Genomic DNA, 53465 nt, shown 5'->3' with positions numbered 1-53465 from the left:
GTGTTAAGCAGACCGCCAGCGTTCATCCTGAGCCAGGATCAAACTCTCCATATTAGTTAGAGAATTTGGGCTCTCTTGGCTCCGAAACTTTTCAAGCTTCGGAATCCTGTTTCTGTTTTGAGATTGATAAATCAATCTCGTAGTTTCTTAACGAGGATTGGTTTTCGCTTGGCTTTCAAACTATTGCTTTTTCCAGGTTCTCTCTGTGCCGCAGTCGTCGCTTTGGCACATTTCCCACTTTAACTTGAACTTCCTCATTTGTGGTGAGTCTAACCGAACTTACTAAAGGATGTTTTCACTACCCATAGCGCTCGACTATTGTTCAGGACGCTTGATGTGTGGGTCACCTCTTCCAGCGCTTTACTAACATAGCAACTCTCATAGCATTCTGTAAACCCCCTCCCCTCCCAAAAATGCAGCTTTTCTTGAATTTCCTTGAAACCCTTCTGTATCAAAAGCTTCAGATTTGAGAGATGTTGGAGATCCAAAAAGAATGGTAGGTCTGGGATTAGGCGCTTAGGACAAGAGCCCTGCAGTAGCAGTATTTCAAGATACTGAGTTGGTACCAAACGCTTTGATCAGGGACGTATGCTCTAAGCCCCTAGTCGAGGGGATGGCTGCCTATCCCTTAGATGGTCTGCCCATAGTGCGATGAAGGCTGCTTTTTTCCATATACATAATGTGCATGTGGCCTCGAGTTGTGATTTGAGGCAATTGAGTGTTCCCATTGGAGAGATGTTATGGTCACCGAGCAGCAGTCCAGACACGCAATTGGGCTTTTTTCAAAGCGACAGGATGCAGAGCAATTTCTTAATGAGCTGAACCAGTCAGGGGTTAACATGGAGCGTGTTTCCCTGATTGCTCAGGAGGTTCAGGAGGAGGAGGAGGGAACTGGTGGTATTGAGGTGAGCGATCGCCTCGGTGAACACAAAATCTCTGACACAGGCGAAATGGTGAAGGATACGTTTGTGACAGGAGCTACTGGGTTCTTTTTGTTAGGTTTAACCAGCCTTGCAATTCCTGGAGTTGGGGTGTTGCTGGCAGCGGGGAGCCTTGGAGCAGCACTGATTGCAACAGTGAGCAGTAGTGGGGTAGCAGCGTTGTCATCCCATAATTTGGTGCAGGCATTGAAGCAGTATGGGATACCTGCGGAAGAGGCATCAGTATATGGCGATCGCCTTCAGCAAGGGGACTATTTGGTTTCCATTGAAGGAAGCGAACAGGATGTGGAGCAGGCGGAGAACCTGTTTCAGCAGCAAGGAATTCAAAACTGGGGTGTTTACCCGACGGCTGCGGGTTAAAAGCTGTTTAATCAGGTTGATGGTTTTGAGCTACCGCTAAGAACCGTCAACCTGCTCAGAGATATTTCAAACAGCTTGAGCTACTGATCAAATTCGGTTATTCAATAGAATTTGATCAGTAGCTCAAAATTCGATTAAATCTTAGAACAGGACAAAACTTTAAAGCCCAAATTTTCCCGTTTTAGGGGTGAAGTTCCCACAATGCAAAACTTCTAAGCTTTAAAGGTAGTTTTATTTCTTGTTCCGTACTGAGCAAGCAAACATAGAATTCACCATACCTATCATCTGCAGTTAAGTTTTACACTCTCAAGAAACTGCGAGTTTTTTTGCGAATGAGTGAGTGGAGGGCGATCGCCCTCCACTCACTCATTCGCTTCAAGGAAATTGCCTTACACCGCTTTTCAAGGACTTAATATCTAATTGTTGTTCGAGAGCTATGTTCCGCACGGCTCTTGAACAACTGTGGCTGATTCAAGCGCAAAGCGCTGTAGTGTTTTAGGTTTTGGGGGTGTTTCTGTAGTAATGCCAAAGGAGATGAGCTGCTGCTCCGCGGAAGGGTTCTAGTGGTTTACAGTGTACGATGAGTTCTTTGCTGGTTGGTTTTTGATCGAGATGCTTTAGACGTTGGTAGGCAATTTGAACTGCTAAGTCTAGGGATGGGAAACTGTTGAGGCGTTCCAGGCAGAAAAGGAGGTAAATTTCAGCGGTCCAGGAGCCGATACCTTTGATTTGGGTAAGTTGGGTGGCAACGGCTGAATCGGGTAGGGCTGAAAAGGAATCTAGATGTAGGCGGTTTTCTAAAATAGCTTCCGCGAGCCGTTTGCATGTGGCGATTTTAGCTTGGCTGAAGCCTGCTTGTTTAAGGGTGGTGTCTGAGCAAGTGGCGAAGTTGGCAGGGGTTAGTTCAATCAATTGATTGGTGCGCAGAAAGATTGCCATTGCAGCTTTGGATGACAGTTGTTGTCCGAGGATGATGCGGACAAGGGAAGCAAAGGTGGGGGGCCAGCGGCGGATGTGGAGAGGGCCAGCCTCGGCTTCGATTTTGAGGAAGTCAGAGTCTTGGGTGCAGATATGGGCGATCGCCTTCCTCAAGGCAGGGCTGGGTGGTTGGAGTTCTGAGTTCAATACATCGGTGACACTGGGGTTACTTGGCGTCATGGAAAATGATTCCTAAGCAGTAGCGCTGACCTGATTTAATGGTGCTGACTCCATGCTTCAAATTTACACGATAGAAACCTCGGCTACCTTGCACAGGGCGATGATGGACAGCAAAGATAATGGCGTCGCCCTGATTGAGGGTAATGGCATGGGCGCGAGACTGAGCGCGCGGTTTCTGTTCGATGAGGATAAATTCACCACCAGTGTAGTCCTGGTTAGGTTGGGAGAGGGCGATCGCCACTTGCAGTGGAAATGCCATTTCTCCATAGAGATCTTGGTGTAGACAGTTGTAATCTTCTGCTTTGTACTTTAAAAGCAATGGGGTAGGACGTTGTTGCCCGCTTTGATGGCAGAGTTCGAGGAATTCTGGGAGGGTGTTGGGAAAACGGAAGGAGGTGTTAAGAGCTTCGTTCCAGCGGTTTGCAAGGGGAGATAAGTGGGGGTAGAGGCGATCGCGTAGGGTTTGCACGAGTGGCGGTAAGGGATAGGCGAAGTATTTGTATTCACCTTTTCCAAAGCGATAGCGTTCCATAATAATTTGGCTACGGAAGCTATCTTCGGAATTGTATGTTTGAGTAAGCTGATAACATTCGTCTGGAGTTAAGAGAGAATTAAGAATCGCGAATCCTTGATTGTCTAAAGTGTGATAAATATCTTCCCATTCAGATGTTTCAATTCGTTCTTCTAAAGATGGGTAATTTTTACTTTTAGCGAGTTGAAGCATATTTTTAGGTGTGGTGAATCGATTAAATGACCATCTTGAGCTGTTTGGATATTATCTATTCTGCTAAGAAGTTTTTTGGATGGCTATGGGTTTCTTGCGGTGTAATTTTTGCTTGTGTTGTGGAGATTCTTGATAGATCGCGAAGACCTAGCTTGGGGGTACGCCGTCCTCCAAACCCCAGGCCCCTTCGACAAGGATGTTTTGCATGAGTATTGTTAGGCCACTTCGCATCTGTGGGGTTTGGATCAGGTTTGTATTGTGGCATTGGTGTATCGCGGCGTGTTACCAAAAGGCAAAAACCCGGTGTTTTTGATAACACCGGGTTTCTTGTCTTCCTGTCAATAGGAGATTTTAGGACATACGGTTTTTGTAGTCCTGGTAGGTGAATTTCTTGACGAGGGTGAACGTTCCATCAGGGTGGAGGATACCGATGGAGGGGTGCGGAATGCCGTTGAACATGGTGGTTTTGACCATGGTGTAGTGGATCATATCCTCAAAGATGATGGAGTCACCCACTTGTAATGGCTGGTTAAAGTGGTAGTCACCCATGCCCATAACATCGCCCGCCAAACAAGTCATACCGCCCATGCGGTAGGCGGGTTCTCCGTCTTGGGGATCACGGGCTCCCTGAATGCGGGGCTTGTAGGGCATTTCGAGGCAGTCGGGCATGTGGGCGGTGAAGGAGACATCGAGCATGGCGATCGCTGGCCCCGGTGTTTCAATCATATCCAGGACAGTGGAGCGGAGGAAGCCAGTTTCCCAGGCGATCGCTGAACTCGGCTCCAAATAAATTTGGAGGTGAGGGTGGCGGGCTTTAAATTGAGTGAGGACTTGGATCAGGTGTTCAGTATCGTAGCCCTGGCGGGTCATGAGATGGCCCCCCCCGAGATTGAGCCATTTAATCCAGGGGAGGTGGTGACCGAAAAGTTTTTCGATTTGTTCGAGGGTATTTTCGAGGGCGTAGGAGTCGCTTTCACAGAGGTTGTGGCAATGTAGGCCTTCAATACCTTCAGGAAGTTTATCCCCTAGCACTTCGGTACGGATGCCAAGGCGGGAGTAGGGGGAAGCGGGGTTGTAAATATCGTGGGCGACGGGGGAGTATTCTGGGTTGATGCGAAGACCGGGGGAGAGGCGGTGAGCGATCGCACGATCCTTATACCGCTCCCACTGGCTAAGGGAGTTGAAGGTGATATGAGATGCGCCAACCATGAGGTCGTCAAATTCTGCATCCTGGTAAACAGGAAGGTACAGATGGAGACTAGTGCCGAGTTCTTCACGGATCAGATTGGCTTCATAGAGGGAACTGGCGGTGGCACCGTGGAGGTATTTTTTGACGATAGGAAAGGCACTGAACATAGCAAAGCCTTTCAGAGCCAAGAGAATGGTGATACCGGCCCGCTGTTGGACAGAATCGATGAGTTCAAGGTTACGAATTAGCTTTGCTTCTTCGAGGACGTAGCAGGGAGAGGGGATTTTGGAGTAGTCAATCATGGATGGCGTATTCGATTAGATGGGATGGTCAGCAAAAGCCCCCCTTCTTCAAGGGGGGTTTCGACAAGAAGAGGTTGCTTTTTCGCGTGCTAGGCACGCGAAAAAGCAACCTCTGAAGAGACTTAATCTGTGAACTCAGATGCGTCAAAGACCTCGTGCCAGGGGAGGCCGTAGGTACCCAGTTTTTCCATGAAAGGATCGGGGTTCATCTGTTCGACGTTAAATACCCCTGCTCCTTGCCATTCGCCAGTAGCCACCAGAAGTGCGCCGATCATGGCGGGGACACCTGTGGTGTAAGCGATCGCCTGTGCCCCCACTTCCTTAAACGCCTCTGCGTGATCGCAGTTGTTGTAGACGTAGTAGGAACGTTCTTGACCATCTTTGATGCCGCGAATGTGGCAGCCAATGGAGGTTTGGCCCTCATAGGTTTGGCCCAGGGATGAGGGTTGAGGCAGGACGGCTTTGAGGAATTGGAGAGGCACAATTTGTTGGCCTTCGTATTCGATGGGCTCGATACGGGTAAGGCCAACGTTCTCAAGCACTTTCAAATGGTTGATGTAGCTCTCCGAAAACGTCATCCAAAAGCGGGCGCGCTTGATAGTGGGGACGTTTTTGACGAGGGATTCTAGCTCTTCGTGGTAAAGCAGATAGGATTCCCGAGGGCCAATTTCGGGGTAATGGATGGGGCGGTGGATGGCAAAGGGTTCCACTTCAACCCAGTCGCCATGCTTGTAGTAGCGACCATTCTGAGTAATTTCTCGAATATTAATTTCGGGGTTGAAGTTTGTGGCAAATGCCTGACCATGGTTGCCCGCATTGCAGTCAACAATATCCAAATAATGGATTTCGTCGAAGTAGTGTTTGAGGGCGTAGGCAGTGAAAACACCCGTTACGCCGGGATCAAAGCCACAACCGAGAATGGCAGTTAGACCGGCCTGTTTGTAGCGCTCGTGGTAGGCCCACTGCCACTTGTATTCAAACTTGGCTTCGTCCGGTGGCTCATAGTTGGCCGTATCGAGATAGTTGACTCCCATTTCAAGACACGCATCCATAATGGGCAGATCTTGATAGGGAAGGGCAACGTTTATGACAATATCGGGCTGAAAGTCTTTGATCAGCGCGGAGACTTCGCTGGACTGATCAGCATTGACCTGAGCCGTTGACAGATTGGGATGATCCACCGAAGCGGCGATCGCATCACATTTCTCTTTGGTCCTACTCGCCAGCAGAATTTCCGAGAAGACAGACTGAATCTGAGCGCATTTGTGAGTTACAACGTTACCAACTCCGCCTGCGCCGATGATGAGAACCTTAGCCATATGCTCTGTACCCCCAGAAGATAAGCCCACAGAGGATTAACACACGCTTCAGCCCTGTGTTTGTTTCATCAAACACAAGGCTTAAGACCGAACCCCGAATCATTCATCCTACACTAACCAGACCCCGGCACGTACCCCCTGGGCAAAAACTGCTCAGGATTTTGGGTAAGCAGAGTTCAAAATGACAGAATGAGAGAGGGGTAACTCGATGTCACCCCTAACTATTATTCCCTCTCTACACTGCCCCATGCGTACTCGCGAAGAAATTCTAGAAACTTTTGATCCCAGCGGTGTCAGCTTGGATAACGGAAATTTGCTGGGCTTCCCCTTTGATTACGATACGGCTAATTTGATTTTGCTGGGTGTGCCTTGGGAGGTAACTGTTTCCTATGGAGCGGGGACCGCAGCAGGACCGCAGCGAATTTTGGATGCATCTCGGCAGCTTGACATCTTTGATCTGGATTACCCTGACGGGTGGAAACAGGGCATTTTCATGATGGAAATCCCGACAGATCTGCGAGAGAAGAGCGACGCGTTGCGGGCGGAGGCGACGCAGTTGATTGAGCATCTGGAGCAGGGCGGGCTTGTAGAGGATGTGCCAGGGTTAGTAGAGGTGCGCGATCGCATCAATCAAGAGGGCGCAGCTGTTAATCGTTGGCTATTTGAGCAAGCCCAGGTCGCTATGCAGCAGGGGAAGCGAGTTGCGGTGATTGGGGGTGATCACAGTACGCCTTTAGGGTACCTTCAAGCACTGGCTCAGCATTATTCAGAGTTTGGGATTCTCCATATTGATGCCCATGCGGATTTGCGGGAGGCCTATGAAGGGTTTGAGTTTTCCCATGCATCAATCATGTTTAATGCGTTGAAGATTCCGCAGATCTCGAAACTGGCGCAGGTAGGGATTCGGGACCTATGCCAGGACGAGGTGGATTTGATTGAGGGATCACAGGGACGTGTTATGACCCATTACGACTCGATCCTGAAGCAGAAACAATATGCAGGCGTAACCTGGATCGAGTTGTGCAAACAGATTGTGGCAGAGTTGCCGCAGCAAGTTTATATCAGTTTTGATGTGGATGGGCTCGATCCGAAGCTGTGCCCGAATACAGGAACGCCAGTGCCGGGAGGATTGGAGTTAGAGCAGGTATTCTGCCTGTTTCGCGAGGTCGTGAATAGCGGACGAGAGATTATTGGGTTTGATGTAGTAGAGGTAGGTGATGCAGAGTGGGATGGCAATGTTGGGGCACGAACGGTTTATAAATTGTGTAATTTGATGGCATTGTCCCACGCTCATTAAACAAAGCATTTCTCCCTTCACTCAAAACTTTCGTGCGCTCTGACGTGTTTGGAGGTAGGAGGTGCGACTCATCTCCTACCTCCAAACCTACAGCGCTTTGCGCTTGAATCAGCCACGGTTGTTTTTGTGAGGGCCGTGCTCTACGCAGCCCTCACAAAAACAACCAGATTTTGAGGGCTTGAAAAGCGCTGTAAAGAGATTTCCAGTAATAAAATTACCTCCGTGATGTGGGTGTTTTGACCGCTTCGTGGTCAAAACACCCACATCACGGGTAAATTCTTATGCAGAAATCTCCTCAGTTGATTTGTTAAATGAGAACAGCTGTAACTTTGCACTTTCCGGCAAAGCAGATGGTCAAAAATACGCCTGTCATTTTTTTGTGATCGCTTATAGTGAAAAGGTTTCCGGTCAGGCTCCTGAGAGTCATTAGGAGACTGCTCTGGTTACCTGTACTGAAATGGGTTCAGTCATGGATTGGGATTGGGATTCCCATCGGCGAATGCAGAGAGCTTTACAGGATTGGTATGGTCGTCAGGCACAGCGATTGCATGGGGAAGCAGAAGCTATCCGCGAGGGGGCGCTACAGGAAGTGTTTGCCTTGCGGCGGCAGCTGGAGTTGATGGAGCTGGGCGCTTCCGGAGAAATGCCGGTTTCTCCCCACGTGGCAAACCAGCTTTACGAGCAGCTTAAGACGTTAAGCGATCGCCTCTCCCCCTCATTCTTGCAAGATAACCTGCCTTTAGCGATCGCCACCCGATTAGAAGCCTGGCAACAGCTTCACCCCAGCATTACCATTCACAGTACATTGCCCGCAGAATGGGTGCCGGGGCCCTATGAGCGCAGCTATTTTTTGCTGACTACCCTGGATGATTTGCTGAGCCTGGTGCTTACGGAGTCTGTTACGGCGATCGCCATCAAGCTAACCGACCATACTTCTACGCAGGGATTAGAGATTGATGTGCACGTGACGGAACGATGGCTTGAGGAGAAGGAATCTGCCCTACAAGATTTAGGTTGCGTCTTTCAGTTTTTAATGTCGGGCAAATACGATTTAGAGTGGGATGATCCTCTGTATCGATGGCGGGGGATTTGGCCCACCGAGCTATTACTGTGATCCACTAGCCCCGCCCATAGCCCCCAAGGTACACCATGTCGAGTAATACAAAGCAAACTCTACTTGTCATTGATGACCACGAGCTGGTGCTGGGAGGCACCCGTGCCGCCCTACAACAGCACCTGCCCGAGGCCACGATTGTTACAGCCCAAACAGCGCAGGAGGCAATCGATCAAGTTGAAGCCTACCAACCCAGCCTGGCAGTAGTTGATCTTTCCATGCCCGAAAAAGCAGGAGATCCAGCCCGATTGGACACCGGAATTCAGTTGCTCAAAACTCTGATGGAGCGTTATCCTGACCTGAATATTGTTGTGCAGAGTGCCCATGTACGATCGCTGGTTCGCCTCAAACCCGCTATCAATGCCCACGAAGGCGGCTTCACCATTGCGGATAAAGGGCTTTCCATGAGGGAAATGCTAGTCAAAGTGGATTGGGCCATGCAGGGGTTGATCTTTACGCCAAAGGATATGCGAAATGGTCTGGAGGTGAAGCCGGAATGGTTGGAGGTGCTGCGGTTGGCCTTTGAGGAGGGATTGCAGGATAAGGCGATCGCCGAACGCATGAATGTATCAGAACGCAGTGTGCGCCACTACTGGACAAAGATTCAAGACGTACTAGATGTTTACCCTGACGAAGGCAAGAATATTCGTATCCAGACAGAGATTCGTGCCCGTCAGGAAGGCTTAATTGAATGAGAGTAATCAGTAGAACTCCTGCATGAATCCGTTTTTTGGGGGCGTGAATCTTTGTGCGGCTCCGCCGCACAAAGATTCATGCAGGAGGTCTATTATTGCGAGTGTGTGTTAGTTAGAACATCAGGAGTGAGTGGGAGCAGTGGTTCCACTCACTCCTGATGTCCATTTTCATCAGGACAAAAGGAGTGGGGCGGTGCACTGCCCCACTCCTTTTGTTTATTCTGCATCCTCGGTTAATTCGAGAATCGAGTCAATCAGACTACTCAGGTCACAGGGTTTTAATAAATAGCGATTGAACCCAGCATCAATGGCTTGTTTTTCATCACACTCCCAGGGAAAGCCCGTAATTCCAATGGCTGGAATTTGATTTCGTTCATCCTGCAAAGCGCGTATTGATTTGATAAAGTCGCATCCATTCCTGCCTGGTAGCTGAATATCACAGAGCAGGAGATTAGGCGTCTTTGAAGTAAAACACTCCCACGCTTCTCCTGCCGAGGGTGTCATCATTATCTCTGCCTCTGTTTCATGCAATACGAGAAGAAATAACTCAGCCGTAGCTGGATCATCCTCTACAACTAAAATTCTTGAGCCCTTCAAGTTAGGAATATTGGTAGTTTGATGTAAATAAGTCATAGGGGAGAAAACTGAAACATTAATTGTAACCCCTAAGGTTTTCAAGTTTCCTCATTACTGTTGTTACTCGGCAAGAGGGCTCAATAAACACTTTTATAGATAAGACTTCAGTATCTGTGCCAGGGTTTGCACATGGGGTGGTTTTAGCATGGATAAATGATTTCCTGGAACCGTATGAACTTGTACATAGGGTGTCAGTTGATTCCATCCTAACGTCGTGTCAGATTGTGAATGTTGGGATGCTCCCATAGCTTGAAAGAGCGTAATCGGTTGTGGATAAGGCTGTGGTGCATAGTGGTATGCAGCCTGGCTGTTGGCTGCAAAGATGCGCAGCATGGGGCCGATCGCTGACTCATCCAGTAATCGCAAACGAGACTCTTCAGGCATCAAACGGGCGATCGCCCACCACTGCCAGCGCGATAACCAATCACTCTGTGAGGTGGTCTGGGTAGATATGGCACGAGAACGTTGTAGTACTTGGGATAGGCGGGAAATGGCGATCGCCCCATAATCCAGCAGAAATGGCAGGGTAGACCAGAGGGCTGTTTTGAGTAGAAAGGTAAGACTCTCTCTAGGGGTGGGGCGGTTGGCAGCAATAGGCGCAGCAGTATCAAAGATGGCTAGCAGAGCAACGGATTCCCCCGCCTGAGTCAGTTGCTGTGCCATCTCGAAGGCTACCAGTCCGCCAAATGACCATCCTCCTAAATAGTAGGGGCCATGGGGTTGAATCGTTTGAATTGCCTGGATGTAATAGCGAGCCATGGCTTCGATTTGATTGATAGGGGGATGCTTACCGTCCAGCCCTAAAGGTTGCAGACCGTAGAGGTTGCGATCGCCGCCCAGATGATGAGCCAACTCCATATAGGGCAGCACCATACCGAAGATGGGATGAATGCAGAAGAGGGGAGGTTGCGTGCCGCCAAGAGCGAGGGGGACGAGGGGTGTCCAGGAGTGGGAAGCAGTAGGGGCAAGGGGCAGGGGAGTAGGGGGGGGAGGTGAAGGGGTAGGTGGGTGGGGAGGAGTGAGTGAGGCAAGGGAGCGACGATGGGCCGTGCGATCGAGGCGGATGAGGGGTGGAGTTTGAGATAGAGAAGTGGTTGTTTGTAATGTTTCTAAAATGTGGGCTAATTGGGCGATGGTGGGGGCTTCGAAAATACGACGCAGGGGAATGTCAACGCTAAAGGCGTCGCGGATGCGAGAAGCCATCTGGGTCGCTAATAAGGAGTGCCCGCCGAGTTCAAAGAAGTTGTCATAAATGCTGACTTGTTTGAGCCGCAACAGGTCTTGCCAGATATTGGCTAGAGTTGATTCGGTGGACGATCGCGGAACCCCCTCCCTTACGTCTGTGCCTGACGTACTGAGTAAGGACTGCATGGTGCAGTAGTGCTCTGTAATATGATTGCGATCAACTTTGCCGTTGGGCGTCAGCGGCAAACTCTTCAACGGCACAAAGGCACCAGGCACCATGTAATCAGGAAGAGTCTGAGCTAAAAAATGACGCAATTCAGGAATGAGCTGACGCGTGAGTGATGATTGAAGCGGATAATTAGCGAGACGGTACAAAGACAAGTAATGTTGCTTTTGAGTTAATGGAAAATCTACTTCAAAATCAACATCATGACGAAAAAAAAGCACATCATAATAACCGAGTTGAGGTATCACAGACCAACAGATCTCGACCCGATAGGGCAAGGCGGATTCTAAATCCCACCAACATTGGGGTGCGATCGCCCTCTCCACCGAGTTCTGCAAAAGTTCCTGCATCCGTCCAACCGTTTTAGGCGATTCGTCTTTCAGGAGCCACTTGGTAATTTTAACTGCTGTACTAATGCGGCTATTGGTAATACCAGTGATGCCAAAAACTTCAGGTTCTACTTTTTGCAAGTGCTCGACAATTTCTGCAACCGTAGCAGGATGTTGTTGCCAGTTCAACCATTGGAGCGCAGGTTGCGTTTGGCATTTTGGAGATTGTCTCGCTCCTTCCTCTTCTCCAACATGGAGTAACACGTTATAGCGAAACTGTGTCATCTCATTAACAGAATGCCCGCGAGCCAGACGAATTTGAACCTGTCGAATTTGGGGAATGCGATCGCTTAAGGCTGTAAAGAAAACCGGGTCAATAACCAACTCCGGATCTTCAAAACAAGCGCGTTCAACTCGATGCCGCAATTGTACGCGATCTATTCCGGTCTCAGCCTGGGAGAACTGTACAGCGGCATGAAACGCCGTCAACAACGGCAAGCTACGCACATCCCCCAGAAATAACACACCTCCAGGAGCGATCGCCTTCACCGCTCCTTCTAACACCTGCAACAGATAGTCAGTGCTAGGGAAATACTGAACCACAGAATTCAAAATGACGACATCAAAAGTTGCAGCCGGAATGCCGTGAAAATCGGTAGCTGTTCGCTGGAGCAGTTTGATAGATGGGGTGCGATCGCCCCATTGGCGGCGAATAAAATCTAACGAAACGGCTGAAAAGTCAGTTCCCCAGTACTCATGACAATGAGGTGCAATTTGAAACAGTAGCAAGCCCGTTCCACAGCCAATTTCTAAAACACGTTCTGGCCTGAGATTGAGAACTTGGTGAACCCGATCATCAACCCATTCCTGCATCTGTTCCAGAGGAATAGGTTCTCCCGTATAACTACTATTCCAACCAATGATATTAAAATCATTCTGCTCTACGGCATCAGGTTGGTACGTTTGGTTATAAAGAGTTTGCCAATGGTTAATGTGTTGAGTTTGAAGCGTATTCTGATTTTGCTCTAACCAGTCCTGATCCAGGCTGAAATAAGCAATTAACCGCGTTTCTTGGGGAGCAGGATGAGCCGTAACGACCGCTGCATCTTGCAAGGCCGGGTGTTTGTGGAGGGTTGCCTCAATTTCCCCCAGTTCCACGCGAAACCCTCGAATTTTAATCTGATGGTCAATTCGGCCGAGAAATTCAAGGGTGCCATCGGAGCGGTAGCGGGCGCGATCGCCTGTCCTATAAACTTTACCCTCCACCAGCTTCAAATCCTGCGCTCGAACAAACCGCTCAGCAGTTAGTTCTGGACGATGTAAATACCCCTGCGCCAGCCCCGCGCCTCCGATGTACAACTCCCCTGCAACACCGATAGGAACGGGATTGAAAGCTGCATCTAGAAGATAGAGTTGGGTATTGAGAATAGGACGGCCCAGATTCAGGGGATTATCTCCGGGGCGAAGTTCAGCAATGGTGGCCCAGATAGTCGTTTCCGTTGGACCATAGGCATTAAAGAAACGGTGGTTGGCAGCCCAGCGATCCACGACATTGGCTGGGCAAGCTTCGCCGCCTGTGATGAGCATTTGCAGGGCGGGTAGTTCTGCCGAGGGCAATACCGACAATACTGCTGGCGTGATGAGCGCATGGGTAATAGCCTGCTCCTGCAAAAATTGAATCAGAGCTACACCCGGCAATTGAGCCGCAGGGGGTGGAATGTAGAGCGTGCTGCCCGAGCCAAAGGCCAAAGCAATTTCAAAAATCGAGGCATCAAAACTGAGGGAGCTAAACTGGAGCACCCGGCTGTCCGGTGAAAGTTGGAACGTCTGCCGTTGTGCGGCTACTACATTGCACAGCCCTTGATGCGTCAGCAAAACTCCTTTGGGGGTGCCTGTAGAACCGGACGTATAAATGACGTAGGCAAGTTGATCGGTGGTAACTGTGCTGGGAAGTGGTGCAGACTGTAGACTTTCCGGTAACGGTTGATCGAGGCACAGGATTTGGGCCTGAGATTTTGGCAAAGCATCAACCAACCAGGATTGGGTCAGCAACAGCCAGAGCCGAGTATCCGTCAGCATGAACTGGAGGCGATCGCTCGGATACTTCGGATCGAGTGGCACATAGGCTCCTCCCGCTTTCAGGATGCCGAGAATGCCAATCAGCAGGTCAGGCGATCGCTCCACACACAATCCCACCAGGGTATTCTGCTGCACACCTCGCTGCCGTAGGGTTTGCGCCAGGCGATCGGCTCGTTGATTGAGGTCAGCGTAGGTGAGGGCTTCGTGATTGAAAATCAGGGCGATCGCATCCGGCCGTTGATGGGCCTGGGCTTCAAAGATTTGATGGAAGCCAAGGGGCGCGGGTGCAAGTGGAGATGGATTCCAATCCAGAAGAAGTTGCTGCCGCTCAGTGGCAGTTAGCAGGGGCAGCTCGGAGAGATGTGCATCAGGATCTGCGACGATGCCCTCCAGCAAAGTCTGGAGGTGCCCGACCAGGCGACCGATGGTAGAGCGATCGAACAAATCCTCACTGTAGGAGACAAATCCGCTCAAACCATCTTGAGATTGCCAGAGGCTGCGTAACCCGTGGGAGGGTTCCCAGAGATGAACTTCCAGGTCAAAGCGAGTGGTGCCGGGCTCCAGATGGACAGGTTCCAGAGTCGCTCCCGGCAGCTCCAGGGGTTGCATCGGGGCGTTTTGCAGGGCAAACCCAATTTGAAAGAGGGGATTGCGGCTCAGATCGCGCTCAGGCTCCAGTTCCTCCACTAATTTTTCAAAGGGTAAGTCCTGATGGGCATAGGCTTCTAGAGCCACACTACGAACGCGGCCCAACAACTCTCGAAATGTTGGATTGCCTGAGAGGTCTGTTCGCAACACCAGACTATTTACAAAAAAGCCAATTAATCCCTCCAGCTCGCTACGGTGACGATTTGCGATGGGTGAGCCAATAGCAATATCATCCTCCCCGGTGTAGCGATAAAGTAGGGTTTGAAAGGCCGCTAGCAGGGTCATAAATAGCGAAGTTCCTTCCCGTTGGCTGAGAGCCTCCAAAGCCCCTGTCAGGACTGGGGAATAGGAGATTGGGTAGGTGGCTCCTCGGTAAGTCTGAGCCGCAGGACGAGGGCGATCGCCCATCAACTCTAAAGGGGATAATCCCTGCAATTGCGATCGCCAGTAGCTGAGTTGCGCCTCTAACACATCCCCCTGCAACGTATCGCGCTGCCAGCAAGCAAAGTCAGGGTATTGGATGGGTAACGCAGGCAACGCCGGGGCTCGGCCCTGCACGAGAGCCGTGTAGATAGCCGCCAATTCTCGATTCAAAACCCCCAATGACCAGCCGTCTGCCACAATGTGATGCAGCGTTAGCAACAGAATGGACTCTGTCGGACGAACTTGTAACAGCGTCACCCGCAGTAACGGATCGGTCTGCAAATTAAAGGGACGTTGCGCCTCGGCAGTGGTCAGCTGTTGAATGACGCGATCGCATTCTGCCTCAGGAATTGATTGCAGATCGACGGTCGCTAAAGGAATTTTCACCTCCGGGGCGATCGCCTGCACAGGCTGCCCATCTACCCGGCTAAAGGTTGTGCGCAGCGCATCATGACGGCTCACGATGATATTAAATGCTTGCTCTAAAGCATCTCGATCAATGCGCCCATTTAACCGAATAGCCGCCGGGATATTGTAAAAAGGATTGTCGGGCTCCAGTTGGGATAGAAACCACAGGCGTTGCTGAGCAAATGATAGTGGAAAGATACTTTTGTGAACGGTGGGTTGAATGGGCGCTGTCGAAAATGGAGAGAGTGATTGCCCATCCTGAAAGAAGGTTAATAGCTCTGCTTTGCGATCGCTCAGTTGCTGCCGTAATTCTTCAGTCAGAATGCCTTCAGGAGCCGTACAGCGCAGACGCAGCGTATCGGGAGAATCTGAGCGATCGCCCTCCACAGAGAGTTGCACATCCAGGCTTTTTAGATGTGCGAGAAACGCTGTAATGGTGTTCGTCATAGCTCAATTTCCTCGCGTCGATGGGCGGTAGGAGTGGTGCGTTGAGAAGACATAGAGGTTGCCTGGGCCCACTTCAGCGCTTCAATTTTTTGAGCTAAGGCAGCAATCGTGGGGGTTTCAAAGAGGCTACGCAGCGAGAGTTCAACCTGAAAGCGATCGCGAATTCGGGACACAAGCTGGGTTGCCAGTAGGGAGTGCCCACCCAGTTCAAAAAAATTGTCGTCTGTACTGATGGCACCACGACCCAATAATTGGCTCCAGATCTCCTCCAAATCTTGCTCGATGGAGCTAGTGGGAGCCTGAGATAGCACAGGTTTGGCCGTCATCATCGGAAGCGGAAGTGCCCGGCTATCCACTTTGCCGTTGGGGGTGAGAGGTAACGCCGTTAACGCGACAAAGGCCGCAGGCACCATGTAAATTGGTAGCTTCGTTTTTAGATAGCGACGCAATTCGCGCTCGGTATCTATCTCGGATTTAGACACGATATAAGCAATGAGTTGGCGATCGCCCTCAACATCTCGCACTATCACCGCAACATCCTGCACACCAGGATGCTGAGCCAAAACCCGCTCAATTTCCCCCAATTCCACCCGAAATCCACGAATCTTGACTTGATGATCTGTGCGGCCTAAAAATTCCAGGTTGCCATCGGGACGGTAGAAGGCGCGATCGCCCGTCTTGTAAAGAATGGAGGATGGAGGGCTGGGAATGGAGGGCTTGAGCTGAAAGCTGATTCCTGGCTCCTCGGCATCCAGCCCTAACTCCTCAGCCTGAATAAAACGTTCAGCGGTCAGTTCTGGCTGATTGAGATACCCCCGCGCCAGGCCATCTCCGCCCAGATAAATTTCCCCACAGGCACCGGGGGGAACCGGTTTGAGGTGGCTATCCACGACATAGACCTGGGTATTGGCGATCGCCCGCCCAATGGGAATCGTCGTCGCCTTCTCGGGCACCTGTTTAACCTCATACCAGGTTGAGAAAGTTGTGTTTTCCGTGGGGCCGTAGACATGCAGAAGATGCTGTGGTTTACCCTGCTGCACTACGGTTCGCACTCGATCGAGGTTGGCAAGCTCGCCACCAAATAGCAGGTACTTCAAGGTTTGGAAGGCGCGGGGTACCTGGCTCACCGTTTGATTAAACAGAGCCGTCGTCAAGAACAATACGCTGATGCGTAGCTGTTGCAGAGTGGCCGCAAACTCCATTGGGGATAGGGTGATTTCGCGCTCAATGCCGACCAGTTGAGCACCATTCAGCAGGGCACCCCAGATTTCAAAGGTGGCCGCATCAAAGGCTAAATTGGCGACCTGAGCAATGCGATCGCTTTTCCCCAAGTGGACATAGTTGGTCTGGCAGACGAGCCGTGCGATCGCCCGATGGGGCACCATTACGCCCTTAGGTGCGCCGGTAGAGCCTGATGTATACATGAGGTAGGCCAACTGATCAGCCTTGCCAGGCGTGCTGAGGTTATGGTCAGGTTGCTCCACGATCGCCCCCCAACTCTCGTCCAAACACACCACCTGCACATCGGCTTCAGCAAACGCTTCCGCCCAGGGTCGTTGGGTCAAGACGACTGAAATATTGGCATCCTTCACAATGAAATTTAGCCGCTCAGACGGATGACTCGGGTCGAGAGGTACATAGGCTCCACCCGCTTTGAGAACAGCCAGCATGGCCGCGATCGCCTCCGATGATCGCTCCAGGCAAATGCCTACAGGCTGTTCAGGACGGACACCCAACTTCTGCAAGTAACGGCCCAGCTGATTACTGCCCTGGTTCAGTTCCTCATAGGTGAAGTGGCGATCGCCATAGCGTACAGCGATTGCCACGGGCCGCTGCCGTACCTGTTGTTCAAACAGGTGATGGATGCAGTCATGGCTCGGGTACTGAGTACGCGTTTTGGTCCAGGTCATCAATTGCTGCTGCTGTTCAGCAGGCGTGAGGAGGGGGAGGGTCGAGATGGGGGCATCGGGGTTAGCAACAATGCCTGTAAGGAGGGTGTGGAAGTGGTGGCGCAGACGGGCGATCGCATCTCCATCAAACAGGTCAGTGTTGTAAACCACAATCCCCCGCAGGCCATTCGCCTGTTGCCATCCCTTCCCCCACGAGTTACGAAAATCATCGCCCGCTTTCCACAGGTACACCTCCAGGTCAAAGCGGGTGGTTTGGGCGGCAAACTCCAGAGGGTTAAGCGTGAGCCCAGGTAGCTCCAGTTGCGCCATCGGTGCATTTTGCAGGGCAAACACCACTTGAAACAGTGGATTTTGGCTAAGGCTACGAACGGGTTGCAATTCCTCTACAAGTTTGTCAAACGGCAAATCTTGATGGGCATAAGCAGCCAGGGTTACTTCTCGTACCCGTTCCAGCAACTCGCGAAAGGAAGGGTCTCCTGCCAAATTTGTCCGCAGTACCAGACTGTTGACCAGGAAGCCAATAAGCCCTTCTAATTCGCTACGGTGACGATTGGCAATGGGGGAGCCGATCGCCATATCCGTCTGCCCTGTGTACCGATGCAGCAGGGTTTGAAACGCCGCCAACAACGTCATAAATAACGTCGCCCCAACATTCTGGCTCAGGGCTTCTAACGGCTCCAGTAAGGTTTGTGGCACCTCTAGTAACTGACTGGCTCCCCGATGCTGAGGCACCTCTGGGCGTGGCGCAGCGGTTGGTAGCTCTAATGTGGGCAGGTCGTGTAACTGCTGCCGCCAGTAGTTGAGCTGAGCGTTTAAAGCGTCTCCCTGCAACCATTGCCGTTGCCAATGGGCAAAGTCAGCATATTGAATGGGCAACTCAGGTAAAGGATGGGGCTGGTCGTGCAGAAATGCGGTGTAGAGGGCCGCCAATTCTCGAATCAGAACCCCTCCCGACCATTCATCAAAAATGATGTGGTGAAAGGCAATTAACAGCACATGCTCTGTGTCACCCAACTGCCAAGCCTGAGCCCGGCAAAGGGGCCCGGTAGTGAGGTCAAAGGGTTGCTCGGCCACCTGGCGAATTTGCTCCAGAGCCGCGTCTTTGCGGGTATTCTCCGCTAGCGTTTGTAAGTCAGTCCAGCCCAGGGATAAATCGGCATGAGGGGCAATGATTTGGGCCAATTGCCCATCCACCATACGAAAGGTCGTGCGTAGGGTTTCATGACGTTGGGCGATCGCCGCAATACTCCTCTCCAGCGCGGCCCGGTGCAGCGAGCCCGTGAGCCAGAACACCAGGGGGATGGTGTAGAGCGAGCGGTTGGGAATTAATTGCTCAACGAACCACAAGCGTTGCTGGGCAAAGGAAGCCGGAAATACAAAAACGTCTTCAGTAAGGGCATGATGGGATGCACCAGGCGTCATGGGGAGAGCTACTCAGCTAACTCACTCTGTTGTAAGGCAAAACAAAAACTAAATATTATACTTTCAGATAGATTTGCACGTACTTTTGTATAATTTTTTGTGACTGCAGCAACATCCACTTTTGGAATACGAAAGCTTCTGCAATCAGACTTTAAAGATGTATACGATGTCTCTCATAAACCACAGTAAATTAGCAAATTTGCGGGTCAGTGAGAAAACCATCCATACCCACACCCTTAAGCGCTGACGGATTTATAGAGCCTTAGGGAGGAAATGTGCCCATATTCATCCATCTCTTTCCTGAGATTCTATAAATCCATTAACCCTCTATAAAAGACAGAAAAGCCAGAACAATCATTGGATAAACCTATGTAATAAGCCTGGATGATCCATCCTGGGCTGAGGGAATGCTAAGAAGCATATCGTTCTGGAAGCAGATATCTAAATGCCCCGGTTTCCCGCAGAATATTTGGCACAGGTTGCCCTGAACCGACGGCTGTAAGGATTCTGGATGCCTTCAAGACAGATACATTATTGCTTTTTAAGGATTGGCTCGGGTGACCCACTATTTATCTGAAGAGGCAATCAGTTCTTCCGATCAGATCGCTTCAGCGGAACCTCTGACGCTGGCTCAAGATACTTCTAAACGGGTGGCAAAGCCATCAAAAGAAGAGATTCGTGCCAGTCTCCACGCCTCAACTCTGGATGGTGTTTATGCCACCATCTTTTCAAACATTACGGGTGGCGTGCTACTCAGTAACTTTCTGGTGGAGCTGAATGCTACTCCAACGGAGATTGGGATGCTGGCTTCTATCCCAATGGTGGCGAATCTGTTGCAACCGCTAGGGGCTCACTGGGCCGATCGCACCACCAGCCGACGCAATTATGGAACCTGGGTATACGGCGTTTCCCGTATCCTGTGGTTGCCGCTGGCCGTTGCTATCATCCTCTTCAGCTATCACCCGACCCATCCCCAACGGATGATTTGGTTAACCCTGGCCGTGTTGCTCATAACCCATGTGATGGGAGCGATGGGCAGTGCCTCCTGGCTGTCGTGGCTGGCTGCGTTAGTGCCCCGGCAGTTGCGGGGGCGGTACTTCGGCTTTCGCAATAGCACCTTCAGCCTGACCAACTTGATTGCCACGCCAATTCTGGGGGCGATCATTTCTGGATGGTTTGGGGGAAGTCTTCAGGGATTTGGGGTACTGGTTGTAGTAGGGGTGATCGCTGGGATGATCAGCCTGGCTTACCAACACCAAATGGCGGATGTAAACCCCCAGGCTCCCTTTCATGCCACATCACCGCCTATCCCCGAAGGGCCTGGTCATCCCATCTCTGTCTTAGAAGACGATGATGAGGACGAACCAGAATCGGCCCATCAAAGCCTGTTGAAAGATTCACGCTTTCTCGTCTTTCTGCTCTATTTCTGTGCCTGGGCCTTCAGTATTAACCTGTGTAATCCCTTCTTTAATGTTTATCTGTTGGACAACCTGGCGCTGAACTTGAATTGGGTCACCGTTTACAACGGCCTGTCCGCTGGGGCTAACCTGCTGATGTTCATTCTCTGGGGCAAGTTAGCGGATCGGATCGGCAACCGACCCATCCTGATTTTGGATGGGATTTTGGTGGCGATTATTCCGCTGCTTTGGCTGGGCACCGATACACGATCGCTCACCCTCTGGCTCTGGTTTCCCCTGTTGCACATGCTAGGTGGTGGGGCCGGAGCCGCACTCGACCTTTGTATGAACAATTTGCAGTTGGCGATCGCTCCCGTTCATCACCACACCAAATATTTCGCGATTACTGCCGCCCTCGGTGGCGTCAGTGGTGCTGCTGGGGTCACGGTTGGCGGCTGGTTCGCTGAATTTACCAGCATCGGCAGCATTCCTGCGCTGTTTGCCTTGTCGAGCGGGTTACGGCTAATTGCCCTGCTGCCGCTCCTCTGGGTTCAAGAACCACAGAGCCGATCGCTCCGCAAAACCCTACAGGGCATTGTTGCCGGGGCAACCTCAGAGGCGCATTAGGTTGGCGATCGCCTGTACCAGCACTTCAGGTTCAACGGGCTTGGCAATGTGCATCTGAAAACCGGCCTCTAGAGCTTGCTTATGGTCATGTTCGCTGGCGTAAGCGGTGAGGGCGATCGCCACAACTTTGCCCCCTTGCTCGGCTTTCAGAGAGCGAATTTGACGCATCAACATATAGCCATCAATATCGGGCATCCCGATATCACACACCAGCACATCGGGAAGCCTGACCTGGAGCTGTTTAATCGCCTCCAGCGCGGAGGTGGCAACAGTGACATCCGCTCCAGCTTGCTCCAAAATAAAGGCGACAATATCGCGAATATCCGCCTCATCATCCACCACGAGAATGCTCAAGGGGCTCAGATTTACAGGGCTACCACCCGTTGTACGGTTCTCTCGGCCTAAAACCGTGTGAGAAATGAGGGGCAGACGCACAGTGAAGGTAGCCCCTTTCCCCTCCCCGAGGCTTTCTGCCCAAACACGGCCGCCGTGTAGCTCGGTTAAATGGCGAACAATAGCCAATCCCAGTCCTAGGCCACCAAACTTACGGGTCGTAGTGCCATCCTCCTGACGGAAATATTCAAACACATAGGGCAAAAACTCGGGACGAATTCCTTTTCCCGTATCGCTGACCTGGATGTACGCGTAGCCATCTCGCTGCTCCAGTTGAATATGGACATGGCCCCCCGGAGATGTAAACTTAACCGCGTTGGAGAGCAAGTTCCATATAATCTGTTGAAGCCGTGCCGCATCTCCCAACACTTGAAATTTTGGGAGTTGAACAACTGAAGAGAGGTCCTGTTCTGGCCCATGGTGCTCCAGCACCGTCCACTGCACCTGAATGTTTTTGGCTTCCGCGGCGAGGCGCACCGTTTCAAGGGCAGAATCAACGGCCATCCCCAGGTTAACAGGAGCCTGGCTCAGCACTAACTTGCCCCGCAAGATGCGTGAGACATCCAGCAGATCTTCAATCAGTTGCGTTTGCAGTTTGGCATTGCGTTCAATGGTTTCCAGCGCGTGCTGCGTTTTCTGAGCGCTCAGGCTGCCAGATTGCAGCAACCTGGCCCAACCCAGGATGGGGTTGAGAGGCGATCGCAGCTCATGGGAAAGCACCGCTAAAAACTCATCCTTGATACGATTTGCAGTTTCGGCCTGTTCTCGGGCAGTTTTTTCCCGTTGCAACAGTTGCTCCCGTTCAGTTTCTGCTTGGCGACGATGGGTGATGTCTTGCACAACCCCAAACATCCCCAGTACCTGTCCGGTATTGTCATACGTGGCTCGGCCCTTCGCTGCAACCCAACAGGTCACTCCATCTGGGCGGATAACCTGATATTCAATGTCATAGTCGCTGTGGTCGGTGACCGCTTGCGCCACCTGCTGAGCAGCCCGTTCGCGATCGTCTTCATGCAGAAGTTGGAGGATTTGCGCCCAGGTCATGTGGGGGCCAGGGGGAATGCCAAAGATCCCGGCAGCTCGTTCTGAGAAAGTAACCATGTCCGTTGCTGCGTCCCAGCTCCAATCTCCCAGTTTCGCGGCGGCCAGGGCCAGGCTCAGTTGTTCGGCGCTATTCCGTAGGGCCTCTTCCACCTGCTTGCGATTGGTAATATCAATGTTGACCCCAATCAACCGTTCAGCACGGCCTTCGGCATTCCGCAGAACTCGCCCCTGCGAAGCCAACCAACGCAGGGTACCATCTCGATGAAAAACTCGAAACTCGTCATAGTAATCCTCCCCCTGCACCAGCACAGCGCTGACCTTCTGCAACGTGGGTTCTAGATCTTCGGGGTAGATAAATTTGATGAAGGTGTCTCGTGTGGGGGTAATGCTTTCCGGCTCCAACCCCAGTAGATTCCAGACGCCCTCCGACCAGGTACACTCATCGTTTAACAGGTTCCATTCCCAAGTGCCTACCTTGGCAGACTGTTGAGCCAATTGCAGCCACTGTTCGCTTTCCCGCAACGCCTCTTCCGTACGCTTGCGAGCGGTGATGTCAAACAATGCTCCTTCAATACTGAGCAGTTTGCCCTGCGGATCACAGCTCACTTTGCCCCGATCTTCTACCCAAATCACTCGTCCGTTATCAGGCCGAATCATCCGAAATTCTGACACATAGCTACCGCGCCGGGCGATCGCTGCCTCCACTCTGGCCTGATGCACCGACCGATCATCTGGATGGACCAAAGCCCAGCCATCCTGGCCCCTGCAGCACAGTTGCTCTGGCGATAATCCTAAAATTTCACAGGCCGTTTCTGAACGAACCATCTGATCTGTAGTAGCATTCCAGGTCCAGGCCGCCATTCGAGCAGCCGATACAGCCAGGCGTAGTCGCTCCTCACTAAGGCGCAAATCTTCCTCAGCCCGTTTGCGATCGGTCATATCGAAGACAACGCCAATGGAACGGATAGCCTCATCCTGCGCGTTATAAGTGAAGCTACCCAGCGCTGACAGCCAGAAGACCTGGCCATCCGGGTGCATGGCGCGATATTCGGCGCAATAGAACCGATGTTCCTGGCGCGATCGATGCCACTCCTCCATTACCCAGGCCCGATCATCGGGGTGAATGCGGTTGTACCATAGCTCCTCCGAAGCTTCCCCACAGGGATGAGGTTCGTAACCCAACATGGCGAAATACTGCTCAGACCAAATGGCTCGACCGGTGAGTAAATCAACATCCCAGGTACCCATTTGGGCCCCCTGCATAGCCAGTCTGAGGCGTTCCTCACTCTCACGCAGGGAGGCTTCAGCCTGTTTGCGCTGGGTAATGTCGAACGCGGCCCCAGAAAAGCTGACAGCATGCCGTTCAGCACCCTCTCCAGCAAACAAGGCCTGCCCTTTCGTAGAGAGCCAGTGTACCGTACCATCTGGCCAGATGATGCGATAGTTAATGTCGTAGGTGCCCGTCGATTGAGGGTCGAGGGCATTACCAAGAGCCATAACCACAGGCTCCCGGTCATCGGGATGAATTCGTTCGAGTACAGCCTCAAGTGGCAGAATTGCCGTTTCACTGGCTTCCCCCCAGATTTCACACATCCGAGTATCCAGGTTCACCTGTTGAGTAACAGGGTCATAGTGCCAGGTGCCCAAGCGCCCAACTTTAAGGGCAAGTTGAGCCTGCTCTTCGCTATGTCGTAAGGTTTCTTCTATGTGTTTGCGATCGCTAATATCGCTCACCAGGGCAAAGTATCCCTCCACAACCCCCTGACGATTGATGTGAGGAACATAATCCGCAAAGATATAACGCGTGCCACCGTCCTGATAGGGAACCTGCCCCTCATAGCGCACGCGTTCTCCTGAAAGTGCCCGCTTCATATAGGGCAAAACGGCCTGGTAGGCGGCTTCTCCCAACACCTCGCGAACATGTTTCCCCACAATGTGGCGGGTAGGTTGCCCAAACCAGGCTTCATAGGTTTGATTGCTAAAACGGTAGTAATGCTCTGTATCAACGTAGGCAACAAGAGCCGGAATCGCGTCGGTGATGAGTTGTAGCTGCTCCTCATGACGCTGAAGAGGTGCATCTATTGAAATTGCAGTGGACGTCTGTTGAATGGGTTGATAACAGGTCATCACCACTACCCCACCCACCTGACCATACTCATCCCAAATAGCACTACATGACCCGCTATAGCATTGCCAGTCTGCCTTTGGCACCTCAGGATCGTGGGCAACCTGCTCAAGGTTCCATGTTAGAGGTTGCCCTGATTTAAACACTGACTCAAGATTTAGAGACAGATTACCCCAGATCCCGCCCCCTTGAAAAGGCTGACCGAGTGGCAAGGCCTCATCACCCCAGAGAGCCTTGTAAGCGTCGTTGTAGAACAGGATGCGATCGCATCCCCATATCAGTACGGCGGGATTACAAGTATTCAGCACGATGGTCAGTGCTGTTGTGAGACTCATGGGCCAGGTCTCCAGCGGCCCCAAAGAAGTGCGTGACCAGGGATGCGAGCATAACCACACGCCCATAGCACTCCCATTCATCCACTTCGGAGCCATGCCCATGCTCGAATCCCCTTTCTATTACCTAGCACTCACCACGACTCAAATGCAAAGTGGTTTCACGAACCTGTTGTGTTGTCCAATGTCACTTTTAGGCCAACACAACAGACTTGCAAAAATGGGTGAAGTTGATGGGCTAAGAGCATCTTACGTTTGGATCAATTGGGGTAGTGCGATCGCATTGCAAAACCCTATAAAGACCCGTGCTTGAATACATAGACGTTGAACAGTTCTAAAATGAAACTGAGTTCATCAATAATTATTGTCGGTTGGTTGGGAAAGGGCCCGCTCTATCTTTAGATAGATATTAGAAGAGTCGTCAAATTTATACCGATTTAAACAAAACTCGCAACACTTAATGGCATTTGTATACGCATATCTTGCATCAAGGCTAACGCAAGCTCGCCATATTTAGAGCATTGATGTCGTGTGTGATATGCTCCGTACCCTACACAACATCAATCGTAAGGCCTGACTTTTCTAAAACCAAAACTCAAACGGCAAAAGGAACTTATGTTTAAAGGTGGCAGGTGCTTTGCACTTCCCACCTTCAAGGACATGTATCAGCCCTCAATTTATGCCTCTGGTTCTAAACGAATAATTCGCCCATTAGGCGCATCCGTGAGGACATAGATCAACCCATCCGGCCCTTGTTGTATCTCGCGCACCCGTTGCCCAATGGAAATGGATTCCTGGTTAATGACAGTTCCTGTATCATCCACCTCAATGCGACGAATATCCTGTGTTACCAGGCCCCCTGAGAACAGGTGGCCACGCCATTGAGGAAAGCGATCGCCCCGATATACCATCAACCCCGATGGCGCTTTCGATGGCGTCCATACCAATTTGGGGTCTACCATTCCTGGACGAGACTGTTCTGACGAAATCGTCCCACCCGAATATTCTCGACTAAAGGTTACCACGGGCCAACCATAGTTCTTGCCACCCTCAATCAGATTCAGCTCATCTCCACCTCGGGCACCATGCTCTGTGGCCCAAACCTGGTTGGTTTCTGGATCTAAAGCCAGTCCTTGAATATTACGATGCCCATAACTCCACACCACCAGGTCTGCATTGGCTGTATTGACAAAGGGATTATCGGCCGGTGCCGAACCGTCATCGTTGAGCCGCACAATTTTTCCCAAACGCACGTCTAAATTCTGAGCTTGATGGCGAATCAATTCCCCGTCCAAACTGACGGGAGGGTTACCACCATCCCCAATGGATACCAACAGCGTTCCATCCGGCAACCAGGCCATGCGCGACCCAAAATGCTGACCATCCTCTTTGGCGCGATCGACCTCAAAAATAACCGTCCAGTCGCTTAAGGCTTGACCATCGAACCGCGCACGGGCAACCCGGGTATGGTTCGCATTGCGGCTCCCATGGGCGTAGGTAAAATAAACCCACTGATTCTCCGCAAACTGGGGATGAACGGCCACATCGAGCAGCCCCCCCTGTTTTACGGCCAACACCTCAGGAACCCCTGGAACAGGCGTCGGCTCTAAAACTCCATTGCGAATCACTCGCAATCGGCCAGGTCGCTCTGTCACCAACATCGTGCCATCGGGAAGCCAATCAATGCCCCAGGGATGCTCCAAATTCTCAAACAGAGTGACTTGACGAGCGCGCGCAGGAGCCTGGGCAACCGCTGCTTCAGGAGCAACCGAAGCACTGGGCACTGCCGCCGGAGAAGCTTTCTCAGGGGATGCCGTATCGAGCGGTAGCGAAGTCGATGTTGCGCAACCAGCAAGGAGCAGCAGCGCAAGAAATCGCCCTGTAGAAGCTATGGCAGAAAGTCGAATCATATCGGTTCTAAATAGGGGTGCGATCGCTAAACGAACTCGTAGCCACTACGCCCTATTCTATCGCTATATCCATCACGCCGGGTTCGCTCTGAAATGAGAATCATACGAACTCCATGTTCTTTACTGGGATACCCGCTAAGCGGGCATTTCGCAAAAAGAAAACCAGTAACAGATACTTTTTCACTTATTTCATTAGTTCGGACAGTTTTTCTGAAACCCTTGATTTTGCGTGCGCGAAGCGCACGCAAAATCAAGGGTTTCAGAAAAACTGTCCAGAGTATTGTTATTTGGTAGTTCAATACGAAAATCAAGTCGTTTATTAATACCAGAACTTACAAATTCTTGTGCAGTCTGCAAAGCACAGTGCGCATAACAAAGATATATCCAATATTAGGTTTTAAATTTTTGCGATCGCTTATCACTGTAACTCCTCCGCTTCTTTCAATTTGAGGAGATATTGAATAAACCTCCTACGTGAATTTTTGCGCGGCAAATTCCCACAACAATTCACGCCCTCAAAAACCAATTCATGCAGGAGGTCTAATGTAAAGTTCTGAATCCAGCTAAGGAGATTTCCAGATAAGAACTTCCCCATTATTTGGAAAAAAGGCGCGGCTTCGCCGCGCCTTTTTTCCAAATAATGGGGATATTGTTTCCCAGAAATCTCCTAAAAAGGTAATTTTCTGTGCACGAAGTATCAGAACATTACCTTTGCAGGCTCTGATTTGATAATGAAAGTTAGAACTGGAGAATAATGGGAATGCTTGAGGAGAAAGCACATCACCTTGAGTAACTAATGAGACGTCTCCTTCATTTAGATACTCAGCCATATTTCTTCACGAAATCCTTGGCTGGTCAGCGGCAGCTTGACGTGATTACTCCCACGAGAGCTACAGCACGGGCGTTAGAAGTCAGCCCAAAATCACTACAGGAGCTGGCCAGAGAACTTCTTAAAGAAAAAAGGATACAGATTGTATCTCCGCTAAAAGCTCAAAAAGCACTGCGAGAGGCCATTCGTCAGGTCGTTCCAGTTCGCGATCTGGATGGAACTGTACGCACATGGATGTCGGCGGTTCAAGCTCTGTTGCGCGCATCATCCTCATTACCCACAGGGTTAGCCGGATTTTCAGAGCGCGCTACACAATTACTTCAGGTAACGCAAGCCTATCAGGCTATTCTGCACCAAGAGCAGCTCGTTGATGCCTGTGAAGTATTGTGGCGAGCTATCGAGCAACAACCTGAGCGGCGATCGTTCCTCATCTACGGCTACTTCCAACCCCGTGCTGATGAACTGGCGTTGATTGAGGCGATCGCAGGGGAAAATAGCATTTTCTGCCTACCCGTTACTGACCATAATCTGTTCAGTGCTCAGCAAGCCACTCTCACCCAGTTGCAGGGCTGGGGGTGGCAAATGGATGGAGAACCGGCAAGGGCGATCGCCACCCCTGGGTCCTGGTTAGCCCAGCAGTTTTTAAGCCCTACATCAGAACCTCCCCCTGAGCATCTCTCGATTACAGCCCACGCTTACCCCAACCAGGACGCTGAAGCCCGAGGAGTTCTTGCCCAAGTCAAACATTTGCTCAACACCGGAGTGCCAGCCCGCGAAATTGCAGTCATTGCCCGTGACGAAGCTGCCTATGGCCCTCTACTTCTGGATATTGCCTGGGAATATGGCATTCCCCTCCGAGCCCTGTACTCTATCCCCCTCTCCGCCAGCCGTGTCGGAGCCTGGTTAACCCTGCTGTTGGACGTTATTGAACAAAAATTTCCCTTCGAATTAACAGCTCGACTCCTGAGCCATCCCCTCAGCATCAGCGCAGGAGCCGATTTTTGGGCAACCGTGCGACAGCAGCGTCCCACTCGATTTGAGGGATGGCAAGCAGCGGTGCAAGAGCTCATCGGTCTGGATTTGTCTCCCCTGAAAATGCCCACCAGTGCTCGGCGAGATACCTGGGTTGATAAGCTGACAACTATCTTCAAAACCTTCAAGCTTCGGCGTCGGGCTGCTCGATGGGCACGGGAAAGCCTGGCTTTTAGCAGCCTGGAGACGGGATTAGTAGAACTTTCTCAACCTGAGCAAGAGATTTTAAGCTGGCAGGACTTTGCAAATGAACTACGGGCCAGCCTTGCCATCCTGGGCACGCCAGCTCAACCGGGGCGGGGCGGTGTCGAGCTGCACACTCCAGTTTCCATCATCGGTACACAGTATCGCTACCTGTTTGTCATTGATGCCGTAGAAGGTAGACTTCCCGCGCTCGTTCAGGACGATCGCGTACTGGATTTTTACGAACGCAAGCAATTACAGATGCAAGGCATCAAACTTCCAAGTGCGGCTGAAACCGCTCGGCGTGAGGCGTTTGAATTTTATGCACTACTGCATACAGTCACAGAGCAGTTCACACTATCGTACTCCGTCTTGAATGGAGAACCTTCAGCCTATCTCAAGCAGTTAGGATTGAAAGCTAAACCTGTTGAAGAACAGGCGATCGCCAGCCCTGAAGAAGCCCGTCGAATCTATTTACGTCAATCAGAGTTATGCGAAAAAGATGCTGTGTTGGAAGGGGCGATCGCCTCTTTCCAGATCGAACAACATCGGGAAAGTGCAGCCCCTCAGAATGAGTACGATGGCATTGTGGGAATACCTTTTGACTATAGCGAGTATTGGTTTAGTGCATCTCAATTAACCCAGTTAGGCCAATGTCCCTTCAAGTGGTTTCTCAGCCGTGTGCTGAAACTGGCAGAACTAGAGGAAGTTGATGAAGACGTTACCCCTGTTTCTCGGGGAAATTTGTACCATAAAGTTCTTGAATTAGCGCTAAAGGCGTACCAGGCCGATTCAACTCTGGATATTACTGATGAACAACGGTTACACGATTGGTTTGTAGACGCAGAAAGCCAACTCAACTTCCCAGTGCTACCCGCCTGGGAAAGCCGCCGCAAAGAGCACATTCGTGTGCTGCGTCGAGCCATGCAACAGCCTGATTTTCGGCTGCCCGAAGCAGAAGTGCTCCAACTGGAAGACCGCTTTGAGGGTGAATGGCACGGTTTCAAAATTCGCGGCTATGTTGATCGCATCGATCGCACCGACCAAGGGCTGGTCTTGATGGATTACAAAACCCGTTCCAGCCCTCCAGCAGGGGTGAAAGATGCAACCGGAAAAGCCAAAATTGATTTGCAACTTCCACTTTATGAGGCTGTTGCAGCTCCGTTCTTCTACCCGGATACAGCGGTACATCGGACGTCCTACTATTCCTTAACCGCTGGGAAAGATATTTCACCGAAAACATCGACAAATGACCAGTTGCAAGAGGTTGCCGATCGCCTCAAAACCCATCTGACTACAGGTCACTATCCAGTTGAACCCGATGTCGATCGCAAAGCCTGTGCCTACTGCGCCTATGACAGTGTGTGCCGCCAGGGAGAACGCCTCAATCGCAAGGGAGAAGATCAATGAGCCTCACAACCGAACAGCAACAAGCCGCCTATGCTCCCAGTAGCGTCAGTGTCACTGCCGGAGCCGGAACCGGAAAAACCCATATGCTGGCAGAGCGGTATCTGCACCATCTGAAATCCGGCTTCTCTCCCCTGGAAATTGTGGCCGTCACCTTTACGGAGAAAGCAGCGGCTGAGTTGCGATCGCGCATCCGTCAAACCGTCGCCACTCAGGTTCCAGACCAATTTGACTGGTTGGCCGAGCTGGAAGCCGCTCAAATCAGCACCTTCCATTCTCTGGCAGCCCGCATCTGCCGCGAGCATCCCGAAGCCGCCAACGTTCCCTCTGACTTTGGGCTCCTCGACACCCTGGAAGGCACTCTTTGGCAAGCAGAACAGTTGGCGATCGCCATTGACCAACTTCCCACTGAGTTTTATGAGCAGGTTCCCTACTCGCTGATGCAAGCAGTAATGGGCACTTTTCTCAATGATCCCCTCAATGCCGAAGCGGCATTGCAGCGCGAGCAAAAAGATTGGTTACCCGTTTTAGAACAACTGCGACAGAAAGCCGCTCATGATCTGCTGAACCACCCGGTGTGGCAAGAAGCCCGGTATCTGCTTGGCTCTTGTGCAGGCCAACCTGGAGATAGAACGGAAAACATGCGGCAGACCGCTGTTGAGGCGATCGCCCAAGCTGAACAAGGTGACGATTTACAGGCTGCACTGTTATCGATCGCAGGACTCAATTTTGTAGGAGGTAGCGCAAGAAATTGGAGTAGTAGAGAGCTTTGGGAAGAGGTAAAAGCCTCTGCGAAAGCTTTACGAGATCTCGTTAGGGAGGTTCTTAAAGCAGGACTGATTACACTTCAGGTTACAGAGCTAGACACGCAGGTTGAGGCAATGCTGCCCACCCTGCGATCAGCTTTTGAACAAGTGCGATCGCATCTTCGTGAAGCCAAACGGCAACGGCGCATCCTCGACTTCAATGATTTGGAAGTGCATGCGTTGGAAGCACTTAGCCATAAAAGCGTACGCAACTATTACGCTAAGCGTTGGCGTGCATTCCTAATTGATGAATTTCAGGACACCAATCCGATTCAGGGTAAATTTCTGGAATTGCTAACTCAAGATGCTGTTCTCACGCTGGTAGGCGATGAGAAGCAATCCATCTATGGGTTCCGCCGTGCTGATGTACAGGTGTTTCAAGATTGGCGCGATCGCCTTCACCGTTCCGGCGGCCAGATTGTTGCGTTGACCCAGAGTTTTCGTACCCATACCCAGTTAATTCAAAATATTAATACCGTCTTCTCACCTGTACTCGGTGCATTACATCAAGACCTGCATTCCGAACGCATTCCTCCCCACTCCGCGCCTCACCTGCAAGTGTACGCGGTCACCCCTGACGGTGATCCCAAACCCGCTATTGATCAGACTCGTGTGATAGAAGCTCAGCACATTGCAGATGTGATTGAGAAATTGCTCAATGACAAGGTCGAGATTTGGGACAAGCCGACGCGATCGCACCGCCCCATCCAACCAGGAGATATTGCTGTCTTGGCGCGCACCTGGGAACCTTTAGGGCTGTATGGGCAAACCATCGAACATCGAGGTATTCCCATTGTGCAGGCCGGAGGTGGGAACTTACTGGAGACCCGCGAGGCAAAAGATGCCTTTGCTCTACTGCAATTTCTCGCTGACCCCAGAGACGATTTATCCCTGGTAGCGGTGCTGCGCAGTCCCTTCTTCGCCGTGAGCGATCGCACCCTCGGTACCCTCAGCCAGTTACCGGATGCCAAGTCCTGGTGGCAACGACTGAAGCAAAGTGATGAACCGGCCATCGTTCAAATTTTTGAGGTTCTCACCCAAATCTTGCGCGAACGAGACGCAGAACCACCAACCCGGTTGTTGCAATTGGCCGATCGCCTGACGGGCTATACCGCTGTGATTGCCAACTTGTCGGGGGGCGATCGCCGGATGGCCGACTGGCGCGGTTTCCTGGAGGTCGTTCGACAGCTCGAACAGGGTATGGCCGATGTACTCGTTGTCGTACGTCGCCTCAAGCGCCTGGTACGCCACGAGGTTTCCGTTCCTCGCCCAGCGCTGGCCGCAGGGAATGCCGTTTCCTTGATGACCATTCATGCTGCCAAAGGGCTGGAATGGTCAGTAGTCATCGTGCCAGATCTGACACGCCAGCGGGCGATCGATTCACCCAAAGTTCGCTTCGATCCAGATTTGGGGGTGTCTCTAAAATTAGAGGATGAGGCAGGCGACAAACACAAATCAGCCCTCTACATCCTGTTAGAGCAGCAGCAAAAACAACGCGAACAGGCCGAGGCCAAACGGCTGCTCTATGTGGCCCTCACCCGTGCGCGCGATCGCCTTATTCTCACCGCCGCAGAACCGAGTGGCAATGGCTTAAGCCTATTACGGCCGGGTTTAGAAGGACATTATCCCATCCAACCTATCCCCTTCGACCCCACGCGCGTAGCTCCTCTTCCGCCCATCCTCCCGCAGCTTCCTACACGTCCTACCCGCTCACTGCTAAGCCCCATTCGTTCCAACGGCATGGAACTTCCGGTGACAGCACTCACCATCTACGCCCGTTGCCCTAAACAATTCCGCTTAAAATTCATCGATGGTCATCCCGGTTTTCAAACAGGCACGTCAAACCATGGTGCAGAAATTGGTCTCCTGACTCACATCGCCCTGGAACGCAAAATTACGGCTCTGGAGGAGCTGAAACCTTTCAATCCCACATTGCCGTCAGAATGCGTACAGGATGCGCTGAAGCTAGCTGAGCAGTTTTGGCGATCGCCCACATTCGCATCAGTTCGCCAGGGCACCTGGGAATGCACTCTGCAATTAAAACAAGATTCTTTGATCCTTAACGGCTCAGCGGATCTGCTCGGAGACACCTTTGTCCTCGACATCAAAACCGACCAGGAGATGCATCCACAGGAACACCGCTTTCAACTCTGGGCTTACGCGGCTGCAACTCAAAAAACAACGGCCCATATTGCCTATCTGCGTCACGATACCCTGCACACTTTCAATGCATCCGATTTGCAGAGTATTGATCAAGAGGCGGAGGAGTTGATGGGGGCGATCGCTCAAGGCCATTACGGTCCTAACCCGTCACCGAAATCCTGTGCATACTGTGCCTATTCAGAAATCTGTGAAGATGCTATCTTACCGACAAATATGAAGTGAAACATGATCGTTTAAGCAGCTCTCACACAGAAACGAACAGTACTTAACTCCAAAAAGCACTATCTAAAATAGATTTTGCATAAGGCAACTTTCGAAATAACAATGAAGTAATCCACAGCTTTAAATATGAAAAGAAAATGAATCAAAAGTGAATTAAAAATGAAAAACTGCTTATTAAAGCCCATATATTTCAACAGGTTTAAAGCTTGCTAACTAATAGGCTTTGCTATAAGATGACTATGTCTTGAAGGGGAGTAGCTGCTGGCTCAATAGCCAGTCGCCCAAGTCAACATACTGGCAATAGCCTGGTTTGGGTAGCAAGATTGTTCTTTGCTTAAGCTCTGTAGATTGAGTTAAGCATCCAAGCTTGAAAGCGAGACCTTCACTGAGTTCACATCTGCATGTGAGCTTGGTGAAGTGCTTGTACGCTGACCCAGCTCACTCAGATGTTCTGCTGTCGATTCTGAGGAGTTCACTACCATGCTAACCGCTTTTACCGCAGGTTTGTTACTGATTACAATTTCAGAACTGGGCGATAAAACATTCTTTATCGCTGTCATTTTGTCCATGCGGTATCCACGCCCTTTAGTGTTGGCTGGTGTGATTGGAGCATTAGCTGCAATGACACTTCTATCTGTAGCGATCGGGCAGGTTATTGCATTTCTCCCCAAGATTTACACTCACTACGCGGCAGTAGGATTATTTCTATTTTTTGGTGTCAAGTTGCTCTATGAAGCCAGCCGCATGAGTGCCTTTGCAACTGATGAGGTCGTCGAAGAAGCCAAGGATGCAATTGAGGTGAGTGAGAAGAACCTCAAAGGACACAGAAATAGTTGGGCCGTTTTATTTGAAAGCTTCATCCTGACATTTTTAGCAGAATGGGGCGATCGCACACAAATTGCAACGGTGACTCTCTCCGCTGCTAATAACGTAGTAGGCATTACCTTAGGTGCTATCCTGGGGCACGCTATTTGTGCAGTCATTGCCGTATTAGGTGGCAGTTTAATCGCCGGAAGAATTTCAGAACGTGCCGTTACTTCAATCGGTGGCTTCCTGTTCTTGGTATTTGCCATGGTAGCAATGTTGGAAGGGGTTTAAATAGCTTTAAAGTTAGTTTTTTGTAGATAAGACCAATCAAAACTTAAGCCTTTCTACGCTACTACACCCATACGAAATATCAGTTATTTCATGGAACGTAAATCTGCTCGCTTCTACACCTTTCTCTCCATTGGAGCGGCATTACTAACAATTGCCCTCAAAGCCGGATCCTATTTTCTCACCGGTTCAGTCGGGTTACTTTCAGATGCCGCTGAATCGATTGTCAATTTAGTAGCGGCCATTATTGCAACCTGGGCAGTCACCTATGCTGCAAAGCCACCGGATGAGCAGCATGCCTTCGGCCACTATAAAGCAGAATATTTTTCCAGTGGAGTGGAAGGAGCCTTGATTTTAGTGGCTGCCGTCAGTATTGCGATCGCCGCTTGGGGACGTTTATTTCATCCTCAACCAATCGAGCAATTGGGACTTGGATTAGGGCTATCCCTGGTTGCAACTGTTATTAATGGAGCACTAGCCCTGGCCATGTTGCGTGCAAGTAAACGGCTGCGCTCCATTACATTACGGGCCGATGCGCATCATCTTATGACTGATGTCTGGACATCAATAGGAGTTGTGCTGGGATTAATTTTGGTGCCTATTACCCACTGGCTCATTCTTGACCCAATTATCGCGTTTATTGTAGCGGTCAATATTGTCTGGACAGGTATCAAGTTATTACGTGAAACAGGGTTAGGGTTATTAGATACAGCCATGCCTGAATCAGATAAGCGAATCGTGACCGATATTTTGGCCACATACGATTCTCAAATCATTCAGTTCCATGCTCTCCGCAGTCGGGTTGCAGGGGCACGGCGGTTTGTCTCCTTACATGTTTTAGTACCGGGAGCCTGGACGGTCAAACAAGGTCATGATCTCTGTGAGGAGATTGAACTGGCGATTGAGCAGGCGCTTCCCGGCACCTATGTTTTTACTCACCTTGAGCCTCTAGAAGACCCGCTCTCCTGGCAGGATCAGCACTTAGAGCGAGAATACCCATAAAGCCCAAAAGCGAGATGGGACCAAGGCTTCCATCTCGCTTTTGGGGAAGTTACAGCGCTCTTTAAACGCTTAAAATCCAGTTGTTTTGGTGAGAGCCACGCTTCGCGTGGCTCTCACCAAAACAACTGTGGCTGATCCAAGCGAAAAGCGCTGTATAAACTCAACTCGGGATAACCAAGTGCCCATTCTGGTGTGCGCTCTGCCCCGCAAAAATCCCTTAACGTCAGTTCGGGATAAGCCGAACCGCCCATTATTGCGTGCGCGTTGCGCACGCAATAATGGGCTTTTTCAAGTGCCGCGCGAAGCGCGGCACTTGAAAAAGCCCTTAACCCAAACTGAGGTTCCCTTAGCCTGAACTCAGGTTTTATAGAGCCAGTCGAAAAAGCGATCGCAACCGAATCCCTAAGCCTGTCCCCAACAGCGCAAAGGTAATCCATAACCAACCATGCAAACTGGTAGAGGCAATACCACTGAAGTAAGCTCCGACATTGCAGCCAAACGCCAATCTTGCCCCGTAGCCCATCATCAAACCACCCACTAAAGCAGCCGCGATCGCAGTTTTAGTGGGTGGCTGTTTAACGGCTAATTGACCTGCAAGGGCAGCCGCAAGAGCTGCGCCCAAGACAATGCCAAAGTTCATCACAGATGTAATATCAGCAAAGACACTTTCGCTGAGAGTCTTCGCGCCTACTCCCTGGTTCCAAAACTCACTGGTTGCCGGATTCCAGCCCAATCTCTGGGCAACTTTAGCGGCCCATAGGGTAAACCCCCAGGTCACACCCCAGGGACGGCCCGCCAGCAGCAACGTTAAGCCATTCAAAATCGCGAGGGCGATCGCCCCAAATACAAGTGACCAAGGGCCATACAGGAATCGTTTCCACAGGGAGAGGTTAGACACAAAATGAGATGATGCAGAGGGTTGATTCCATCGCTGTAGCAGGAGGGCGATCGCCCCCAGCACAGCGAGTTGCAAGACCACTCCTAACCACCCCCAGGTTTGCACGAGGGAAATTGCCTCTAGCTTCGGCAAACCTTCCCAGAGCGAACCCGTTAGACTGGCCCAGAAAGAACCAACACCAAACGTGAGCAGCGTCAGTAACATCATGCTGCTGCCTCCGCCAATGGTATAGAGCGTCCCGCAGGCACAACCACTGCCAAGTTGCATTCCCACACCGAATAGAAATGCTCCTATCGCCCCCTGCAACGCTACAGGTGCAACCGCTCCTCGCACATCCTGCCCAAATGCACTTTCGGTTAGCAGGAACGGGGCAAAAATGAGGGTGGCGACCGCCAGCATCAGAATTTGCGCCAAAACCCCCTTCACTTCCCGGTAAACAAACAACTTTCGGTAAGCGGAAGCAAAGCCGAAGCTGGCGTGATAAAGGCTCAAGCCGAAAAGCCCACCGATTAAGAATAAGACGCTTTGCTTCCATCCACCGTAGGGGCTGACAACGATCGCTCCCAACACGAATAACCCCAGCAATACAGCAATAATCAGGGTTTGTGGACGAGGTGAGGTTTTTGGATAGTGGGTCAGGGAGAGATCAGGTGCGTTGCTCATAACTGCGACCAAGAAAACTTAGGATTCGTGTATTGAATAACCTGTCATTCTTTTTGTGGGAGAGGCTTTGCGGCCTTTCTCACAAAAGAATGACAGGTTGTTTAATTTGTGTTCCTTAGGAGCGACGGGGAGAAGGAGAAGGAGAAGGAACGGGTGACGGCGCAGGGGAAGAACCAGACGTTGGTGTACGGTCTTCCTCAGGTTCAGTGGGAGTGCAGCCAATGATTAAATTCAAGCCCGTCGCTGTGTTCTGGGCAATGTAGGAGAATACAGCGACGCCAACTGAGGTTGTAGCGATCGCTCCGCCGAGTAAAAAAAGGACAAATCGCATAATAGTTCTACAGAATTACCAGCTATCTATTGCCATAAGGACTTAAGATGCGCTCCAAAATGGAGCTCTTGAGCTTCGCCATCTCGGGATTACCAATAGAACGAGGACGGGGCAACTGAACGGAAACATCCAAATCGACGCGACCTTCGTGAATGACAACGACGCGATCGGCCAGGGCGATCGCCTCCTCCACATCATGAGTTACCAGTAACGCCGTAAACTGCTGTTCCTGCCAAATCTGTTCAATCAGTCGTTGCATATCCAGACGGGTTAGGGCATCGAGAGCCCCCAAAGGTTCATCTAGAAGCAGCAGGCGCGGCAGACTGACGAGGGCACGAGCTAGGGCAACCCGTTGTTGCTGACCACCGGAAAGAATTGTCGTCCAATCGTGGGCTCGGGCTCCTAACCCCACTTGATGTAAGGCCCAATGAGCTTGAGGACGCACCTTTTCAGCCAGCCCTAGAGATACATTCTGGTATACCGTGCGCCAGGGGAGGAGGCGGGCATCCTGGAACATGACACGGGCAATAGGATTGAGCCCCTGTAAGGGCGTATTCTCAATCAGAATCTCGCCCTGAGTAGGAGATTCCAGTCCCGCTAAAAGACGGAGCAGCGTACTTTTGCCGCAACCACTGCGACCGACGATTGCCACAAATTCCCCGGGGGCGATTGTCAGGTTCAAATCCTTCAGTACCGAGACTTGCCCAAAGGATTTACTCACGTTTGAGATATGAATATGGGCACCATTCTGGCCAGGATTTTCAAAGCGATGCGGGGGGGTTTTCTGAAGCAGTGTCATAGGAATATCTCTGGTAGGTAAACGGGTAAATAGAAGGGCTAGCGTTTGAGTTGGCTGGGGTGCCAGGGAAGCCACCAATGTTCGAGCGATCGCACAATGCTATCGGCCAATTTGCCCAACAGGGCATACAGCAAAATACTCAATACGACGACATCGGTTTGCATAAACTCGCGAGCATTCATCGCCATGTAACCGATACCAGAATTCGCAGCGATGGTTTCCGCCACAATCAACGTTAACCACATCACACCAAGTGCGTAACGGACACCAACTAAAACACTAGGAAGCGCACCTGGAAGAATAATTTGCCAAAACAACTTGATACGGTTTAGCCCATAGACTCTCCCCATTTCCAACAATTTTGGATCAACGGAACGAATTCCATGAAAGGTATTAATATAAACCGGGAAAAAGACACCCAGAATAACGAGAAATATCCGAGCTTGATCACCAATGCCAAACCACAAAATAACCAGTGGGATCAGGGCAAGGTGAGGAATATTGCGGATCATCTGTAGAGAACTGTCTAGCAACCGTTCTGCCAGAGAAGATGCCCCATTGAGAACGCCCAGAAATAGCCCAATACTGCCTCCAATCAGGAATCCAACACTCGCTCGCCAGAGGCTAATACCCAAGTGTTTGAGCAGTTCACCGCTGAGAAAAAGTTTTACCCCAGCCTGAAAAATATCTGTAGGAGCCGGAAGAATGCGTGTGGCAATGACTCCCATTTGGGCTAGCAGTTGCCAAAGTACAACCAGCCCCACAGGTACTAACCAGGGTAGAAGCTGATAAATCAGTGGTAGGAATGAATTCGGGGTTGAAGCAGGACGTTTCGAGGCTACGGCTTGCATAAACAGTTCACCTTTCCGTTGAGAACGCGTTATTGGAGACGGGTATAGGACTCTAGACCGGGAGTTTCAGGGCAGACAGTTTGGCTAACATCGAGTTGCCGGGGAATAGCTTGTTGGGCATACATCCAGTCGGCACGTTCTTGTAGACCTTTCAACACATCGCGGTTAAGGGCATGAACAGTTTCTACCTGTTTACGGGTACCCAGTTGGGCAACAACAGGTTCCGCTAGTTCCACAGATTTACCAAAGGCTTCTGCCGCTTCCTTAGGATGACTGGAAGCCCATTCCGCTTCTTTCACAATTTGATCCAGCACAGCCTGAACAGCCGCTGTTTTTTGTGCCAGAGCATCCTTATGAACGACGTAAATCCCGTAGTGAGAGGCCGCTTCTCCGGATACGATGGGGCGGAGCTGGTGCTGAACTTCGGCAATGGATACATTCGGCTCCCACACAGACCAGGCATCTACATGGCCCTGAGTTACGGCAGGTAATGCATCGGTTGGGCTGAGATAGACACGCTCCACTTTTTCTTTGGGAATATTGGCCTCCGCTAGCGATCGCAGCAACAGATGCTCACCCCATCCACCCCGGTTTACGGCAACTTTTTTACCAACGAGATCCTGCGGCGATTGAATTGGAGAATCTGCCGTCACTAGAATGGCCTCGGCCTCAGGCAGAGGCGCTTGGTAGGCCAGTATGCAAATCGGTGCTCCACCTACCAATCCTGAAATGCCGGGAATGTCACCCCCTGCACTGATATCGGCGGAGTTTGCATTCAACGCTTCGATAACAGGAGCGAAGGCAGGAAATGGCCCAACCCATTCTACTTTGATATTTTGTTTGGCAAGTTCCTGTTCTAAAACACCCCGTTGACGAATGATGGGTAGTAATCCCCAACGTACATAACCAATGCGAATGGTTTGTGCTTCAGTATTCGCTGGAGCATTTGCAGTAGTGTTCTCAGCAGATGTTTGAGATTGAGAAGCTTCAGTCGTCGGCGTAGTGCATCCCGTAAATGCCAACCCTACCATCAGACATCCAACGATGGTTCCAAAAAACGAACAACGAGAAAGCTTAAAGTTCCGGGTCATACCTGAACCTCTTCTAATACAGGTGAGAAATTGAGTTGTAGATGATCTCGCAGAGTTGTGCCGTTATAGTCCTGCCTAAACAAGCCGCGACGCTGAAGTTCGGGCACAACTCCCTGCACGAAGTCTGTAAAGGCTCCGGGCAGGTAAGCGGGAGAAATCATGAAGCCATCACAGGCTCCGTTCTGGAAAAACACTTCAAGCTGATCCGCAATCTGGCTAGGAGTCCCCACCAGTTGTGGCAACAGAACGCTGGAACCATATCGCTGACCAATCTCCGCCAGCGTTGCACCATCTTCACTAAGCTTTTGCACCAGCTCCCAAATGCCGCGCATTCCCTGAACCTCAAATGATTCCAGAGGTTTATCCAAGGGATGTTGGGAGAAGTCATAATTCAAATGATTGGAGAGGGTTGAAAGGCCCACCAGAGGATTGACCAGCTCATTATGCTGCTGTTGTTTTTCGTGGGCGATCGCCTCCGTCTCCCCCACAAAGGGCATCACACCCAGGAGGATTTTGCAGCGGTCGGGCGATCGCCCCTGAGCCGCTACCCGCGACTTTAAATCGCGATAATGTTGTTGGGCCAGAGCCAAGGTGGGCTGAATCGCGAACACCACCTCTGCCCAGCGTGCGGCGAACTCTCGCCCCCGTCCCGAGGCTCCGGCCTGAATAATCACAGGACGGCCCTGGGGGCTACTGGGAACATTCAGCGGCCCCCGAGACTGAAACCATTCCCCCTTATGGTTGATGTAGTGAACTTTGCTGGGGTCAGCCAGAATACCCCGCTCCTGATCCAGAATCAGGGCATCTGATTGCCAGCTATCCCATAACTGGCTGACCACATCTAAAAATTCATCAGCCCGGTCATAGCGCTGGTCGTGCTCCAGGTGATCGGCCACACCGAAGTTTTTGGCCTCCCCATCGTTTACAGATGTCACCACGTTCCAGGCCACGCGACCGTGGGTGAGGTGATCGAGGGTGGCGAAGGAACGCGCGGTGGAATAGGGATGGGCGTAGGTGGTCGAACTGGTTGCCCCCAGGCCTAGATGGCGGGTTACGGGGGCGATCGCCCCCAATAACAGCACCGGATCTAACCGCACTGCATCTTGATCACCATAGCGAATGCCTACCTCAAAACTGTGGCCATAGCTTTCTGAAACGGCCAGGCGATCGGCAAAAAACAACAGGTCAAATTTGCCCTGCTCCAGAATTTGCGCGATCTGATGGTAGTACTCTGGCTGCAAAAATCCCAACTCTGTGTCGGGATGCCGCCAAAGAGCATGACTATGGGCCACAGGCCCAGCAATCATAAATGCAGCGAGGTGGATTTGACGCATCGGATGCAACACCTCATGTATAAAAGTCGGGAGTGGGAAGTTCGTCATTCAGCGCCCAGTTTCCTACCACACGGATCTTGTAATCCACTGGGTCGTGCAAGGTAAATGTGCGAAGGTTTCGCCAATAGCGATCGAATCCATAGTTCGACGATGTGGCCCGGGTACCCATGACATCGAAGATTTTGCTGGTTATATCAATCCCAATTTTTGTCACAAATGCTTTCGCAGTGGCGATCGCCACCGCACATTCACCCCGTTCCTGGGCCGTCAACGCATACTGTTTTTCCCAGGCTGCTTGCACCAGGGAGGTAGCGCGATCGGTGAGGAGAGTAGCAGCTTCCAGGGCGATCGCCATCTCTCCATAATGCTGGAGGATGTAGGGGTCTTCTGTCGCAGATTCCACCTCAGATCCTGGCCAGGCCCGCGTTTGGGTTTTGGTATATCCTTTTGCAGCCTGAAATGCGCCCTGAGCAATTCCCAGGTAAATATTGGCAAAGGTAATCTGCGTCAGACAAGAACGGAACGTCCGAAATACAGTGCTCTCCGGTGGTGGCGACAGGATTTCATCGGCATCAACCCAAACGTTGGTGAAGCGAATGCTGCCACTATCCGTCTGTCGCTGCCCCATATTGTTCCAGTCACCCAGAACTTCCACACCTTCCCGCGTTGTCGGCACGATCGCAATACGGAAACCTTCCACACCTTCCTGCACCGTGCTGAGGGGGATGATATCGGAGTCTACAGAGCCCGAGCAGAAACTCTTAGTGCCATTAATCCGATATCCATTACCGTCAGGGGTCAGGATGACGCGCCGATCTAAAGGATTGAAACCGTTGCACCAGAACCAGTTATTTTTTGCACTTTGAGTGTAATAGCGAACCGCTTGTTCTTCATTCCCGAACACGTGGGGTGCGACAACGCCCAGGTGTTGATAGGAGAAGAGATGGGCGATCGAACTATCCACCTGGGCAAAGCGCCGGGTAATGTTTAGGGCCGTTTCCCAGGAGGCTCCCAATCCGCCATATTCTTGAGGGATGACGAGATTCAGGAGTTTGCTTTGGCGGAGGCGATCGCGCTCATGTTGGGCCGTGCCTCCCTGGCGATCGCGCTCTATCGCAGTCGCAGCAAATTCCTGAATCAACTCATCGGCTACGCGATAGTAGTCTTGAGTTGTCTGGTTAAGGTCTGGTGTGGTTAAGGTAGGCATGGAGAGGATTTGAAAAACGATAGAAATAGGAGAGCACTCTAGCTCTCTTTTGTCTCCCTCAAAACATAAATCTTATGAACGGTTGTTTTGGGGATGGCAGGGTTGTTATGGTTGGAGGTTTAGCTTGGGAGCACATCGTCCCCCAAGCCCCCATCCCTCTTAAACAGCAGTGAGTGAGGGTTTAGATTCTTCCTGTACAAGTTGGACAAACTCGTTGAGAGCCGTTTGGAAGCGGGTTTCTAACTCTTTATCCAAAAACTCAACGCCATTGGTGTCACGACGTTGGTATTGAGAGTCAACAAGATAAACACCTGTGTGAATATAACGAGCTCCTAGAGCGGAGAACAGGGGTTTAAAGGCGTAGTCGATCGCCAACAGGTGAGCCAGGGTACCGCCTGTCACAATAGGCAGAACAGGCTTCCCAACTAATCCTTTTTGGGGCAACAAATCGAGGAAAGTTTTGAGAATACCAGGATAGGCTGCTTTGTAAACAGGTGCGGAGATAATTACAGCATCCGCTTCTTCAACCTTTGCGGCTGCCTGGACGATGTCTGGATTATCGAACTTTGCATAGATTAGAGCATCAGGAGGTAGATCGCGAATGGATAGAATTTCTAAGCTGATATCAGATGCCTGGATCAATTTCTGAGCTTCCTCGATCAATGCATAGGAACGGGAAGGATGAGAGGGGCTACCTGAAATGGCGATGATTTTAGCCATGGCTACGAATCTCCAAAATGAACGAATAATGCACTTGTGAATTTGTCTTTGAGACAAGCTTTGAAAGAGACTTATAGAATTAAGGGTTTAATTTCCATAAGTCCTCTTGCTCTACGTTTGGGAGGGGCGATCGTGCATACATAAGTTACTGATACGAGCGATCGCCTTCGAACCCACACCCCCGGCCCCTCTCCCAAGAGAGGGGAGATCGAGCATAAAAGCCTTTTTTAACAACCAATAAGCTCCTCTGCTCTGGTTCCCCCTCTCTTGGGAGAGGGGGCTAGGGGGTGTGGGTTTGCCTTTGCTCATTTGAGGAGCTCCTAAACAGCCAGGGTTTGCAAATGCGACAGGTCTAAGGTTTCTAGCAAACGCTCTTTCCAACGCTGCAACTCAGCGTCGGTACGGCGGCGAGGACGGGGTAAGTCAATCTCAAACGTGTCGTGAATGTGACCTGGATTGGATCGCATGACGATAATGCGATCGCTCATTACTAACGCTTCCTCAATGTCATGGGTGACGAGGATAAGAGTGGGGCGATCGTAATGCCAGATATCCAGCACATGATCTTGTAAGCGGGTGCGCGTAAAGGCATCCAGAGCACTGAAAGGCTCGTCGAGTAGGAGGATTTCTGGGTTGGTGACGAGGGCGCGGGCGATCGCCACCCGTTGAGCCATTCCTCCCGAAAGTTGCCGGGGTAACGCTTCGCTAAACCGGGTTAATCCGACTTGCTCCAGAAGCGCTTCTACCCGTTCCTTGTAGAGAGGTAGTTTCCGTTTCTCCAAGCCAAACTGAATGTTGTCGCGCACCGTCAACCAGGGCATTAGCCGGGGTTCTTGAAAAATTAGTCCCACTTTTGGATGGGGACCGTTGATCGCTTCGCCATCCAACATTACCTGGCCTAGGGTAGGTTGCTCCAGCCCTGCAATAATCCGCAGCAACGTACTTTTGCCACATCCGCTGGTACCCACCAGACTCACGATCTCGCCAGGGTAAACCGTCAGATTAACGGATTCTAGAGCGGTGAAACCGTTAGGGAATTGTTTCGTGGTGTTTTGGATGTGGAGCATGGGTGACAGAGGTGCAAAGGAGGCAAAATGGAGAACGCGGGGGAGTTAGGAAGATTTTTCAGAACCGTGGGTGTCTTGCCAGCTCAGAAGGTGATGGGTCAGGACAGCGAGGGCAGAGTCAGTGAGTTTGCCGAGAATGGCGAACAGAATGATGCTGGCAATAATGATGGCGGGGCGTCCCGTCGTTTGACCATCGACGAGAAGAAAACCAAGACCACGGCTGGCTCCCATAAGTTCGGCAGCAACCACGAACATCCAGCCCAGGCCAAGGCCACCCCGTAAGCCCACCAGGTAGGAGGGCAAGGTGGCTGGCAGGAAGACACGCCAGATCAGTTGCCATTGGCTAAGGCGATAGACGCGCCCCACCTCCACCAATTTCCGGTCTACCTGTTGGATGCCCGTCATTAAGTTGAGGTAGATGGGAAAGAAGACGCCAACGGCAATGAGGGCAATCTTTGAGGGTTCGTAAATGCCGAGCCAGAGGATGAATAGAGGCACCCAGGCGATCGAGGGGATATTCCGCAAAGCCTGGAGAGTGGGGTCGAGGATGCGACGGACCTTGGGGAAATAGCCCGTGAGCGCACCCAGAACGGTAGCAGCAGAACCACCGATTAGAAAGCCCAACAACACCCGATAAAGCGTAATGCCGATGTGCTGCCACAGTTCACCCCGAACAGCGAGATCAACGATGGTGGCCAGAACGACGGTTGGGGCAGGCATCAGGTTGGGGGCGAGAATGCCGACCCGAGCTAGCAGTTCCCATAGGAGGGTGAGAACAACCGGGAGCACGAGGCCAAGGGGCCAGCGGTGAGCGGAAGGGCGGCGATCGCCCTTCAATTGCGATCGCCGTGTTCCCTTAATACGAGGGATGCGAGTATCCAAATCTGGAGTCGGCAGGGAAGACATGGAGGCTGGGTTTGGAAGATGTTACTTGGCGACCTTTTCTGCAAATTGCGGTGCAATCAGAGCATCTACAGTCTGCTGTACGTCAATATTGCTGGGAATCACACCGCCTCGTTTGAGAATATCGCCAGCAGCCAAAATGGTTTGCTTTTGGGTGTCACCAATGACGGAATTAGAGAGGTCAGTCCGTTCTAACTGCCGAGCCGCCACTGTATCACTCAGCTTTGCTTCTCGGACTAAAATCGCCTTTAATTCGTCGGGATTATCGACAGCGAACTGACGGGCTCTCTCGTAAGTCGCTAATACCTTTTCCACATCAGCGGGATACTCTTTAGCAAATTCCTCACGGACGTTGAGGATGCCGTAGGTATTCCAATCCGCATTGCGGAAGAACAGCTTGGAGCCGTTTTCTAATTCGGTTTTTGCCATGTGGGGATCAAGGCCAGCCCAGGCATCCACATCACCCCGTTCTAATGCTGCCCGACCATCAGGATGCTGAAGGGGAACCAGTTCAATATCTTTTTCGGAAAGACCTACACTATCGAGCGATCGCAACAAAAAGATATAGGGATCGGTTCCTTTCGTCGCCGCAACTCGCTTACCTTTCAAATCCTCAATTTTGGTGATACCGGTGTCAGGACGTGTCACCAGAGCTGTCCACTCGGGCTTCGAGTAGACATAAACCGATTGGATAGGGTTGCCATTCGCTTTACCGAGTAGAGCTGCGGCACCAGCGGTAGAGCCAAAATCAATACTACGGCTGTTCAGCAGTTCCAAGGCTTTGTTACTGCCAAGGCTCTGCGTCCATTCAACTTTGATATTGTCTTTGCCCAGTTCTTCCTCTAACCAGCCTTTATCTTTCAGAAGCAGACTAACGGGGTTGTAGTAGGCAAAGTCAACGCGAATGGTATCGGGATGATTCGCAGCATTGCTGGCACTATTGCCAGCATCCTGTGAGCAACCGCCCACAATGGAAAACAGAAAGACGGCTGTGATGGCCAGGAGCCACTTGGGTAGACGGAAGGGGTTAAATCGTCGCAGGTAAGGGATACGTCGCATTGCAGTTATACAAGGGAGAGTTTTAGCTGGCACTGGTTGGAACTCGGTCATTAGCCATAATTTCGCCAATCGGGCTGACATAGCGGCTGGGAGCTGCCTTCGGAAGCCCCGTCAGTGGCAGTTTGGGGAACACCAGTTCAGCAAAGCGATAGGCTTCCTCCAAATGGGGGTAGCCCGAGAAAATAAAGGTGTCGATGCCCAGATCGGCATATTCGCGAATGCGTTCAGCAACCGTATCGGGGTCGCCTACGAGCGCTGTACCTGCGCCACCACGCACCAAGCCCACACCCGCCCAGAGGTTAGGGCTAATTTCTAGCTGGTCGCGGCTACCCCCATGCAGAGCCACCATACGCTGTTGCCCTTCAGAATCCGCGCGGGAGAGGGCAGCCTGAGCCGCAGCAATGGTTTCATCATCGAGATAACGGATCAGGTCGTTGGCGGCATCCCAGGCTTTGGCTGTGGTTTCCCGCACGATCACATGAAGACGAATCCCAAATCGCAAAGTACGACCATACTTAGCAGCAAGCTGACGAACTTCAGCAATTTTTTCTGCAACCTGAGCGGGAGGTTCACCCCACGTGAGGTAAAGGTCTACATGACGAGCCGCGACATCTTTAGCGATCGCCGATGAGCCACCAAAATACAACGGCGGGTAAGGATCTTGCACAGGCGGAAACAGCAACTTTCCACCCTTGACCTTGAGGTGTTTACCCTCAAAATCAACGCTTTCTCCCTGCATCACCTCACGCCAGATCGCGAGAAATTCATCAGTGATTTCATAGCGACCCGTTTTATCCAGATGTAAGCCATCTCCCGCTAACTCGGTCGGGTCACCCCCAGTCACTACGTTCACAAGCAAGCGCCCCTGGGAAATGCGATCGAAGGTAGCGGCCATCCGAGCCGCCATGGTCGGGGAGGAAATACCGGGACGAATCGCCACCAAAAACTTCATCCGCTGAGTTACGGGAATGAGCGATGCAGCCGTGATCCAGGCATCCTCACAGGATTTTCCCGTGGGCAGCAGAGCCCCGGCGTAACCGAGGGAGTCTACAGCCCCCGCCAACTGACGCAGGTATTCGGGAGTGATGGCCCGACCACCCGTCGCGGTACCCAGGTAACGACCATCCCCATGGGTTGGAATAAACCAGAGGATATCCATGCTTGTGCGCTCCTTGAAATCAAAAATAGAACAGAAGGGTGCAACTTCGAGGATTCTGATTCACACAGAATCATGAATGAATTGAACAAGACACTCGCAGTCAGGAGAGAAGGATAAACAGCCAGAATTCAGAACAAACTGTGAATCGCTAAGAAGGCTGCCAAACAATGTCAGACACTTTCAATGCTTTAGGAAGCAAGCCCAGTTCAAAGAAGGTGTCAGCGATCGCCTGCTGCTCTTCAATCACCTCAGGCTTAACGGCCTGAAAGGTGTAATCCCGCCGACGAGTCACCTTATCCAGAATGGGCGGATCAATGCCCAAGATGGGCGAGAGAATCTTCACCACCTCAGCAGGATTCGCACTGGCCCATTCAGAAACTTCTCGGGTTTCCTGAGCGATCGCCTCAATAACATCAGCGTTTTGGTTAGCAAAGGTTTTAGACGCGAGATAAAAATCTCGATTGGCGGCCAATCCTTCGCTTAATATCAGGGTTTTCGCATTCAGTTGCGCTTCGGCCGCGGCATAGAACGGGTCCCAAATTCCCCAGGCATCAATTGCGCCCTGGGAAAATGCTGAGCGGGCATCCGCAGGCGTCAGGTTGACGGGCTCAATGTCTTCCCATTTCAGACCGGCTGACTTGAGAGCCTGCACAGTTAGATAGTGGGCGCTAGAGCCCTTCTGGAAGCCCACCTTCTTCCCTTTCAAGTCGGCTACTGTTTTGAGGGGTGAATCTTTGGGCACCACGATGGCAGAGGAGGAAGCTTTGGGGGAACCGCTGCCAATATAAACGAGAGGCGCATCAGCGGCCTGGGCAAAGACCGGAGGAGTATCCCCGGTCCGGCCGATATCGATGCTGCCAACATTCAAGGCCTCCATCATCGGCGGCCCCGATTGAAACTCAGTCCACTCCACAGTTACGCCTAATGGCTTGAGGCGTTCCTCTAGACCTCCCCGCGCTTTGACCAGCGTGAAGGGATCAAACTTCTGATGACCAATCCGCACAACCCGATCAGATGGCGGTGCAGATGCCTCTGGTGAAGCCGTTGATGTCGAAGGAGTTGGCGCACAGGCAGCCATCCCAAAACTTAATGCAAGGCCAGCAAGAAATAGCGCGATCGCTCGCCCATATCGAGGGCGAAACCACCGCTGCATGATCCCTGGCTTGCGCCAATCAACTAGGACGTGTTTTAGGCCTGCCTGGAAGGGTTGCTTTTTCGTGCGTATGGACGAAAAAACACCCTTTAAAACAGACTCTAGAGTTCGGCTCGTCATTTCATGTAAACCTTCAAAGAATATCAAAGCCAGATTTTGAACAATTTCACCAGCAATTCGAGATGAATACCCAATGATTAGGAAAGGTATGGGGAGCAGTATCCAGCCCTACAGGCGTAACCCACCAGAGCAATTCCGCCAGAGAATTAGAGCATCCCCACACCACACAGGAACATTAGAAAAGGCACAGGATAGGAGACCGAAACGTAGAACCCATGAGATAAACATCCCATCCCATCAGCTACCCTCTTCCCCTGTGCCGTGCACCACTTTAGCCATGATTGGAATAGGTTAGAAATGGCGTATTTTCACCAGAAAAATGATGAGAATACGCCAACTCATAACCCTTATCCATTCCAGATCACACTGGCTATATCAATTTTTTGTGGAATCAGATTCAACTCGAGAAACGTATCCGCGATTTTTTGTTGGCCTTCAATAACGGTGGCATCCATGGGTTTCACGCCATAGCCGCGACGACTCTCGGCCTTATCAAGAGCGGCTTTATCAATCCCTAATTCTTTGTTCAGGAAGGCACTGACTTCAGAGGGGTTAGCCTTGGCCCAATCACTGATGGTATTGAGCTCATCAAGGAGCGATCGCACAATCGCCGGATTATTTTCTGTGAATGACTTCGTCGATAGGAAAAACCCTCGGTTTTCCACCAAACCTTGCCCATCTTGAAGAATGCGCGCATTCACAGCAGTCTCTGCAGCAGCCTGGAAGGGATCCCAAATGACCCAGGCATCGACCGACTTTTGCTCAAACGCAGGACGGGCATCTCCTGGTGGCAAATAGGCAACTTCAATGTCGGTATACTTCAATCCGGCTTCCTCCAGCGCACGCACCAGCAGGTAGTGCACGTTCGACCCTTTGTTCAGGGCGACACGCTTACCTTTTAGCTCGGCAACCGACTGAATCGGTGAGTCACTTTGAACGAGAATCGCTTCAGCCGCTGGGCCTACTGGCTCATAGGCTACATACACTAACGGGGCTCCGGCAGCCTGGGCAAATACAGGAGGGGTCTCCCCGGTGTAGGCAAAATCAATACTGCCAACGTTCAGAGCCTCTAACATTTGTGGGCCAGCAGCGAATTCATTCCACGTGACCGAAATGCCATCCTTACCCAGCTTTGGCTCCAAACTTTGCTTCGTCTTAAGCAAATTCAACGCTGTTGACGACTTTTGATAACCAATTCGTAGAGTCTTAGCCGATGCGGCGGAGTCCTGAGACGAGGTTGCCGCTGGGCTGGCAGTAGGCGCAGAAGACTCTGAGGTTGGGCTACAGCCTGCGGTGGCTGTACTGAGCCCTAAACCCGTTACAAACAGGTAAGCAAAAGTTTGAAGCGATCGCCGCCGTGACAGGCGAGGCACTGAAAATGTCGATAGATGATGATGTTTGCGCTGCACAGAGAACCTCCCAAAAGCTCCCGAACATCGACTCTAGAGAAAAAGAATCGATAACTGGAAAATCTACGGTAACCCGACCGGATTACAATTGTATTCGTAGCGGCAGTATGACACGTGCTTATGTGAATTTCAAGTGCTTTCAAAAACATTTAGACGTAGAATTCACTCCTCTGGGGGTATCAAAAAGGCCTTCGCTCTGCTGTTCAGGGCCTTTCTAGCCATGCTGGGTCACGCCTTTCTGACGACAGAACGAATCGTTATTTGCCCATGTCGAGCTTTGCCACCGGTTAAGGATCACAGATAAAACAACCTGTAATTCTTTTTGTGAGAGGGGCGGCTTTGCCGCCCCTCTCACAAAAAGAATTACAGGTTATTCATATTCAATACACGATCCTAAGTGGTTAGAGGAAGCGGAACTCTTCGTGGTGCTCCCATTCGTTTGCATCACCGTATTCTGCTCTAAGGTGCCCAGAGCGGCTCTAAGCGAGGGAGGTATCAGCCTGTTCAAAGCGGATAAATTCGATGCTGCCGTTTTGAATGCGATCGCGTAATTCGTCCAGCTTCATAGGGCCACAGTTCAAAGGCAGCGCTTGGATGTTAGAAGCCCATAGATCAATGAGCCGGGAGAAATACCACAAACTCACAAGTTTGGCTCACCATTAACATCAATAAAATTGAATCCCTTTAAAATTAGAAATGAATTTGAAAAAAAGTTCCTTTGAGTTACAGTACAACTACTTCATCTGTTAGACCCTTGATTAAAAGACCCTGAACGCTACCAACTCCTCCATTTCTTCCCACGGGATTGCTGCCAACCAGGCATGTGAGCCTCGGCCGCAACCATCCATACTCAAACGGAAGCGAATTTCGCCGTGACTGCTTCTATACCTTACTGACCATGGTTATCGCACCCGACTCTTCTGCGACTTCCACCACCACGACAATCGCCATTGTTGGCAGCGGCTTCAGTGGTTCGTTGGTGGCGGCCCATTTACTGAAAACCGCCACACGGTCACTCACAATCAAGTTAATAGAGAGTAGCCATGACTTTGGTAAAGGGGTAGCTTACAGCACCAACACCCCCAGCCATTTGCTGAATGTATCGGCTGGCAACATGAGTGCCTTTCCCGATGATCCGGGGCATCTACTGCGCTGGCTCAGCTACAACCACAGTGAACTAACCAGCCTGTTGCCCGATGACATTAACGCCAGCACGTTTATCCCCCGCAAAGTTTACGGGTTGTACATCCAATCCATCTTGGAAGAAGCAGAGGCAAGCGCTCCGGGCAATGTGCGGTTGGACTATGTTCACGATGAGGCGATCGCCATCGAGCCCACAGAGCGAGGTGCCCTCATAACTCTACGAAGCTCCTCAATTGCCGTGGATAAGGTGGTGTTGGCCCTGGGTAACGCCCCCACAACACCCCTTTCTGAACAGCCAGAAGCAAGCGGCCCCATTCGTAATGCCTGGTCTGTTGATGCGCTTACAGATTTAGATCCGGATGCTCCTGTGCTTCTCATTGGCACCGGATTGACCATGGTAGATATGGTCGTGTCTCTCTACGAACGTCATCACCGGGGGCAAATTTATGCCATCTCGCGTCGCGGGTTATTTCCCCTGCCCCATCAAGCCACGAAGCCTTATGCAGCATTTCTAACTCCAGACACCGCCCCTAAAACAGCGTTGGGGCTTCTGCGTTGCATTCGGGCCGAGATTCAGGCTGCCAGTGCCCAACATTTAGATTGGCGGGCCGTAACCGATAGCCTCCGTCCGATCACCCAACAACTCTGGCAGGGATTACCGATTCCAGAGCAGCAGCGTTTTCTACGCCATGCTAGGCCCTATTGGGAAGTGCATCGCCATCGCATCGCCCCCAGCATTGGCGATCGCATCGACAAAATGCTGGCCTCCGACCAACTCATCATCGCCGCCGGGCGCATTCAGAATTATCAGGTACTCCCTGATGGCGTAACGGTAACGGTGCGCCTACGCAAGTCCAAAGCCGACAAAGTTTTATACGTCAGCCGTGTCATTAATTGCACCGGAATCGAGACGGATTATGGGCGATCGCCCCAACCTCTGATTGTGAGTTTGCGATCGCAGGGTCTCATTCGCCCCAACCGCATTGGCCTGGGCATGGATACAGCCCCCAATGGTGCCGTTGTGGATGCGCAGGGCCATGCGTCATCACTGCTCTACACCCTGGGGACCCCACGGAAAGGGGATCTGTGGGAAACTGTAGCGGTACCCGAATTGCGCCGACAAGCCCAATCCCTGGCCGAAACGGTGCTGCAATCGCTTCCCGTACGGGTACGGCCTGTCCCTACCATTCCTCTGGCCTCGAAGAAATTAGGGGAACGCTCCATAGATCGCCAGGTCTTGCACCCCACCCTACTGTTCCGCCAACTCTTCGATCCAGAATCTAGCAGCTACACCTATTTGGTTGCTGATAAACTGACCCGTGACGCCGTTCTTGTTGATCCGGTATTAGAACAGGTAGAACGAGATTTGAGCATTTTGGAAGACTTGGGATTAACGCTGCGATACTGCCTGGAAACCCATCTCCATGCCGACCACATCACGGGGGCAGGTAAGCTAAGGCAGCAAACAGGTTGTCGGGTCATGGTGCCCAAGGATGCCACGGTAAAGGCCGCCGATCATTCCCTGGCGGACGGAGAAACTCTGGCCGTAGGGTCGGTGTTGGTGGAGGCGATCGCTACCCCAGGGCACACGTCCCATCACCTCGCCTACCTCATCAATGGAACGCATCTACTTACGGGAGATGCTCTGCTTATTCGTGGTTGTGGTCGAACAGATTTTCAAGGAGGCGACGCCGGCACCCTCTACGATATGGTTACTCAGCGGTTGTTTGCACTGCCAGATGATACATTGGTTTATCCCGGCCATGACTACAAAGGCCATACTGTCTCAACTATTGGTGAAGAAAAACAACTGAACCCCCGATTTGCCCATCGGAGCCGCAACCAGTTCATCATACTCATGGCCCACTTAGGCCTCAGTTATCCTCAAAAGATGAAAGAAGCAGTTCCAGCGAATGAGTATTGCGGAGACTACATTCCGCAAAATGGCACAAATCTGCCGCCAGATGAAACGCAACAAGAGTCAGAATCGATGCTTTCAGCCAATGCAGAGATCTACAATAGTTATTTCGCTATGTATATTTAGAGCCTTCTCCGATTGATTCATCCCATTCGCTGCACTTATCCTTGAGAACGCATTATGCAGAGTATTAAACGGGAGAAAAACGACCCTGAGAAACCCCCGGAACAGCCCGATCGCCCCCAGCCGGTGAATCCAAAC

The 53465-nt window shown here is 51.3% G+C and carries 35 protein-coding genes (1 of these 35 only partly in view); 11 read left to right on the top strand and 24 right to left on the bottom strand.

The genetic code is table 11. From position 1 onward, the window contains the following. Positions 1 to 740: 740 nt before the first annotated feature. Complete coding sequence (locus H6F91_RS05065) at positions 741 to 1301, top strand: hypothetical protein (protein WP_190771815.1); 561 nt, start codon at positions 741 to 743, stop codon at positions 1299 to 1301. Positions 1302 to 1796: 495 nt separating this feature from the next. Here H6F91_RS05065 and H6F91_RS05060 read toward each other — a convergent pair whose 3' ends face one another. The 4 genes from H6F91_RS05060 to H6F91_RS05045 all read right to left on the bottom strand — a co-directional run bounded on the left by H6F91_RS05060 (position 1797) and on the right by H6F91_RS05045 (position 5993). Then, positions 1797 to 2459 (bottom strand): DNA-3-methyladenine glycosylase 2 family protein, encoded by a 663-nt coding sequence (locus H6F91_RS05060; protein WP_190771814.1) that lies wholly within the window; start codon positions 2457 to 2459, stop codon positions 1797 to 1799. Continuing rightward, on the bottom strand, positions 2446 to 3183 hold the full coding sequence (locus H6F91_RS05055) for a 2OG-Fe(II) oxygenase (RefSeq protein WP_190771813.1): 738 nt from the start codon (positions 3181 to 3183) through the stop codon (positions 2446 to 2448). Before H6F91_RS05055 ends, H6F91_RS05060 begins: the two co-directional genes overlap by 14 nt. A 351-nt stretch (positions 3184 to 3534) precedes the next feature. Further along, complete coding sequence (nspC, locus tag H6F91_RS05050) at positions 3535 to 4674, bottom strand: carboxynorspermidine decarboxylase (protein ID WP_190771812.1); 1140 nt, start codon at positions 4672 to 4674, stop codon at positions 3535 to 3537. 122 nt (positions 4675 to 4796) lie between these two features. Next, complete coding sequence (locus tag H6F91_RS05045) at positions 4797 to 5993, bottom strand: saccharopine dehydrogenase family protein (RefSeq protein ID WP_190771811.1); 1197 nt, start codon at positions 5991 to 5993, stop codon at positions 4797 to 4799. Between the two features lie 247 nt (positions 5994 to 6240). Between H6F91_RS05045 and H6F91_RS05040 the strand changes: the two genes are divergently transcribed. The 3 genes from H6F91_RS05040 to H6F91_RS05030 all read left to right on the top strand — a co-directional run bounded on the left by H6F91_RS05040 (position 6241) and on the right by H6F91_RS05030 (position 9099). Next, a complete protein-coding gene (locus H6F91_RS05040) occupies positions 6241 to 7290 on the top strand; it encodes an agmatinase family protein (RefSeq protein WP_190771810.1) in 1050 nt (349 codons plus the stop codon). A 469-nt stretch (positions 7291 to 7759) separates the two neighbouring features. Further along, entirely contained in the window at positions 7760 to 8404 is a 645-nt protein-coding gene (locus tag H6F91_RS05035) for a hypothetical protein (protein ID WP_206754902.1), read from the top strand. A gap of 35 nt (positions 8405 to 8439) precedes the next feature. Next, on the top strand, positions 8440 to 9099 hold the full coding sequence (locus H6F91_RS05030) for a response regulator transcription factor (protein WP_190771808.1): 660 nt from the start codon (positions 8440 to 8442) through the stop codon (positions 9097 to 9099). A 216-nt stretch (positions 9100 to 9315) separates the two neighbouring features. On the opposite strand, the gene H6F91_RS05025 is transcribed toward H6F91_RS05030, so the two are convergent. From H6F91_RS05025 to H6F91_RS05015, 3 genes are read right to left on the bottom strand one after another with little or no spacing between them, the layout of a single operon-like run. Continuing rightward, positions 9316 to 9777 carry a response regulator gene (locus tag H6F91_RS05025; RefSeq protein ID WP_206754901.1) on the bottom strand — a complete coding sequence of 154 codons (462 nt, stop codon included), beginning with the start codon at positions 9775 to 9777 and terminating at the stop codon, positions 9316 to 9318. Between the two features lie 48 nt (positions 9778 to 9825). Then, positions 9826 to 15480, bottom strand: coding sequence for a non-ribosomal peptide synthetase (locus tag H6F91_RS05020; RefSeq protein ID WP_190771806.1), 5655 nt, complete (start codon positions 15478 to 15480; stop codon positions 9826 to 9828). Continuing rightward, complete coding sequence (locus H6F91_RS05015) at positions 15477 to 18812, bottom strand: non-ribosomal peptide synthetase (protein WP_190771805.1); 3336 nt, start codon at positions 18810 to 18812, stop codon at positions 15477 to 15479. Before H6F91_RS05015 ends, H6F91_RS05020 begins: the two co-directional genes overlap by 4 nt. A gap of 557 nt (positions 18813 to 19369) precedes the next feature. On the opposite strand from H6F91_RS05015, the gene H6F91_RS05010 reads away from it, so the two are divergent. Next, on the top strand, positions 19370 to 20836 hold the full coding sequence (locus H6F91_RS05010) for an MFS transporter (RefSeq protein ID WP_190771804.1): 1467 nt from the start codon (positions 19370 to 19372) through the stop codon (positions 20834 to 20836). Here H6F91_RS05010 and H6F91_RS05005 read toward each other — a convergent pair. After that, the gene (locus H6F91_RS05005; protein WP_190771803.1) at positions 20822 to 24733 is read right to left on the bottom strand and encodes a PAS domain-containing protein; all 3912 of its coding nucleotides are present in this window, start codon (positions 24731 to 24733) and stop codon (positions 20822 to 20824) included. The two genes, H6F91_RS05010 and H6F91_RS05005, sit on opposite strands and share 15 nt — an antisense overlap. A gap of 674 nt (positions 24734 to 25407) precedes the next feature. Then, entirely contained in the window at positions 25408 to 26640 is a 1233-nt protein-coding gene (locus tag H6F91_RS05000) for a PQQ-dependent sugar dehydrogenase (protein ID WP_190771802.1), read from the bottom strand. A 796-nt stretch (positions 26641 to 27436) separates the two neighbouring features. On the opposite strand from H6F91_RS05000, the gene H6F91_RS04995 reads away from it, so the two are divergent. The 4 genes from H6F91_RS04995 (at position 27437) to H6F91_RS04980 (ending at position 35379) form a co-directional block, all read left to right on the top strand. Beyond that, positions 27437 to 30094 carry a PD-(D/E)XK nuclease family protein gene (locus H6F91_RS04995; protein ID WP_190775447.1) on the top strand — a complete coding sequence of 886 codons (2658 nt, stop codon included), beginning with the start codon at positions 27437 to 27439 and terminating at the stop codon, positions 30092 to 30094. Beyond that, the gene (locus tag H6F91_RS04990; RefSeq protein ID WP_190775448.1) at positions 30091 to 33282 is read left to right on the top strand and encodes a UvrD-helicase domain-containing protein; all 3192 of its coding nucleotides are present in this window, start codon (positions 30091 to 30093) and stop codon (positions 33280 to 33282) included. The genes H6F91_RS04995 and H6F91_RS04990 overlap by 4 nt, the downstream gene beginning before the upstream one ends. Before the next feature lie 480 nt (positions 33283 to 33762). Next, a complete protein-coding gene (locus tag H6F91_RS04985; protein ID WP_190775449.1) occupies positions 33763 to 34380 on the top strand; it encodes a TMEM165/GDT1 family protein in 618 nt (205 codons plus the stop codon). A gap of 90 nt (positions 34381 to 34470) precedes the next feature. Continuing rightward, a complete protein-coding gene (locus H6F91_RS04980) occupies positions 34471 to 35379 on the top strand; it encodes a cation diffusion facilitator family transporter (RefSeq protein WP_190775450.1) in 909 nt (302 codons plus the stop codon). A 364-nt stretch (positions 35380 to 35743) separates the two neighbouring features. Here the strand turns inward: H6F91_RS04980 and H6F91_RS04975 are convergent, their stop codons facing one another. The 15 genes from H6F91_RS04975 to H6F91_RS04905 all read right to left on the bottom strand — a co-directional run bounded on the left by H6F91_RS04975 (position 35744) and on the right by H6F91_RS04905 (position 50787). After that, positions 35744 to 36940, bottom strand: a complete 1197-nt coding sequence (locus tag H6F91_RS04975) for a YeeE/YedE family protein (RefSeq protein ID WP_190775451.1) — start codon at positions 36938 to 36940, stop codon at positions 35744 to 35746. 115 nt (positions 36941 to 37055) lie between these two features. Beyond that, on the bottom strand, positions 37056 to 37271 hold the full coding sequence (locus H6F91_RS04970; protein WP_190775452.1) for a hypothetical protein: 216 nt from the start codon (positions 37269 to 37271) through the stop codon (positions 37056 to 37058). 22 nt (positions 37272 to 37293) lie between these two features. Then, the gene (locus H6F91_RS04965; protein WP_190775453.1) at positions 37294 to 38070 is read right to left on the bottom strand and encodes an ATP-binding cassette domain-containing protein; all 777 of its coding nucleotides are present in this window, start codon (positions 38068 to 38070) and stop codon (positions 37294 to 37296) included. Between the two features lie 38 nt (positions 38071 to 38108). After that, positions 38109 to 38921: an aliphatic sulfonate ABC transporter permease SsuC gene (gene ssuC, locus H6F91_RS04960; protein ID WP_190775454.1), complete on the bottom strand. Its 813-nt coding sequence runs from the start codon at positions 38919 to 38921 to the stop codon at positions 38109 to 38111. Between the two features lie 29 nt (positions 38922 to 38950). Then, positions 38951 to 40012, bottom strand: a complete 1062-nt coding sequence (locus H6F91_RS04955) for an aliphatic sulfonate ABC transporter substrate-binding protein (RefSeq protein ID WP_190775455.1) — start codon at positions 40010 to 40012, stop codon at positions 38951 to 38953. Further along, positions 40009 to 41394, bottom strand: coding sequence for an LLM class flavin-dependent oxidoreductase (locus tag H6F91_RS04950; protein ID WP_199307640.1), 1386 nt, complete (start codon positions 41392 to 41394; stop codon positions 40009 to 40011). Before H6F91_RS04950 ends, H6F91_RS04955 begins: the two co-directional genes overlap by 4 nt. Then, positions 41360 to 42553 (bottom strand): acyl-CoA dehydrogenase family protein, encoded by a 1194-nt coding sequence (locus H6F91_RS04945; RefSeq protein WP_190775456.1) that lies wholly within the window; start codon positions 42551 to 42553, stop codon positions 41360 to 41362. The genes H6F91_RS04950 and H6F91_RS04945 overlap by 35 nt, the downstream gene beginning before the upstream one ends. A gap of 159 nt (positions 42554 to 42712) precedes the next feature. Next, positions 42713 to 43273 (bottom strand): NADPH-dependent FMN reductase, encoded by a 561-nt coding sequence (ssuE, locus tag H6F91_RS04940; RefSeq protein ID WP_190775457.1) that lies wholly within the window; start codon positions 43271 to 43273, stop codon positions 42713 to 42715. A gap of 320 nt (positions 43274 to 43593) precedes the next feature. Then, positions 43594 to 44340: an ABC transporter ATP-binding protein gene (locus H6F91_RS04935; RefSeq protein ID WP_190775458.1), complete on the bottom strand. Its 747-nt coding sequence runs from the start codon at positions 44338 to 44340 to the stop codon at positions 43594 to 43596. Positions 44341 to 44385: 45 nt separating this feature from the next. Beyond that, positions 44386 to 45246 (bottom strand): ABC transporter permease, encoded by an 861-nt coding sequence (locus H6F91_RS04930; RefSeq protein ID WP_190775459.1) that lies wholly within the window; start codon positions 45244 to 45246, stop codon positions 44386 to 44388. Positions 45247 to 45267: 21 nt separating this feature from the next. Next, complete coding sequence (locus H6F91_RS04925) at positions 45268 to 46302, bottom strand: aliphatic sulfonate ABC transporter substrate-binding protein (protein ID WP_190775460.1); 1035 nt, start codon at positions 46300 to 46302, stop codon at positions 45268 to 45270. Between the two features lie 22 nt (positions 46303 to 46324). Beyond that, positions 46325 to 47461 carry an FMNH2-dependent alkanesulfonate monooxygenase gene (gene ssuD, locus H6F91_RS04920; RefSeq protein ID WP_190775461.1) on the bottom strand — a complete coding sequence of 379 codons (1137 nt, stop codon included), beginning with the start codon at positions 47459 to 47461 and terminating at the stop codon, positions 46325 to 46327. Between the two features lie 148 nt (positions 47462 to 47609). Then, positions 47610 to 48614, bottom strand: coding sequence for a sulfonate ABC transporter substrate-binding protein (locus tag H6F91_RS04915; RefSeq protein WP_190775462.1), 1005 nt, complete (start codon positions 48612 to 48614; stop codon positions 47610 to 47612). 467 nt (positions 48615 to 49081) lie between these two features. Further along, on the bottom strand, positions 49082 to 50143 hold the full coding sequence (locus tag H6F91_RS04910) for an aliphatic sulfonate ABC transporter substrate-binding protein (protein WP_190775463.1): 1062 nt from the start codon (positions 50141 to 50143) through the stop codon (positions 49082 to 49084). A gap of 479 nt (positions 50144 to 50622) precedes the next feature. Then, the gene (locus H6F91_RS04905; protein ID WP_190775464.1) at positions 50623 to 50787 is read right to left on the bottom strand and encodes a hypothetical protein; all 165 of its coding nucleotides are present in this window, start codon (positions 50785 to 50787) and stop codon (positions 50623 to 50625) included. A gap of 254 nt (positions 50788 to 51041) precedes the next feature. Between H6F91_RS04905 and H6F91_RS28530 the strand changes: the two genes are divergently transcribed. Together H6F91_RS28530 and H6F91_RS04895 are read left to right on the top strand one after the other, a co-directional pair. Continuing rightward, the gene (locus H6F91_RS28530) at positions 51042 to 53330 is read left to right on the top strand and encodes an FAD/NAD(P)-binding protein (protein ID WP_190775465.1); all 2289 of its coding nucleotides are present in this window, start codon (positions 51042 to 51044) and stop codon (positions 53328 to 53330) included. A 54-nt stretch (positions 53331 to 53384) separates the two neighbouring features. After that, positions 53385 to 53465 carry the 5' portion of a DUF202 domain-containing protein gene (locus H6F91_RS04895; protein WP_190775466.1) on the top strand. It continues 363 nt past the right edge of the window, so 81 of the gene's 444 nt are visible here — the first part of the coding sequence; the start codon lies at positions 53385 to 53387; its stop codon lies off the right edge, out of view.

Origin of the sequence: Leptolyngbya sp. FACHB-8 (assembly GCF_014695575.1) — a bacterium.
GTDB lineage: Bacteria > Cyanobacteriota > Cyanobacteriia > Elainellales > Elainellaceae > Vacuolonema.
This window is presented reverse-complemented; position numbering and strand designations above follow the sequence as displayed.

Bases quoted from the DNA above. Each gene is read 5' to 3' on its own strand.
- H6F91_RS04990 (WP_190775448.1), top strand. From the start codon at position 30,091: ATGAGCCTCACAACCGAACAGCAACAAGCCGCCTATGCTCCCAGTAGC.
- H6F91_RS04950 (WP_199307640.1), bottom strand. From the start codon at position 41,394: ATGACGAACTTCCCACTCCCGACTTTTATACATGAGGTGTTGCATCCG.
- H6F91_RS05040 (WP_190771810.1), top strand. From the start codon at position 6,241: ATGCGTACTCGCGAAGAAATTCTAGAAACTTTTGATCCCAGCGGTGTC.
- H6F91_RS04945 (WP_190775456.1), bottom strand. From the start codon at position 42,553: ATGCCTACCTTAACCACACCAGACCTTAACCAGACAACTCAAGACTAC.
- H6F91_RS04995 (WP_190775447.1), top strand. From the start codon at position 27,437: ATGAGACGTCTCCTTCATTTAGATACTCAGCCATATTTCTTCACGAAA.
- H6F91_RS05005 (WP_190771803.1), bottom strand. From the start codon at position 24,733: ATGAGTCTCACAACAGCACTGACCATCGTGCTGAATACTTGTAATCCC.
- H6F91_RS04985 (WP_190775449.1), top strand. From the start codon at position 33,763: ATGCTAACCGCTTTTACCGCAGGTTTGTTACTGATTACAATTTCAGAA.
- ssuC (WP_190775454.1), bottom strand. From the start codon at position 38,921: ATGCAAGCCGTAGCCTCGAAACGTCCTGCTTCAACCCCGAATTCATTC.
- H6F91_RS04980 (WP_190775450.1), top strand. From the start codon at position 34,471: ATGGAACGTAAATCTGCTCGCTTCTACACCTTTCTCTCCATTGGAGCG.
- H6F91_RS05055 (WP_190771813.1), bottom strand. From the start codon at position 3,183: ATGCTTCAACTCGCTAAAAGTAAAAATTACCCATCTTTAGAAGAACGA.
- H6F91_RS04955 (WP_190775455.1), bottom strand. From the start codon at position 40,012: ATGACCCGGAACTTTAAGCTTTCTCGTTGTTCGTTTTTTGGAACCATC.
- ssuD (WP_190775461.1), bottom strand. From the start codon at position 47,461: ATGGATATCCTCTGGTTTATTCCAACCCATGGGGATGGTCGTTACCTG.
- H6F91_RS04930 (WP_190775459.1), bottom strand. From the start codon at position 45,246: ATGTCTTCCCTGCCGACTCCAGATTTGGATACTCGCATCCCTCGTATT.
- H6F91_RS05000 (WP_190771802.1), bottom strand. From the start codon at position 26,640: ATGATTCGACTTTCTGCCATAGCTTCTACAGGGCGATTTCTTGCGCTG.
- H6F91_RS05020 (WP_190771806.1), bottom strand. From the start codon at position 15,480: ATGACGAACACCATTACAGCGTTTCTCGCACATCTAAAAAGCCTGGAT.
- H6F91_RS05060 (WP_190771814.1), bottom strand. From the start codon at position 2,459: ATGACGCCAAGTAACCCCAGTGTCACCGATGTATTGAACTCAGAACTC.
- H6F91_RS04970 (WP_190775452.1), bottom strand. From the start codon at position 37,271: ATGCGATTTGTCCTTTTTTTACTCGGCGGAGCGATCGCTACAACCTCA.
- H6F91_RS05015 (WP_190771805.1), bottom strand. From the start codon at position 18,812: ATGACGCCTGGTGCATCCCATCATGCCCTTACTGAAGACGTTTTTGTA.
- H6F91_RS28530 (WP_190775465.1), top strand. From the start codon at position 51,042: ATGGTTATCGCACCCGACTCTTCTGCGACTTCCACCACCACGACAATC.
- H6F91_RS04925 (WP_190775460.1), bottom strand. From the start codon at position 46,302: ATGCGACGTATCCCTTACCTGCGACGATTTAACCCCTTCCGTCTACCC.
- H6F91_RS05030 (WP_190771808.1), top strand. From the start codon at position 8,440: ATGTCGAGTAATACAAAGCAAACTCTACTTGTCATTGATGACCACGAG.
- H6F91_RS04975 (WP_190775451.1), bottom strand. From the start codon at position 36,940: ATGAGCAACGCACCTGATCTCTCCCTGACCCACTATCCAAAAACCTCA.
- ssuE (WP_190775457.1), bottom strand. From the start codon at position 43,273: ATGGCTAAAATCATCGCCATTTCAGGTAGCCCCTCTCATCCTTCCCGT.
- H6F91_RS05035 (WP_206754902.1), top strand. From the start codon at position 7,760: ATGGATTGGGATTGGGATTCCCATCGGCGAATGCAGAGAGCTTTACAG.
- H6F91_RS05045 (WP_190771811.1), bottom strand. From the start codon at position 5,993: ATGGCTAAGGTTCTCATCATCGGCGCAGGCGGAGTTGGTAACGTTGTA.
- H6F91_RS04915 (WP_190775462.1), bottom strand. From the start codon at position 48,614: ATGCAGCGGTGGTTTCGCCCTCGATATGGGCGAGCGATCGCGCTATTT.
- H6F91_RS04935 (WP_190775458.1), bottom strand. From the start codon at position 44,340: ATGCTCCACATCCAAAACACCACGAAACAATTCCCTAACGGTTTCACC.
- nspC (WP_190771812.1), bottom strand. From the start codon at position 4,674: ATGATTGACTACTCCAAAATCCCCTCTCCCTGCTACGTCCTCGAAGAA.
- H6F91_RS04965 (WP_190775453.1), bottom strand. From the start codon at position 38,070: ATGACACTGCTTCAGAAAACCCCCCCGCATCGCTTTGAAAATCCTGGC.
- H6F91_RS05065 (WP_190771815.1), top strand. From the start codon at position 741: ATGGTCACCGAGCAGCAGTCCAGACACGCAATTGGGCTTTTTTCAAAG.